Below are 57,671 nucleotides of genomic sequence, written 5' to 3'. Positions count from 1 at the left end.
TTGTGTTGTGCGGGGTGGGATGAAACGTGAGGAGAACGCCACCAGCGTGAAAACCAATTGTGATGCGGCTGAAGACACAGCGCATCATGGTACCATTGATTACGTGGTAACTATCTTTCTGGCTGAGTCCGCTTTTCAGAAATGTATCCAAAGGCAGGTTGGGAAATATCTCTGTCAATGTCCGGCCACTGACCTGATGCAATGTCAGTCCTGTATAATTCTGCATGGTACGATTAAAAAATTCGATGACCTGTTCTGTATTAATAATGACGATACCAAGCTGGGTTGTTCCCAGTAACGATTCAGTAATGACACGATGGCGCCGTGCTGCATAGATTCTTTTTATCTGTTCACCAGCAGCCAGACAGGCATCGCGGATGGCTTCTCTTCCTGCATAGACGAGGAGTGATGCTTTGCCGGCTGCATCGGCTGCGTCCTGAGCAGCTGCCGGACCAATCAGTATATCGCATTGCGTTTTTCTGGCGATGGAATAAATCTGTGGAATCGCATCGTAAACGAGTTCTGTAAGACGGATTTTCATCAATTGCTGAAATACATCCAGATGCAGAGGGGCTGCGTGACGGTAACGCATGATGCCAATGTGCTGGTATCCCTGATCCAGCGCTGTGCGGATGGCCCGGAGATAATCTATATCCTGAACCTGAAAGGGAATGACGGGGTAACTGTAGTGGTTGGCAAATAGTGTTGCTCCGGCGGGACCAGCTACAAATATTTCACATCCCTGACGGATTGCTCTGGTGACGCAGGCATCCTGATCGGCCAGGCCGGCTTCAATGACGATATATTCGACTCCTGTGTCAGGTAACTGGCGAATGACATCATGGACTATGTGAAGAATACGGCTGTAGGCCAGTACACAGATACGGAAGGAACGGGTATCAGCTGAAAATGACATGTAAGTCTCCTTTCAAAATAGTCCTGTAAAACCGAATTATATGAAAATTATGGGAGAAAAAATAATAGAAAAATATATATATGTTTCAATTTAGGTAAAATATAGCATTTTTTGAAACAAATAACAATAGATTACCTTTGTTTACTCATAAATTGGCAGATAAGATAAAACCATGTACAATCAAAGAACTAAAAGAAATACGATATCAGAAAGGATGAATGGAACCTATGGATAAAATGCAGATACGACAGCTTTTACAGAATACCCGGTCTGTTTGTTCTATCTGGCCCGATTACATCATGGTGACAGACGCACTGAGTGACAAAACGATAGATGCCATTCTGTCAGAACCGACGATTCAGAGTGAGAAAATCATTGTTTGTATTGACCATGATACGCCTAATAGCTCCATCGATATAGGTGCCAGACAGCGCCGGCTGATTCGCTGGGCTGTAGAAAAAGGGTTGGCTATAGAATCGTGCCAAGGCATCGGGTATATTCGTTTAATAGAAAAATATGTACAAGAAGGACAGATTGTTGCTGGTACTGGGAGTCATATGGCCGGCCTGGGATCGGCAGGGGCCCTGGGAATTACTGTTTCGGAAGAAGTATTGCCTTCTGTCGTATCGGGTGGGCCCTTACAGCTTACTTGTCCACCTGTACAGCGTATTGCCATACGGGGCAGCATGGCTGAAACTGTATCTGCACAGGATGCGGCACTGGCATTACTGAAAATGTTGAAACAGAATGGAAGGACAGGAGATCTATTCCTTTTTGCAAAGAAGGATATGGCGGTTTTTTCACAAGATCAGTGTTATGATTTCTGCCATCTTCTGCAGCAGGCCGGGGGAATCAGTGCCATCATCATGGATACAGAACAAGCTCCTTCTATGACGTTCGATGTATCGGATGTATGCCCTCTTGCCGTTCAACCGGGAAATCAGACTCATATCGTCCCCCTGCAGGAACAGGTACCTGTTCCTGTGCAAGAGGTATTTATTGGCGGCTGTCGTGGCGGTAAATTATCCGATTTACGAGCTGCTGCCTCTGTTCTCCAGGGGAAACGGATTGCTTATCGTCTGCGCCTGATTGTCGCGCCTGCAACGAGTACTGTGTACCTGCAGGCTTTGCAGGAGGGTCTGATTGATATTTTCCTGGATTCCGGTGCCATCGTCATGAATCAGGGGTGCAGTGTCTGCTGGGGCCGGGCGCAGGGAATACTTGACGCGGGTGAGACCTTGGTTTCTACGGGATCCTATCACTATCCCGGCTGCTCCGGGGATGTATCGGCAAAGGTCTATCTGACGTCACCGCAGGTGGCAGCCAGGTGCGCCCTGAGTGGCATTCTGCAGGAATAGGAGGTGTTTGCATATGGAAATGCGTTTTGAAGGACGAATATGGAAGTTAGGTGATGATATTGATACGGATATCATCATGCCGACCCAGTGGCTGACACTGGATACGATGGACGAAGTCAAAAAACACGCCTTTGAACCACTGCGGCCGGAACTGGCAGCTGCGATAAGACCAGGAGATATTATCGTGGCAGGACATAATTTCGGCTGTGGATCTTCCAGGGAACAGGCTCCGGAAGCGTTGAGTGCATTGAAAATCCGCTGTATTATTGCAAAATCGTTTGCCCGGATATTTTTCCGTAATGCTATTAATAACGGACTCTTATTGATTGAATGCAATGAACTGGCAGATCATGTCGTTGAGGGTGATGTCGTAACCGTAGAAATAAACCGGTACGTGTCTTGTCATGGGAAGAAATATGATATTCCCCACATACCGGATAATATTTTTCAGATTATTGAAGACGGTGGCCTTGTCAAAAGCATGCAGAAACGCAATGGAATCATAAAGGGGTAAGAATGGAGAGACACATATGGAAACGACAAAAAGACTGCAGATTTTGAATATGGACTGGCCTTATTTCATACTGGCTTTTGTTATTCTCAATCTGGCCCTTTTCTTTAAATTTCTACCGGGAAGTCTGGCCGGTGTATTGCCATTGCTCATCGTATACGGTGAAGCATTCCGGTTCATTGGCGACCGCATTCCTATCGTCAAAGATTATCTGGGCGGCGGATCCATTGTTGTATTATTTGGTACATCAGCTATGGTGATGTATGGATTGGTGCCGGATGATTTTGCCAAAACCTGCAAAACGTTTATGACCGGGACTTTTATTAATTTTGCATTGGCAGCTCTCTGTTGCGGCAGTATTTTTGGCATGGACCGCAAATTGCTTATCAGAGCTGCTATCCGGTATTTACCCTGTATCATAGGTGGCTTTATCCTGGCCATCCTTTTTGGCGGAGCAGCGGGACTTCTTTTTGGAAATATTTTTTCAGAAACGACGCTGTTTATATCTGTACCCATCATGGGAGGAGGGACATCGGCTGGTGCCGTTCCACTTTCCCAGATGTTTGGTGAAATCATGCAGCGCGATGTAGGTGAATTATTAGCCCTGATGACGCCGGCTGTAGCATTGGGGAATGCGTTTGCCATCATTGCAGCAGGGCTTCTGGACCGTCTTGGAAAAATACATCCCTGGATGACGGGAAACGGTCATATTATGCGTGACGAAGGAAAACAGGCAGAATCCGAAGAAGCAAAAAAAGAGGAACCAGTAACGAATTTATCTGTCTTTGCCGTCGGTATGACTTTTGCCGGTATTTTCCTGGCTCTGGGTATGTTGATTCAACGGTTCATTCCGAGTATTCATGCCTATGCCTGGATGATTCTGTTAATGATTGTTGTTAAAGTTCTGGGAATATTGCCAGCTAACATTGAACGATATTGCGCTCTTTGGTTCCAGTTCTTCATCAAAAATTTCACCAATACCCTTCTGGCCGGGCTGGGCTTTGGTCTGATCAGCCTGAGTGCCGTCATTCCTGCTTTGACGCCCAGTTATGTAATCATTGTAGCCGCAGTCGTATTAGGTGCCATCGTCGGAGCAGCTGTTGTCGGCTGGTTTGTCGGGTTCTATCCCATCGAAGCCGCTATTACAGCCGGCCTCTGTATGGCGAATATGGGCGGTTCCGGTGACATTGCTACACTTGGTGCCTGCAAAAGAATGGAACTCATGCCTTTTGCTGCCGTTTCATCCCGTCTGGGCGGTGCCCTCGTATTGATTGCAGGCAGTGTTATTTTATCCTTTGTCTTATAGTACGGAAGGAGACTGCTATCATGGGACATACATTAGCAGAAAAAATTCTGATGCATAATACAGGCGTAGCAGACTGCAGACCCGGTGACATCGTCATCACTCATCCGGACTGCGTCATGTTTCACGATATCTATACGACAAATGTATACCGGAAATTCAAGGAAATGGGATTTACGAAATCCTGGGATCCGGAAAAAGTCATCATTATGTTCGACCATCTGCTTCCGACCTGCCTTCCCCTCGATGGGGATCACCTGAAATACGGATATCAGTTTGCTGAAGAATTCGGCGCACGCAAAGTCCATGCCGGCGACGGCATCTGCCATCAGCTTATGCCGGAACTGGGATATGCCCGGCCTGGTGACGTCGTATTTGTCACTGATTCCCATACGACAACCTACGGTGCTGTCAGCGCTTTTTCTACGGGCATCGGCTACACGGAAATGGCTGCCGTCCTGGGTACAGGAGAAATGTGGGTCCGCGTACCGTCAGCCATTAAAATCCAGATAGACGGCACACTGCCGGACGGAGTCTGCTCCAAAGACATCGCCCTGCGCATCCTGGGAGATCTGAAAGCTGCCGGCGGCACCTATAAATCCCTGGAATTCTGTGGCTCTACCATCGATGCCATGCCCGTTGACGAACGGCTGACTATTGCCAATATGGCCGTCGAATGTGGTGCCAAAGTCGGACTGTTCGCACCGACAAAAGAAAGTTGTGCTTACAGCAACGTAAATTATGACGATGTATCGTGGCTCCATTTTGATGACGATGCAGAGTACGAAAAAGTGCTGACGTATAAAGCCGAAGATATGGTACCGTATATTGCGGCCCATCCGTACGTAGATAACGTCAAACCGCTGTCCGAACTGGAAGGAATGAAAGTAGATAAAGTATTCATCGGTTCCTGTACGAATGGAAGGCTGCAGGATCTGGCAGCTGCCGCCCGCGTACTGGAAGGGCGTCACATTGCTCCCCACATGGAACTGCTTATCACACCGGCATCGCGGTCCATTTTTAAACAGGCCATTGCTCTGGGATACATACAAACATTTATTCAGGCTGGAGCTATGGTTACTCATCCCTATTGCTCGCTCTGTGAAGGCAGAAGTGGCGGGTTATTGTCTGATGATGAAGTATTACTTGGAACGAATAACCGGAATTTCCTGGGCCGTCTGGGCAGCCCGAAGTCCAAAACATACCTGGGTTCACCAGTTGTAGCGGCTGCCACGGCTGTTGCTGGTCATTTAATACATCCCGCTGATTTAAAATAGGAGAGATACTATGGAATTTAATATACAAGAATGGAATGGCGTGTCATCTACATCGTTATCAGATGCCATGGAAGGATGCCAGACGATGGCTGCTGCTATTAAACCACTGGATAAACGGATGACCGTTACAGGACCGGCTTACACCATACAAGTCGTTAAAAATGATTGTTCTGTTGTATTTAAAGCATTGCGGGAAGCTCCCAAAGGCGCTGTCCTTGTCATCGCTGCCCATGGAACAACCGATGCAGCGTTCCTGGGAGAAATTGTCGTGACTATTGCCAGAAAACAGGGGCTGGCAGGTATCGTCATTGATGGATGCGTTCGTGATAGTCAGGCCATTGCCAGTGGTGATTTTCCTGTTTTTGCCCGCGGTATCACGCCGAAAAGTCCCTCTGTCAATTATCTGGGACGAGTACAACAGACGGTCGTCTGTGCCGATACGCTTATCCATCCCGGAGACATTATTTATGGCGATGCTGATGGCGTCGTCGTTATTCCTGTCGATAAAACGGCAGAAGTCCTGAAAAACGCAAAGGCTAAAGAAGAAAAAGACCGTTGGAAGATGGATACTGTTATTCCTGATCTGGCCGCACTAGATGAATTTCTTGCCAAAGCCTGTGGAGAAAGATAAGTATAGAGACGAAAAAAGACTGTTTTTACCTGTTTCTTATGCTAAAATGGTAAAAACAGTCTTTTGATTTATATGTTGAGGGAGTGATGACTCATGAAAATCATGGTAACGGGAATTGGCGGTATCGGTGGATATATGGCATCTTTTTTGTGTGCCTACTATGATGATGTGACTCTGATTGCCCGCCGCAAGCGGAAAGAATCTCTCATAGAAAAAGGTCTTATTCTGCACAGTGATTTTTTTGGTGAACACGTAGCTCATCCGAAAGTAACCGATGACCCGTCGTCGTGCGGCATTCAGGATGTGATTTTTGTCTGCGTCAAGAATTATTCCCTACCGGCAGCATTACAGGCCGTGATCCCCTGCGTAGATGATCATACGATGATTGTCTGCATGCAGAACGGCGTCGATCATAGTGAGGTAGCCCGGTCTATTCTGCCGAAGGGAAAAATTATGGATTCGACTATTTACATTAATACAGAAGCCCAGGCCGATTTTTCAATCCGTCAGTCCGGGGCCTTTGCCCGCATGTATATCAGCAGTGCTGAAGGGGAATACAGTACAACTCTCCATGATCTTCTCGATCATCCGGGGCTGAAAATACGATATGCCGACGATATCCGCGTCGAAGTGTGGAATAAATTCATCACCAACTGCGCCATTAACGTGATTACGGCCTATTATGAAGATACCTTTGCCGGTGTATTTGCCCGTCCGCAGGGAAAAGAGGAATTCCATACCCTTCTCCATGAGGCCTATACGATTGGGAAGGCTCAGGGAGTTGATCTGGCCGATGACCTGGTCGATACGATTTATCATCGCGTCATAGGCCAGAAAAATCAGAATGTAACCAGCTCCCTTGCCCACGATGTCATGGCCCGCCGGCCCAATGAACTGGAAACGTTCAGTGGCTATCTCGTAAAGACAGCAGAGAAACTGGGAATAGACATTCCCTTGTCAAAGCAATTTTATGAAGCGTTGAAAGAACGGACTTCTTCTGAATAACGGGTCTGTTTACTTGCTTTCAAAGAAGGCTTTATAGGCCAGGTATCCGCTATAGGCATCGGATTTGGCAACGATTTCCAAGGGAGCGTGCATGCTGTGCATGGCGACGCCGCAGTCTACGACATCGCAGCCCCAGTCGGCCATGATATAGGCGATGGTGCCGCCACCGCCCTGATCGACTTTTCCCAGTTCCCCAATCTGCCAGGGGACATCGGCGGCGTTAAAAATCTGGCGTACCTGGGATAAAAATTCTGCATTGGCATCGTTGCTGCCGGCTTTTCCGCGGGCTCCGGTGTATTTGCAGAGGCATATGCCATAACCGAGCCGTGCCGCGTTTGTTTCTTCATAGGCATCGGCGAATACAGGGTCCAGGGCAGCGCATACGTCGGCGGATAAGACCTGGCTGTTCCGCATGGTCCGGCGCAGCCATAGTTCTTCCGTATGGCCCTGTAATGCCAGGAGTTCGGCAACGAAATCAGGGAAAAATGCCGAGTGGACACCGGTATTGCCGACGGAACCGATTTCTTCCTTGTCAGCAAACAAGGCTACCTGCGTCTTAGTGCCGGCATGGGCTGTGAGGATGGCTGCCAGATTGCCATACGAGCATACCCGGTCATCGTGGCCATGGCTCATAATCATAGAACGGTCCAGACCGACATCGCGGCTCTTAATGGCCGGAATGATTTCCAGTTCGGCGCTGGCGAAATCTTCTTCTTCGATACCGTATTTCTTTTTCAGCAATTCCAGAACGGCCGGCTTTGTTTTTTCCTCTTCACTATTAGTCCCGACGAGGGGCATGAGCATTTCCCCGCTGATGGCTTCGGAAAGTTTTTTGGCTGCCTGGTCTTTGCCGAGGTGGGGGAGCAGGTCATTGATGAAAAATACCGGGTCATCAGGGTCTTCACCGATAGAGACGTCGATGCGCCGTCCGTCAGCTGTATAGACGACGCCAATCAGGGAAAGAGGCAGGCAGACCCACTGATATTTTAAAAGACCTCCGTAATAATGGGTCTTGAAATAGACGATGCCATTTTTTTCCGTAACGGGCATGGCTTTCAGGTCGAGACGGGGGCAGTCGATATGAGAACCAACGATCTTCATCCCCTGGGAGACAGGTTCTGTGCCGATGACGGCGAGGATGACGGACTTGCCTTTCTGATTCCAGTATACTTTGTCACCGGCTTTAAGGGAGGTATAGTTACTGAGCGGTCTGAAACCGGCAGCTTCAGCCTGTCGGATGATTTCTGCATTGGCCAGCCGTTCTGTCCGGGCCGTGTCGAGAAATTGGCGGTACTTTTTGCTGTATTCTTCCATTTCCAGGCGCTGTTCTTCAGAAAAACGAGCCCAGACGCTGTTTTCTCTATCAAATGCTTTCATTTATATTCCTCCTTATGGTATAATTAACCAAAATGGCGGGACAGCCATTTTTACATTATGCATATATTCATGTCTAATATTACTATTATAGTGATATTTCCTGAAAAATAAAAGGGGGAACAGGAAAATGACACAAGATATGATAAAACAGTTAGTTGAAAAATATACGCCCCACGTATGTGAGCTCCGCCGTACGATTCATGCCCACCCGGAACTTTCATACCATGAAGAGGGGACGGCGGCCCTGGTAGCTGCGGAATTCCGCAGTCTTGGATTAGAAGTGCATGAAGAAGTAGGTGGAATACATGCTGTCGTGGGTATTCTCCACGGCGGGAAGGGAAAGGGGCTTACGATTGCCCTGCGGGCCGATATGGATGCCCTGCCGGTCACGGAAGAAACGGGACTATCTTTTGCTTCAGAAACACCCGGTATCATGCATGCCTGCGGCCATGACGCCCATACATCGATTCTCCTCGGCACGGCCCGTGTTCTCACGGCGATGAAAGATACCTTTGCCGGTACGGTTATTTTTATTGGCCAGCCGGCAGAAGAAAAATCTCCCGATGGCGGGGCTAAAGCCATTGTCAAGTCGGGAATCCTCGAAGGTACTGATGCCGTGTATGGCCTTCATGTGTGGCCCGGACTTCCCACTGGTCAGGTCGGGATTCTGGCCGGTCCTATGATGGCGGCTTCAGATCACGTGACGGTCACTATCTGTGGCAAGGCCAGTCACGCCGCTATGCCGCATCGCGGTACCGATGCAATAGTGGCGGCCGGTCAGTTTCTGACGGCAGTACAGAATATCATCAGCCGTCAGATCAACCCACTCTATCCGGCAGTACTCACCTTTGGCACCATCCACGGCGGCACGCGCTATAATATCGTGGCTGATGAGGTCGTCATCGAAGGAACCTGCCGGACTTATCACAAAGAAGCTCAGGATATGGTGGAAGATAAGCTGAAGCGTCTGCTGAGTGGCCTCGATACGATGCTCGGCACGGACAGTACGCTTCAGTACGACCGGGGGTATGATGCGGTCTTTAATGATGCAGAACAGGCAGAGTTTATCAAGGATGTCGTGCACACCCGGTTTGGGGGGGATGCTCTGGGAGATGTAAGGGAACCGGCTATGACGGCAGAAGATTTCTCCGGCTATCTCAAAGCGTATAACGGTGCTTTTTTGTGGCTCGGGGCAACGGCTCCGGGAAAACCTGTGTGGCCGCTCCATAATTCTCATTTCGCTGCCGATGAAAACTGCCTGCCTTTTGGGATGGAGCTCATGACATCGCTCACGCTGGCAGCGCTTTCCAATCAGGATGCTGGCATCATTGCACCGGATGCGGCGCATAAAGCATAGATAAGTTAGAAAAAAATCATAAATAAAAAAGGAAATCGCCTCCTCATCACGAATATATATAATAACGTGATTTTTAGGAGGCGATTTATTTATGAAAGAATATGCTAGTGACAAGATCCGCAACGTGGCTGTACTCTCCCATGACGGAGCCGGCAAGACGGCCGTCGTCGAATCCCTGTTGCTTGCCTGCGGAGCCGTTGATGCCGTCGGTGTGGGCAAGGACAACAAACACATCATGGACTTTGAACCGGAAGAAATCAAGCGTAATGTGACGATCCAGCTCGGTATCGCGCCCTGTGAATGGCAGGGATACAAGCTGAATTTCATCGATACGCCGGGGTATTCCGAATTCTGTGGTGAAGTCCGTGCTGCCCTGCGGGCTGCTGATGGTATCCTCATGGTCGTTTCGGCCGATGCCGGTGTAGAAATGGATACGGAACGCGCCTGGGATTACGGCGTAGAACTACAGCTGCCGCGCATGATTTATGTCAATAAAATGGATGCTGAAAACGCCGATTTCTTTGGCTGCCTCGAAAAGATGCGCGCTGTTTTCGGCAAATCCATTATGCCCCTTCAGATTCCGATCGGAGAAGGCAATGATTTCCGTGGCATCATCGATGTCTGCAAAATGATTGCCTGGGAATGGAAAGAAGGCAAGGCCGAAGAAATCAAAGTGCCGGCAGAATATATGCCTAAAGCCCGTGAAGTTCGTGAAATGTGCATGGAAGCCGCTGCAGAAGGCGACGACGAACTGCTGGAAAAATACCTGGAAGGGGAAGAACTGACCATCGACGAACTGCGCCAGGGCCTGCGCCAGGGCATGCTGACCGGCCGGGTATGCCCGGTCATGTGCGGCAGTGCAGTCCATCATATCGGAACGACGGAACTTTTGGGGCGTATCATCCGCTATATGCCGGACGCATCCCAGAAGGTCATGATGGGAACGGATAAAAAGACGGGCGAACCGGTTATGGTATATCCCAACAAGCTGTTTACGGGATTTGTATTTAAGACACTCATCGACCCCTTTGCCGGGAAACTGAGTTATGTCCGCATTTTCTCCGGCGAACTCAAAGAAGGGGATAAGCTGTATAACGTGACCCAGGATACGGAAGAAAAGCTGGGCAAGATGTTTACCCTGGTCGGCAAGGAACAGGTACCGGTCAAAGACGCCATTGCTGGTGATATCGTCGTCATTCCGAAACTGGCTCATGCCCGTACAGGTGATACTTTTGCTACGGCAGAATTCCCTGTTGAATATGATCCAATCCGCTTCCCCAATCCGCTCCATACGGTCGCCATGGTTCCGGAAAAGAAAGGCGACGAAGAAAAACTGATGACGGCTCTTTCAAAAATCAGTGAAGAAGATCCTACCTGCCAGGTGGAAAAGAATGCCGAAGGCAAGCAGATACTCGTCCGCTGCATGGGCGACGTCCATCTGGAACACATCATGAATAAGATGGAACGCAAATACGGCGTCAAAGGTATCCTCAAACCGGTATATATTCCGTACAGGGAAACCATCAACGGCGTTACGGAAGTAGAAGGCAAGCATAAGAAGCAAAGTGGTGGTCATGGTCAGTACGGTCATGTCAAACTCAAACTGGAACCCCTTACCAATGGGGAAGACTTCGAATTTGTCGACGCCATCTTCGGCGGGGCTGTGCCGCGCCAGTATATCCCGGCTGTCGAAAAGGGCGTAAAAGAAACGTTGGAAAAAGGACTCATTGCCGGGTATCCTATGATCCACGTCAAGGTCACCCTGGAAGACGGGTCCTATCATCCTGTCGATTCGTCGGAAATGGCCTTTAAAGTAGCGGCAGCACTGGCGCTGAAGAAAGGCGTGCCCGAAGCGAAACCGGCTATTCTCGAACCGGTTTATAATGTCGATGTCATCGTGCCGGAAGAATATATGGGTGATGTCATGGGCGACTTCAGCGGCCGCCGCGGACGGATCCTCGGCATGGAACATCATCCCAGCCATAAGAACCTGATTGTAGTCAAAGCACAGGTACCTCTGGCCGAAATGAGCGGCTATGTGACGATTTTGCGCTCCATGACACAGGGGAAAGGTACATTCAACATGTCCTTCTTTGATTATGAAGAAGTACCGAAAAAGACAATGGATGAAATCATTGCCGCTTCACAGGCTGGTAAGGAAGAATAAATCCCTCCTCACGTATCCTCGCCGCATATTGTGTGCGGCGGGGATTTCTTTTGGGTAGTGAAATCATAGCAATGCTGATTTTTTAGTGAAAGGAGAAATTATCATGGATGTAATGCAAGAATATGCCGATAAGAAAAAAACGCCGGAACAGATTGCCGCCTGTGTGGAATCGGGCTGGTCCTGTTGTGCTGATATTTCAGGAGCCATCCCGCCGGTCCTGGCCGATGCTCTGGGAAAACGGGCCGCTGCCGGGGATATACAGGATGTGACCTGTCATACTCTGCTCGATGTGACGCCGCTGGGGACCTTATCTTCCGAAGCCTATCCGAATATTACGCCTGTTACCTGGTTTTCCGGTGGCGGCCTGCGTAAAGCGGCCAACGAAGGACGCTGCGACATCATGCCCTGCTATTACCACGATGCGCCGGGACTGTTTGAACGATATATCGACATTGATGCGTTCTTTGCCCAGGTATCTCCTATGGATAAGCACGGGTATTTCAGCACCAGCCTGAGCGGTTCCTGCAGTGCCGCCATGATCCGGAAAGCCCGCCATATTTATCTGGAAGTCAATGATCAGCTGCCGCGGGTACTCACGGCGCCGCAAATCCATATTTCACAGGTCGATGGACTGTGTGAAACGTCCCATGCCCTGCCTATCGTGCCGCCGGTACAGATTGATGAAATCAGCCGTACTATCGGCGGTTATATTGCCGAAGAAGTGCCTGACGGAGCGACACTGCAGCTTGGTATCGGCGCTGTACCAGAAGCCGTGGGTCTGGCCCTCAAGGATAAGCATGATCTGGGAATCCATACAGAACTGTTTACAGACAGCATGGTAGAACTCATTGAATGCGGGGCTGTCACCAATACTAGAAAACCGATTCACCGGGGAAAGACTGTGGCAACCCTGACCTTTGGTTCTCAGCGTATTTACGATTTTATTGATGACAATCCGGCATTTCTCATGTTACCTGTCGATTATGTCAATGACCCGGCAGTCATCGCCCGCCATCCGGACTTTATTTCTGTCAATGCGGCTATTGAAGTTGATTTCTTTGGTCAGGCCTGCTCTGAATCGACAGGAACGCGGCATATATCTGGTACAGGTGGCCAGGCTGATTACGTGCGCGGTGCCATCTGCTCACCGGGCGGAAAAAGCTTTATTGCTTTCCCCTCTACGGCAAAAGGAGGCACTATCAGCAAAATCGTGCCGACACTGACGCCGGGAGCCATCGTTTCGACGAGTAAAAATGATATTGATTACGTCGTTACAGAATACGGCATCGCCAAATTACGGGGGAAAACCCTTTCTCAGCGGACAAAAGCCCTGATTTCCATTGCCCATCCGAAATTCCGGGAAGAGCTGACCTTTGCTGCTAAAAAAATGCATATCCTGATCTAATATGCGAGCATTGCGTATAACACACAACATGAATATGGATTTTGCATAGATATCTTGCGTAAAACGTTTTAATAAGCTATACTGTACATGTGAATTTTAGAACAATATCTCTGTTGTGGTTGATGCGGTACAGACCGCATATATTGTGAAAGGTTTGGTGAACAGAATGTCAGAATGGACGGATATGTATAAACAAAAACTGACGACTCCGGAACAAGCAGTTACCCTTGTAAAAGACGGCGACTGGGTCGATTATGGCATGACGACCTCCCAGCCGGTACTGCTCGATAAAGCACTGGCGGGCCGCAAAGATGAGTTACATGATATTAAAGTACGGGAAACCATGTCCCTGTTTCCCCGCCAGGTATGCGAATGCGACCCCGATTGCGATACTTTTACCGTCATGAACTGGCATCTCAGCGGATATGACCGCAAGCTGGCAGCACAGTCACGCATGTTTTTTAATCCTATGTGTTTCCGTAATGAACCGTCGATTTACCGCAATATCATTGATGTCGATGTGGCGATGATTACTGTAGCGCCTATGGATAAACACGGATATTTTAACTTTGGCCTTTGTGCGGCCGTGACCGAGGCTATTACGAAAAAGGCTAAAAAAGTCATCGTCGAAGTCAATCCGCATATGCCGCGCTGTCTTGGCGGCCGTGGGGAAGCCATCCATATTTCTGACGTCGATGCCATCGTCGAAGCGCCCGATGTGCCAGTGCCGACTATTCCTTTCGTCCTTGGAAACGATATCGATCAGAAAATAGCTTCTTATATCGTCGAAGCCATTCCCGATGGGGCAACATTGCAGCTGGGCATTGGCGGGCTGCCTAACAGTGTAGGCGCTATGATTGCCAAATCGGATTTGAAAGATCTGGGTGTCCATACAGAAATGCTCGTCGACGCATTCTACCTTATGGCTAAGGAAGGCAGACTGACGAATAAAGTCAAAAACCTGAACCGTGATAAAGGGGTCTTTGCCTTTGCCCTTGGTTCTCAGGATTTATATGACTGGGTAGATGACAATCCTGCTCTGGCAACCTTTCCCATCGATTATGTAAATGATCCGGCTGTTATCGGACAGATTGATAATTTTATTTCCATCAACAGTTGCATCGAAGTAGACCTCTATGGCCAGGTATCGGCCGAATCCATGGGGACCCACCAGATCAGTGGCAGCGGCGGCCAGCTGGACTTCACCGACGGTGCCTACCGGTCCAGAGGCGGTAAGTCCATCATCGCCATGCACGCGACCCATACGGATAAAAAGACCGGTACGGTTACGTCCAACATCAGCCCCATCCTGAAAGCCGGTACGACTGTCACCGATCCCCGTTCCCAGACGCACTGGATTGCGACAGAATACGGCATGGTCAACCTCATGGGTAAATCGACCTGGCAGCGCGCAGAAGCCCTTATCGGCCTGGCACACCCCGATTTCCGGGACGAACTCATCAAAGAAGCGGACAAGATGCATATCTGGCGCAAGAGCAATAAACGGTAATTAGTGTTAATTTTACAGAATCTGACAGAGACTGTAACAAAATGAGCTTTTAGGGCTCTTTTGCTGCAGTCTCTATACATTTGCTTTAAAATTCCTCCTAAACGGCCCGGCAAGGCGCTTTTTGGCTATTTGGGTTATTTACCTATCTATTTCCTCTGATTTTTGGTATAATAGTACAGATGCTCTATATATAAGTATATATAAGCGATTATTTTTTTATTATATATGAGGTGACATTGTGGACGAACAAAACGTTGACAAAATTTTGCCGGTTTGTCTGGAAAGTGAAATGCAGACCTCGTACATCGATTATGCGATGAGCGTTATCATCACGCGTGCCCTGCCGGACGTGCGCGATGGGTTGAAACCTGTTCACCGCCGTATTTTGTATGCGATGCACGAAGCCGGCATGACGCCGAACAAGCCATATAAGAAATCAGCACGTATCGTCGGTGAAGTTTTAGGTAAATATCATCCCCATGGTGACAGCTCGGTATACGATGCAACGGTCCGCCTGGCCCAGGATTTTTCTACCCGTTATCCCCTGGTAGATGGTCACGGCAACTTCGGTTCTGTCGATGGTGATTCGGCGGCTGCTATGCGTTATACAGAAGTCCGCATGGCCAAGATTACCGGCGAAATGCTGGAAGATATCGACAAGGATACGGTCGATTTCATGCCTAACTATGACGGGTCTCTCCAGGAACCGACGGTCCTTCCTTCTAAAATCCCGAATCTGCTGGTTAACGGCTCGGCTGGCATTGCCGTCGGTATGGCGACGAACATCCCACCCCATAATCTGGGTGAAGTCATCGACGGCTGTGTCATGCTCATCGATAACCCTGAAGCCAGCCTGGAAGAATTAATGACGAAAATCCAGGGTCCTGATTTCCCGACGGGTGCTAAAATCATGGGCCGTGACGGCATTATCAAGGCGTATTCGACGGGCCGGGGCAGTATCAAGATGCGTTCCTGTGCGGAAATCGAACCGATGAATAAAGGCAAGCACCGTATTGTCGTTTCGGAAATCCCTTATCAGGTCAACAAGGCCCGGGTCATCGAAACGATTGCCGAATTGTCCCGCAACAAGGAAATCGACGGCATTACTGCCCTGCGCGATGAATCGGACCGCAAGGGTCTGCGCATCGTTATCGAACTGCGGGCCGATGCCAATCCGGATATCGTCCTGAATAAATTGTATAAACATACACAATTACAGGAAACGTTTGGCGTTATTATGCTGGCGCTTGTCGATGGGCATCCACGCGTCCTGACGCTGAAACAAGTACTGCATTATTACTTGGCTCATCAGCAGGATGTCATAACCAGACGGTGCAAATTTGAACTGGAAAAGGCACTGGCCCGTGCCCATATATTGGAGGGTCTGCTCATTGCCCTCGACCATATTGACGAGGTTATCCGGACGATCCGCGAATCCCAGACAGATGAAATTGCCAAGACGTCTCTCATGAGCAAGTTCGGCCTGAGCGAAAAGCAGTCGGTGGCCATCCTCGATATGCGTCTGCGCCGCCTGACCGGATTGGAACGGGAAAAAATCGAACAAGAATACAAGGAACTGGAAGAACGCATTGCCTACCTGCGCGATGTCCTTTCCGATACGCATAAAATCATGGGTATTGTCAAAGATGAACTCCTCGATGCTAAGAAGAAGTTTGCTGATCCGCGGCGTACTCAGATTGTAGCTGATACGTCGGAATTCGGCGTGGAAGATATGATTCCTGATGAACGCATGGTCCTGACACTGACACGCCGTGGATATATCAAACGCATCAATGCCAACGTCTACCATACACAGAATAAAGGCGGCCGCGGCATCAAGGGAATGGGTACGAAAGATGAAGATGCAGTCAATCATCTGCTCTATACCTCGTCGCTGAACACGGTACTCTTCTTTACCAACCTGGGCCGTGTTTACCGTCTCAAGGCATATGAAATCCCCGAAGCAAACAGCCGGAATTCCAAGGGAATCGCGGCAATCAACCTGCTGCCTCTAGATAGTGGGGAAAAAGTAAATGCCCTGATTGATCTCGATCAGGTGGATCCGTCCATGAACCTCTTTATGGCTACGGAACAAGGCCGGGTCAAAAAGACGGAACTGCAGGAATTCAAGAACGTCCGTCGCAATGGCCTCATTGCCATTTCCCTCGTCGAAGGAGATCACTTGGCTAAGGTACGCCTTACGACGGGAGGACAGAATATCATCCTGGCAACGAAACTGGGGATGGCTATCTGCTTCAATGAAGACGATGTCCGTCCTATGGGGCGCAATACCCGCGGTGTCCGTGGTATTGATCTGGCTCCTGGTGATATGGTCATCGGAGCAGATATCCTCGCACCGGGCTGCCAGGTCCTCACAGTCAGTGAAGAAGGGTTTGGCAAGCGCAATAACGTAGAAGCCTACAAGGTACAGAACCGTGGCGGCAAGGGTGTTAAGAACTTCAAGATTACTGAGAAAACCGGCGATGTCGTCGGCGTCGAAGTAGTCCGCGATGATCAGGAACTGATGCTCATTACCGGCAATGGTATCGTCATCCGCACCGATGTGGAAAGCATTGGCATCAAAAAAGGTAAGATTACCTCAGGCGTCAAAATCCAGAAACTGGAAGAAGACGACAAGGTAGCGGCCCTCGATACGATAGCCATCGACGGCGAAGATGAAGAATCACCATCTCAGGGAGATTTATTTCAACAAAAATAAGATATAGCGAAAGTGGCGCCTCTTGAGGCGCCCTTTTTCTATGCAAAAAATGAAACATTATGACTTGTTCTATACCGATTTTGATACATTTGGATATACTGTGATTTCCTGACTCTTTTACCGGTACAGATTATGATAAAATAGTAACTGATTATAGCGGTAATGGGGTGAACAAAGTGGACAAGCAGTCGGTTGAACGTATGAGGAAACGAAATCCATTCTTATCTCTTAGTGATATAGTGTATGACATTTTACTGCAGGAAATTGTCAGTTTCCGTATGGCTCCGGGCAGCCGGGTCAATGAAAGTACCATTGCCGAATTACTGGGTGTCAGCCGCTCTCCTGTCAAAAATGCCCTGACCAGGCTCATGCACAATTCATATGTTGTCCGCCAGCCGGGATACAGGGTCGCCGCGTTTTCGGAAAAGGAATATACAGATATTGCTGAATTATCGGAACTGATTGAGCCCTATGCAGCAGGCCGGGCTGCTGTTGCCATAAAAGATACGGATCTGGATGTATTGTATGATATAGCAGGACAGCTTCAGCACATCTGTGTAAAGAGCGGGAATTTGCAGCACCGGTATATAGATGTTGTAGACCTGGAATATCAATTTCATTCCCGTATTGTCCATCTGGCGGATCATCCTTTGCTGGAAGAGTTTTATGAACATATTAAATATAAGTTGTACCGCTATAGGAGCTATCTGAATTATGATCCACCGTCGGGATATTTTGAAGTCGTCGGAACGGAACATCTGACGATTTGTGATATTTTAAAAATGCGGGACCAGGGAATGGCGGAAGCGATTATGCGGCGGCATCTCGCTCTGGCCCGTGCTGAGTTTAAACGCAAGTTTCCTGCTGAAAACAATCAGGAATTCAATAAAAAAGGCCTATTTTCACCAACATAAAATAAAAAAATAAGAAATTATCTGGCAAAATATTAATTTATTTAGACATTTTGCCAGATTTTTTTATTGAAAAATGAAAGAAAAACAATCAGAATGTAATAATTTATACGAAAATGGACGAAAAAAAGGCCCAAATGAGAAAAATAAAATGAACACAAACGTCATACTGGTCAGAGTTTGACTCTTTAATTGGATAATGTTAACATAAACGCATAAAAGAAATTCGATACGGTAATAATTAAATTCAGTAAGGATTTATGTTTTCAGGTATCATTTTATGTGTAAGGAGGTATGAAGCATGACTGGGTTCGAAAAGTTCGTAAAATTTGTAACTAAGTATGTAACGCTGTGGGTCATTTTATGTGCCGTATTTGCATATTTTGTGCCGACGCCATTTAAACCCTACGGCGGGACGATTCCCTGGTTCCTGGGCATTATCATGCTGAGCATGGGTCTTTCTATGACGCCTAATGATTTCAAGCTGGTTCTGACTCGGCCAAAGGATGTCATCGTCGGTATCGTGACACTGTATGCGTTTATGCCTCTCGTCGGATTGGGACTGGGAACCATATTTAATCTGGACCCGATGCTGACTGTAGGCCTCGTACTTCTGGGCTGTACGCCGACGGGGACGTCTTCCAACGTCATGACATTCCTGGCTAAAGGCGATAAGGCTCTGGCCGTAACGGTATCGAGCCTGAGCACCATCGTAGCGCCTGTCGTCATGCCTATGCTGCTTCTCTTTTATGTCGGCAAATACCTGCCTATTGATGCGGTAGGCCTGTTTATGAGTATCATTAAAATCGTCATTATTCCGATTGCGCTGGGACTTCTGATTCATAAATTCTTTGAAAAACAAATGCCGGTCATTCTGAAAGTCGTGCCGCTGGCAACGGTAGCTGCTATCGTTTGTATTATTTCCGTCATTGTAGCACTCAACGTAGAACGGCTGCAGGCTGTAGCCGGAATGGCTGCCCTGACATTGGTACTGTATACAGGTATTGGCCTGGCTATCGGATATACTGTAGCCCGCCTGCTGCGCATGAAAGCTCCGAAACGGAAAGCGATGACTTTTATCGTTGGCGTACAGAATACGGCGCTGGCAGTTACCCTGGGGATTACATATTTTGATCCCATGTCGGCAATTCCGGGAGCTATCGGTGTTGTCTGGACGACTGTATTTTGCTCCTTTGTTGCATCACTTTGGGGGAACAAAACAGAAGATGCAGCGGAAGCAGCTCCCCCTGCACAGGGAACCGCTCATTGACATGGATATTATGCCGCAGTATATGAGGCATTTATATAGGAAGGAGAGATAGGTTATGGCAAGATTTAATAAGGTATCGGCAGAATTATTGGACGAACTGAAACAAGTACTGGGAGAAAAAGGCGTAACGGTAGATCCGGAAAAATTGCAGACGTATCAGACCGATGAAGAAGGCAATCCCTATTGGTTCCGTACTCCCGAAGTAGTCGTATTCCCGAAAACGACGGAAGAAGTAGCAGCTGTCATCAAACTGGCGAACAAGTACCTCGTACCGATTACGCCCCGTGCTGCTGGTTCTGGTGTTGCTTGTGGTGCCATTCCTGTCTATCACGGTATCGTCATGGAACTGGATAAGATGGATAAGATCCTCAAAATCGATGAAGATAATCTCTATGCTGTTGTCCAGACCGGTGTCCGGACGAGCGTTATCCAGCAGGAATGCAAACAGCGGGGGCTCTTATATGCCGGCGATCCCTGCAGTGCTGACAGCTGCCAGATCGGCGGTAACGTAGCAACCAATGCCGGTGGCAACAAGGCTGTAAAATACGGGACGACACGGAATCAGATTTATGGCATGAAAATCGTTACCCCGACGGGTGATATCGTAGATGTCGGAGCGCGGTTGCAGAAATGCTCGACCGGCTACTGCCTGGAACAACTTATTTGCGGGTCGGAAGGTACGCTGGGCGTTGTAACAGAAATTACGCTGAAATTACGTCCTCTGCCGCCGTATAAATTTGACCTGGTAGCAATCTTTAATGAAGATGCCAAAGCATTTGCCCTGCCGAATAAGATTTTGAAGGCCGGTATCGAACCTACCAGTATCGAATACATGGATAATAAAGCGCTGAAGATGTGCAGCAATTTCTGCAAAGTAACGTTGCCCCATGTAGAAGAAAACTGCTGCTATGTCATCATCACCGTAGAATCGTTTGATGAAGATGAACTAGACAAGAAGATGGAAAAAATCAGTGATCTCTGTGATGATATGGGCGCCGTCGATGTCATCCAGGCGGATGACCGTATCTGGGGATGCCGCCGGCAGTTTGCTGAAGCAGCCCGCGATATCGACATCATGTTCGTAGCAGAAGATTTCGTCGTACCTCTCGACAAGATTGCTGAAATTACGGCGGAAGTACCAGGACTGGAAGAAAAACACGGAATCTATACGGTAACATCGGCTCATATCGGCGATGGCAATATCCACGTGCTGCCGCTTAATAAAGATGGTTTATCACCGGAAGACTGGATGAAGAAGATGGCCGGTTTCCATGAAGACCTCTTTGAAAAAGTATATGCACTGGGTGGCAAGATGTCTGGTGAACACGGTATCGGCTATAAGAAACTCGTTGATTTCAAACGCTGCACCCCGCCGGGTGAATACAAGATGATCCGGGCAATCAAGAAAGCGCTGGATCCGAACGATATCCTCAATCCGGCTAAGATTGTCGATTTGGAAGACAGCATCTGATGCAGTTTCTATCATATAGTATCTACCCCTCCATGCATGAAATAGATATCCCGAAGCACCTGCAGGCGTCTAAAACGGACGCCTGCAGGTGCTTTTTTTTCAGAGATGTAAAAAAATTCCTTGACAAGAAGGGAAGAGTGGGATATACTAAACAAGCTGTTGAGCGGACGGGAAGGTTCCCTTCCTCCTCTCAAAAGCATTTCAAAAAAATCTTGATTGTCAAGACATATGTTACACACCAGAATGTGAGAAATACTCTGTTACAACTTGGTTCGGGCTTTTGAATGCAAGGGATGTCTTGGCCGTGCTGTTATAGCGCTTTTCGTGCTTTGCCACTTGCTCCTTGAGCTCTTTCTCGCTTGTGAAGACCCTGCGGCCGTACAGAATCTTCCCGTCTTCCCGGTGGCTTCTCTCTACCTTGCCGTTCTGCCATGGCGAGTAGGGCCGCGTCCTCCACAGCTTCATCCCCTGTTCCCTGACTGCCTTTTCGAACGGGCTCTCCCGTTCTGTCTGTTCATGGTCGTTGACGAATTCCGTGCCATTGTCTACCTGGATCGTCTTGATTTTAAATCCCATCCGTCCTTCCAGCACGTGCAGAAACTTCACCGTCTCATAGGTGCTCTTTTCCTTCACGACCGAAAGAACCCGTTTCCTGCTGTACTCGTCTATCGCCGTTATCTGGTAGTATCTGTATCCATAGCGGGGAAATTTGATGCACTCGTTCGGAATGTACTTGAGATCGATCTGCACTTTGTCTCCAGGGTATTTTCCGTCCAGACGCTCATACCGGGCATAACTCTTGCGCCTTATCCTCGGTCGTCTGTATCCGTTCTTGCGTATCTGGCGGCACATGCTGCCAAAACTTCGTGTATACCCTCGATTCCGGCATCGCACATAGACTTCTGCATAGCCGTAGATTCCATTCCTTTTCAACATCCGTTTAATTAAATCCAGTTCTTTTTCGGTGTGAGCCTTGGGACTGTTGTGTGGACGTCTCGACCGCAGGGCCAGGCTTTGAACCGTTCCGTCATACCGGCTCAACTGCCGATAGGTGAACTGCCTGTTTGTCTGGTATTTCCTCGCCGCCTTGGTAACGCCGTATTTCTTGGCATATTCACATAACCTCTGGCGAAATCTCATTTCTTCGGTTATACTATGAGTCATAGAGGGAGCCTCCTTGTTACTTTTTTGGTTTTTGGCTAAACCTATTGTAACAAATGCTCTCTCTTTTTTCTTTTTATCTCTGTAACATATGTCTTATCACATTACACTCCTCTCAAAAGCATTTCAAAAAAAGTGCTTGACAAACTCCTGTGAGTTTGTTAAGATATACGAGTCGCCGCGATGAGCGATGAACTTCCTTCATCTTAATCATGCGGCTGGCAGATGACCTTTGAAAACTGAACAATGCAACATACGAATGAACGCCAGAGTGCGAGGTTCTAGAGATAGAACGTCAAACAATGAGTAACAAACCAACAATAGTAAGAATGAGCTAGTGCTCTTCACATATCATGGAGAGTTTGATCCTGGCTCAGGACGAACGCTGGCGGCGTGCTTAACACATGCAAGTCGAACGAGAGGACATGAAAAGCTTGCTTTTTATGGAATCGAGTGGCAAACGGGTGAGTAACGCGTAAGCAACCTGCCCTGCAGATGGGGACAACAGCTGGAAACGGCTGCTAATACCGAATACGAAGCAGCTCCCGCATGGGGGCAGCTTGAAAGGATGGCCTCTGAATATGCTATCGCTGCAGGAGGGGCTTGCGTCTGATTAGCTGGTTGGAGGGGTAACGGCCCACCAAGGCGACGATCAGTAGCCGGTCTGAGAGGATGAACGGCCACATTGGGACTGAGACACGGCCCAGACTCCTACGGGAGGCAGCAGTGGGGAATCTTCCGCAATGGACGAAAGTCTGACGGAGCAACGCCGCGTGAGTGAAGACGGCCTTCGGGTTGTAAAGCTCTGTTATACGGGACGAACGGGCGGGATGCTAATACCATCCTGTTGTGACGGTACCGTAAGAGAAAGCCACGGCTAACTACGTGCCAGCAGCCGCGGTAATACGTAGGTGGCAAGCGTTGTCCGGAATTATTGGGCGTAAAGGGTGCGCAGGCGGTCTCTTAAGTCTGTCTTAAAAGTGCGGGGCTCAACCCCGTGAGGGGACGGAAACTGGGAGACTGGAGTATCGGAGAGGAAAGCAGAATTCCTAGTGTAGCGGTGAAATGCGTAGATATTAGGAGGAATACCAGTGGCGAAAGCGGCTTTCTGGACGACAACTGACGCTGAGGCACGAAAGCCAGGGGAGCGAACGGGATTAGATACCCCGGTAGTCCTGGCCGTAAACGATGGGTACTAGGTGTAGGAGGTATCGACCCCTTCTGTGCCGGAGTTAACGCAATAAGTACCCCGCCTGGGGAGTACGGCCGCAAGGCTGAAACTCAAAGGAATTGACGGGGGCCCGCACAAGCGGTGGAGTATGTGGTTTAATTCGACGCAACGCGAAGAACCTTACCAAGCCTTGACATTGATCGCAATGGATAGAGATATCCAGTTCCTCTTCGGAGGACGAGAAAACAGGTGGTGCACGGCTGTCGTCAGCTCGTGTCGTGAGATGTTGGGTTAAGTCCCGCAACGAGCGCAACCCCTATCTTCTGTTACCAGCACGTGATGGTGGGGACTCAGGAGAGACTGCCGCAGACAATGCGGAGGAAGGCGGGGATGACGTCAAGTCATCATGCCCCTTATGGCTTGGGCTACACACGTACTACAATGGCTCTTAATAGAGGGAAGCGAAAGGGCGACCTGGAGCAAACCCCAAAAACAGAGTCCCAGTTCGGATTGCAGGCTGCAACCCGCCTGCATGAAGGAGGAATCGCTAGTAATCGCAGGTCAGCATACTGCGGTGAATACGTTCCCGGGCCTTGTACACACCGCCCGTCACACCACGAAAGTCATTCACACCCGAAGCCGGTGAGGCAACCGCAAGGAACCAGCCGTCGAAGGTGGGGGCGATGATTGGGGTGAAGTCGTAACAAGGTAGCCGTATCGGAAGGTGCGGCTGGATCACCTCCTTTCTAGGGATAGAGGCCGGAAGGAAGACGAAAGTCAGACTTCTGACGATTCTTAGGTCGGCATTCTGGCAGAGTATGAAGCATTGTTTAGTTTTGAGAGGCCATCCTCTCAGACGTACCTTGACAACTGTATAGAAAACGAAGAAACACCTCTTTTTTGAAAAGAAAAGAGACTTAACGAACCTTAGAAAAAAAGAGCAAGTCAAGTAAGTAAGGGCGTACGGCGGATGCCTTGGCTATATCAGCCGAAGAAGGACGCGATAAGCTGCGATAAGCTGCGGTGAGGTGCAAGTAACCTTTGACCCGCAGATGTCCGAATGGGGAAACCCGGCGTGAGGAGTCACGTCATCCTCTTAAGAGGAAGGGCACCCGGTGAACTGAAACATCTAAGTAGCCGGAGGAAAAGGAATCAAAAGAGATACCCTGAGTAGCGGCGAGCGAAAGGGGCAGAGCCCAAACCGGGATGGGAAACCAATCCGGGGTTGCGGACTGCGGAAAACTGCACGAGCGAAGCAGAATGAGCTGGGAAGCTCAGCCAGAGAGAGTGAGAGCCTCGTAAGCGCAAGCAGATGCAGGGAGCAGGATCCAGAGTACCACGAGACACGAGGAACCTTGTGGGAAGCAGGGGGGACCACCCTCCAAGGCGAAACACTGATATAGACCGATAGCGCATAGTACCGTGAGGGAAAGGTGAAAAGAACCCCGGGAGGGGAATGAAAGAGAACCTGAAACCGTATGTCTACAAGCAGTCGGAGCACTATATACGTGCGACGGCGTGCCTATTGAAGAATGAACCGGCGAGTTACTTCGTCCAGCGAGGTTAAGCAGGAAATGCGGAGCCGCAGCGAAAGCGAGTCTGAAGAGGGCGATGAGTTGGAGGGAGTAGACCCGAAACCACAGTGATCTACCCATGTCCAGGTTGAAGCACAGGTAAAAATGTGTGGAGGACCGAACCAGTGAGCGTTGAAAAGCTTTTGGATGAGATGTGGGTAGGGGTGAAATGCCAATCGAACGTGGAGATAGCTGGTTCTCCCCGAAATAGCTTTAGGGCTAGCCTCATGGAGAGAGTACAGGCGGTAGAGCACTGAACAGGGTAGGGGCCTATCCGGCTACTGAACCTAATCAAACTGCGAATGGCTGTACTTATACATGGGAGTCAGACTGCGAGTAATAAGACCCGTAGTCAAGAGGGAAACAGCCCAGACCAACAGCTAAGGTCCCCAATGCCGTACTAAGTGGTGAAGGATGTGGAATTTCGAAAACAACCAGGATGTTGGCTCAGAAGCAGCCACCATTAAAAGAGTGCGTAATAGCTCACTGGTCGAGAGACTCTGCGCCGAAGATGACCGGGGCTGAAGTACGGAACCGAAGCTTTGGCATGTATGTAGATACATGGGTAGGGGAGCGTTCCTGCATGGGAGAAGCGGTACCGGAAGGAGCCGTGGACAGGCAGGAAGAGAGAATGCCGGTATGAGTAGCGAAAAGGAAGGTGAGAATCCTTTCCACCGAAAGCCTAAGGGTTCCTGGGCAACGCTCGTCGACCCAGGGTAAGTCGGGACCTAATCCGAGGCGGAGACGCGTAGGAGATGGACAACAGGTTGAGATTCCTGTACTGCAGCCGTTTGTTTGAGCGACGGAGTGACGCAAGAAGGAAAGCGCGCGTGCGACTGGAAGAGCACGTCCAAGCAGGTAGGTCGGGAGACAGGCAAATCCGTCTTCCATAAGGCCGAGATGTGATGGGGAGCTTCTGGAGACAGAAGCGAAGGGGCCGGCACTATATTGCCAAGAAAAGCTTCTAGTGAGAACGGCAGCACCCGTACCGAAACCGACACAGGTAGGCAGGAAGAGAATTCTAAGGTGCGCGGGACAACCCTCGTTAAGGAACTCGGCAAAATATATCCGTAACTTCGGGAAAAGGATAGCCTGTAGTCAGTGAAGTGCAGAAGCGCACGGAGCTAAGGCAGGCGGCAGAAGAGAGGCCCAAGCGACTGTTTACCACAAACACAGGCGTCTGCTAAAGGGAAACCTGACGTATAGATGCTGACACCTGCCCGGTGCTGGAAGGTTAAGAGGACTTGTTAGCGCAAGCGAAGCAGAGAATTGAAGCCCCAGTAAACGGCGGCCGTAACTATAACGGTCCTAAGGTAGCGAAATTCCTTGTCGGGTAAGTTCCGACCCGCACGAAAGGTGTAACGATTTGGGCACTGTCTCAACGAGGGACCCGGTGAAATTGAAGTACCTGTGAAGATGCAGGTTACCCGCGACTGGACAGAAAGACCCCATGGAGCTTTACTGTAACCTGAGATTGAATTCTGGTAGGAGATGTACAGGATAGTTGGGAGGCGGAGAAGCGAGTACGCCAGTATTCGCGGAGCCGATGGTGGGATACCAACCTTGTTTTATTGGAATTCTAACGAGAAGCGTAACGAGCTTGCGGACAGTCTCAGGCGGGCAGTTTGACTGGGGCGGTCGCCTCCGAAAGAGCAACGGAGGCGCCCAAAGGTTCCCTCAGTGCGGACGGAAACCGCACGAAGAGTGCAAAGGCAGAAGGGAGCTTGACTGCGAGACGGACAGGTCGAGCAGGGACGAAAGTCGGGCTTAGTGATCCGGTGGCATAGAGTGGAATAGCCATCGCTCAACGGATAAAAGCTACCCTGGGGATAACAGGCTTATCTCTCCCAAGAGTCCATATCGACGGGGAGGTTTGGCACCTCGATGTCGGCTCATCACATCCTGGGGCTGAAGTAGGTCCCAAGGGTTGGGCTGTTCGCCCATTAAAGTGGTACGCGAGCTGGGTTCAGAACGTCGTGAGACAGTTCGGTCCCTATCCATCGCGGGCGGAAGAAACTTGAAAGGGGCTGCTCCTAGTACGAGAGGACCGGAGTGGACCGACCAATGGTGTACCAGTCATGACGCCAGTTGTGCAGCTGGGTAGCTACGTCGGGGACGGATAAACGCTGAAAGCATCTAAGCGTGAAACCAGCCTAGAGATGAGGTTTCTCATTACGCAAGTAAGTAAGGTCCCACAGAGACGATGTGGTAGATAGGCCGGGAGTGGAAGTACAGTGATGTACGGAGCGGACCGGTACTAATAGACCGAGGACTTGACTTAAAAGGTAAGGTAAGGAATACGTTTTCTATACAGTTGTCAGGGCACGGCCCTGACAAGAGAATTCAGTGGCGATAGCTGCGGGGATCCACCTGTTCCCATGCCGAACACAGCAGTTAAGCCCGCAAACGCCGAAAGTACTTGGGGGGAAGCCCCCTGGGAGGATAGGAAGCCGCTGATTAGGGAAAAAAGCACTAGCTTATGCTAGTGCTTTTTTTTTGTGGTTCGTGATTAGTGGGAAGTGAAGAAAACAGGACACCAGTCCAATACGGCTGGTGTCCTGTTCATTAGATGGCTGCCTGTGAACTGCTGGCTGCTGCCCTTTCCGGCCTGAGGCCTTTCTCCTACTAGCCGCTGGCTGCTGAATGCTAACGGCTACCCTTTCTGCGGCTATGCTAATTCGTATTTATAGTTTCTTTGATATCGTATCATCCATACCTGATCCTGCTCGTCAAAGAGGACGGTCAGATAATAATCTGGATATACTTTATCGGACAGAAGATAAGCATGGCCGATTTCCTTTAATTCATACATAAATGAAAACGCAGGCCTGAGTGCTGGGAGAACTGTATTTTTTTTATCTCCTATTTTTATGCCATAAAAGGAATGAGGAAGGGAATCTTCTGCACTGATGATTATTTCTTCCTTTTCCTGTCGCTCGGCATAGACATCGCGACACCATACCTGGTCCTGGGCTGTCGTGGCGGCTTGGGATGATACACAGACTATACATAGGATCATCAGGGAAAATAACATGCGTAGTATAGGATGACATTGTTTCATGGCAGGATACTCCTTTTCATATGGATTTTATCAGATATATAGAGCATTCCCCTTATATTCGTCATAGTTCCTGTTAATCTTTTACTACGTATAGTATACCATGAACAGCAGGGCTTATATTCTTTTGTATTCAAAATACATATGTAAAACGGTTACCCTTTTCTTGTCAGTCCCATGCATATGTGGTATAAATGAATAGGTAACTAAAAAAGGGGAGTTGATTTTACATGGGTATGAGTGTTGCTGCTAATCATGCAAAAGGTAAGTTTGCTGCTGATGCTATTATGGCCGCTGCGGCACGTTGCACAGAAGATGTCAAGAAAAATGGGGCTGATGCTGTTATAAACGGTACGATTGGTTCCATTATTGATGAAAATGGCGATCTCGTCGTACTGCAGATTGTAAAGGATACATTGAAACAACTGACACCAAATCAGATTGTAGCCTATGCACCGATTCCGGGCTTCCCGGAATATCTCGATGCGGCTATCGACCAGTGCTTCTGTGATTCCCGCCCGGAAGGGTATATCCGCGCTATTGCCACACCTGGCGGCTCCGGCGCTATCCATACGGCAGTTCACAACTATTCTGAACCGGGTGATGAAGTACTCACGACAGATTGGTGTTGGGGAGCATACCGCAATATTATCCGTGACGACAACCGCGTCCTCCGCGAATTTGAACTGCTGACGGATGATGGAAAATTCAATATGAAGAGTTTTTCTGAAAATCTGCAGGACCTCGTCAATAAACAGCATAATACAGTCATTATCCTTAATTCTCCTGCCAATAATCCTACAGGATTCGGACTGAATCTGGATGAATGGGATGCCGTCCTTTCTTTTATTAAATCAGCTGTCGAAGGAAAAGATAAAAACATTATCCTCGTTTCCGATGTAGCGTATCTCGACTACAGTGGGGAAAAACAGGAATGCCGCCGTTTCTTCAAAAAGTTTGGGAATCTGCCGGCTAATATCCTTCCTATCGTCGCATATACCTGTTCTAAGGGCTTTACCCTGTATGGCCAGCGTATGGGTGCGATGATCGGAATCACCTCCAGTGAAGACGTAGCTGATGAATTTACGGCTATTAATAAGTACACCGCCCGTGCTACCTGGTCCAATCCGACCAGCTCTGCTATGTGGACGATGATAGAAATTACGAAAGATCCGGAAAAAGTAGCCCGCCTCGATGCAGAACGGGCACAGTATTTCCAGATGATTAAAGAACGGGCAGACATATTTATGAAAGAAGCGGCTGACTGTGGTCTGAAAATTCTGCCATATCTGTCAGGTTTCTTCATTACTATTCCCATGATTGGTTCGGATAAGGTATGTGCCGCCCTTGAAAAAGAACATATTTACCTTGTTCCGCTGAAAAAAGGTATCCGCCTGGCCGTCTGCTCTGTATCCAAAAAGAAGATTGCCGGTCTGGCAGCCAAGGTAAAGGCGGCCGTCGATGCAGCTGGCATTGTGCAGTAATCGTTTGCTGTATAGGGGAGGGATATCCTATGTTTGAAACAATCGGCATTATCGGGACAGGGAATATGGGACGGGCCATTGCTATGGGGCTGGTCCGGTCCGGCCTGATCGAAGGGAAACAGCTCATATTGTACAATATCCATACGGAAAAGGCCCAGCGCCTGGCTGATGAAACCGGTGCCGCTGTCGTTGATTCGGCTGCCGGATTAGTGCAGCAGTCCCAGGCGGTCATCCTGGCGGTCAAGCCGTTTATCATGCCCGGTGTCCTGAAGGACATTTATCAGGCTGTAACACCGGACAAAGTGATGATTTCCATCGCTGCCGGCCTTACCCTGCAGCGCCTGGCTGATGCCATGCCGGCAGGAACAAAAATCGTCCGCGTCATGCCAAACACGCCTTCTATGGTAGGAGAAGGTATGGCGGCCCTTTGTTTTAATGAAGCTGTAACAGATGATGAAAAGGATGATTCCGTCGCTATTTTCCGCAGTTTCGGCAAGGCCGAAGTCGTGGAAGAACGGCTTATCGATGCTGTCTGTGGCCTGAGCGGGAGTGGTCCGGCTTTTGTGTATATGTTCATTGAAGCGCTGGCTGATGCCGGGGTGCGGGAAGGAATGTTCCGGCCTATGGCATATACTTTTGCCGCGCAGACTGTTCTGGGAGCGGCAAAGATGGTCCTTGAAACAGGGGAACATCCGGGCAAGCTGAAAGATGATGTCTGCTCTCCCGGCGGTACGACTATCGAAGCTGTACGCGTTCTGGAAGAAAGTGGGTTCCGTGCTGCGGCGATGAATGCCGTTATTGCGTCTGCTGAAAAAAACAAGAACTTGTAGTTAAAGTTAAACGTTAACACCATATATAGAACAACCGGTTTACAAAATGTGTTTTGTAAACCGGTTATTTTTATGTTATATACCTAAATGGAATAACGCATAATTCCATTTAGGTATTATAAAAAATCATAGCATGTATGTGAATTGTTGAACGACATTAATAATATTAAAAAAAATATATAATAAATTAAATTAATAAAACAATCATGCAGAATTATCAATTTAGGCATTGATACGTTGTGAAATACATATAGATTATATGTATAAATGTAATTTACTTACCTGCGTCTCCGTTGTATAATTAAATCATGAGATTGACTCCGGAGATAATCACAAAAGAACTGGTCTTATTCATGATTCTGGCTATGAATGAGCCACCTGCCTGTTAGGGGCATGAAACATGGTGTTTGATGAAAGGGTGGTTTGAATGGTTCTGCTTGCTTTGCTCCCGATACTATTTCTGATTGTAGCATTGGGATTTTTGAAGATGGCTGGGTGGAAAGCGTGCCCGATTGCGGCAATCATTGCATTTGTCATTGCTGTCTTTGCCTTTGATATGCCTGTGGGCATTGCTGTTTCTGCGGCACTGGAAGGGGTAGCCCTGGCGGTGTGGCCGATTTTACTTGTCATCATTATGGCTTTATTTGCTTATAAACTGACAGTTGCTACAGGCAGTTTTGATACAATTAAGCAGATGCTGACTACGGTTAGTGAAGATAAACGTGTGCTGTTTCTGCTCATTGCCTGGGGCTTTGGGACTTTCATGGAAGGGATGGCCGGATTTGGTACGGCCGTAGCTATCCCGGCGGCTATGCTGGTTGCTCTGGGATATCCGCCCATACGGACGATCATTGCCTGCCTTATTTCTAATGCCGTAGCACCATCTTTTGGCTCTATTGGCATTCCGACATCGACAATGGCTGCTATAACCGGCATCGATGCCGTCACGCTGGCAACGAACGTTTCGGTTGTATCCTTTATTCCCGATCTGATTGCCCCGTTTTTAATGGTCATCTGCATCGGTGGCGGGGTGAAAGCCCTGAAAGGTGTCGGCATTATCACACTGCTTTCCGGCCTGGCACTGGCAATCCCTGAATTGCTGATTTCTATGACTATCGGGGCAGAGCTCCCGGTCATGGTGTCCTCTGTAATTATCATGGCGGTCATCGTACTGTATTCCCGGGCCGTCAAGATCGATGATCCCGACTATAAACTGGATGTAAAGACAGAAGATATCCAGCCTGTTTCCTTCGGCGAAGGTGTCCGGGCGGCAATGATTTTCATTTTGATTTTCGTGCTCCTCGTGTTTACATCCAAACTCATTCCGTTCATCAACGGTCCGTTGGCTTCCATCAAGACATCTGTTCCTATCTATGCCGGTGCTGGTGCCAAACCGTATACATTCGTCTGGGTGGCAACGCCAGGTATCATGATTTTGATTGCGTCTATCATTGGTGGTAAAATCCAGGGGGCTTCTTTTGGAAAGATATGGAGCGTATTTGTTGATAACTTTGTCGGCCTGAGATATACATTCCTGACGATTATCACTGTCGTTATCGTAGCCAAGGTCATGACGTATTCCGGTATGACTAAGGAGATTGCCGATGCTTTGGTCTTTGCGACAGGCAATGCATATCCTGTATTTGCTCCCTTTGTGGGTGCTATCGGTGCTTTCATTACCGGATCCTGCACCAATGCCAACGTACTATTCGGACCGCTCCAGACTTCTGTTGCGTCCACTCTGAGCATGAGCCCGGCATGGATGGCCGGTGCCAGCTCACTTGGTGGTTGTATAGGCAAGATGCTGTCACCCCAGAGCATTGCTCTCGGCGTCGGTGCTGTCGGAGCTCTGGCAGAAGGAAAAGAAGGGGAAATTATGCGCGGGACAGCCGGCTACTGCCTGTGTCTGCTGGTCATTGCCGGTATCCTGACATTTATCATCCCCAGTTTCCTGACTTTGTAATGTAATTAGTGGCTATGCACCGGTTTTCTGCCGGTTTTATACAACATGTAAAGTGTTTTGTATTTAGAGGAGGAATTTTATTATGGCTAAAGGTATTGTTACACCGGAACTTATTGAACAGTTAAAGGCTATCGTTGGTGAAAAGTATGTATATACCGATAAAGACAAACTGGAACCGTATTCCCATGACGAAGTAACGGATCCTCATTATATGAAAGAACCGCAGGTCGTCGTCCTGCCGGCTAATACGGAAGAAGTAGCCAAAGTCGTAAAGCTCTGCTATGACAACGACACGGTCATGGTTCCCCGTGCCGCTGGTACAGGCCTGGCTGCCGGTGCTGTCGCCACATTCGGCGGTGTCATCATCTCTATCGAACGGATGAACAAAATCCTTGAAATCGATAAACAGAACATGGTATGCGTCACAGAACCGGGCGTTACGACGGCTGTCTTGCAGGAAGAAGTACAAAAAGAAGGCCTGTTTTATGGCGGCGACCCCTGCAGCGGGGACTCCTGCTTCATCGGCGGTAACGTAGCAACCAATGCCGGCGGCAACCGGGCCGTTAAATACGGTGTAACCCGTGACCAGGTCATGGGCATTGAAGTCGTTACCCCGCAGGGCGAAGTAGTCACACTGGGCGGTAAATTCCGTAAAAATGCAACGGGTTATATGCTCATGCACCTCTATATCGGTTCTGAAGGGACGCTGGGCATCATTACCAAGATTTATCTGAAACTCGTTTCCCTGCCTAAATATCAGGCTGACCTGCTGCTCATATTCGACAATCTCGACGATGCTATCGCCCTGACACCGAAAGTCATGAATGCCGGTATTACTCCGGTCTGCGTAGAATTCATGGACAATGCCTCTATTAAACAGGTAGAAGTATTCCTCGATGAAAAACTGCCTCATTCTGACAATGGTAACTATATCATCATTCAGATTGCCGGTGACAATGAAGACGTTCTCGATGAACAGACAGAAAAAATTGTTGAAATTGCAGAAGAAAATAAAGCCATCGACTCCCTCGTCGCTGACCCGAAAGTTATCTGGAAATCCCGTAAAGCATATCTGGAAGCCGACCGTGCCCGCAGCCTCGTATTCTCCATGGAAGATATCGTCGTTCCTATGACGGAAATCCCCGGTGCTGTACAGCAGATTTCCCGCCTTTCCGAAAAATACGATGTCGCTATGCACTGCGCCGGCCACTGCGGCGATGGCAACGTCCATATTGATATTCTGAAAGATGACCGCACCCAGGAAGAATGGGAAGAAATGCTGCCGAAGATCCAGGGCGAAATCTACGCTCTCGTATACAGCCTGGGCGGCCGCCTCTCCGGTGAACACGGCATTGGCTATAAACGGGAAGCTCTCCTTGAAAAATACACGAACCCTGTAGAAGTCAAACTGATGAAAGCCGTGAAGAAAGCACTGGATCCGAAGAATATCATGAATCCGGGCAAAGTAATCAGCATTAACGACGAAGTTCCTGTAGAAGAATAATCATACCGTCTGCCGGTACAGCCGAAAAAGATGCAGAATTCTTTGAATGTATCGTCTGAAATCTGATACTCTGTTGATGTAAAGAGGCTGTTCTTGTAGTGACAGCCTCTTTGCTGTACCGGGCAGAATATGTGGTAAGGCGTCATGTTTCGTTCATAACACAGAAAGGCTGGGATATATATGCAGAAATTTTCCATCCCTTTTGGTAAGGGACATATTCATTTTGAACTGCCTGATGAACAAGTAGCAGGTGTACTGCTTTCGCATGCCCATGAATATAAAGCGCCCAAATCAGAAGAAGAACTCGTTGCGGATGCACTGGCTAATCCGATTGGCAGTCCTCGTCTGAGCGAACTGGCCAAAGGGAAAAAGACGTGTACCATTATTTCCAGTGACCATACCCGTCCGGTACCGAGCCATGTCATCATGCCACAGCTGCTGGCAGAATTGCGCAAGGGCAATCCGGATATTGATATAACCATTCTGGTTGCAACAGGGATGCATCGTCCGACTACTCATGAAGAACTGGTTGCCAAATACGGAAAAGAAATCGCTGAAAAGGAAAAGTTCATCATTCACGTCAGCCGTAATGACGCTGATATGGTCAGCATCGGTACGCTGCCTTCCGGTGGAGAATGCCTGATTAATAAGGCGGCCGTTAATACGGATCTCCTGATTTCAGAAGGATTCATCGAACCGCATTTCTTTGCCGGCATGTCCGGTGGCCGGAAATCCGTTCTGCCAGGTATTGCCAGCAAGATTACAGTTCTGGCTAACCACTGCTCGGAATTCATTAACAGCCCCTATGCCCGTACAGGCATCCTCGAAGGCAATCCCATCCATAAAGATATGCTTTATGCAGCCAAAGCGGCTAAACTGGCATTTATCTGCAACGTCGTCATCGATGCCGATAAAAAAGTCATCGCCGCTTTTGCCGGTGACCGGGAACAGGCCCATTATAAAGGGGTAGAATTTGAAATGAAACTGGCCGGTGTCAAACCGGTTCCGGCTGATATTGTCGTAACGACGAATGGCGGCTATCCTCTCGATCAGAATATCTACCAGTCTGTCAAAGGCATGACGGCTGCAGAAGCAACCTGTAAAGATGGTGGTGTCATTATCGATTGCTCCAGCTGCAGTGATGGACATGGCGGCGAAGATTTCTTTAACACGTTGAAACAGGCCGATGATCTGCAGAAGGCCATGGATGAAATCCTGGCCCGTGATCGGAATGAAACGATCTTTGACCAGTGGGAATCGCAGATACTATTGCGTTTATTGCTCCATTTTGATATCATAATGGTAACTGATGCCCCTAAAGATATGGTAGAAGCTATGCATCTGAAATATGCGGCGAATATTGACGAAGCCTTTGCTATGGCGAAGAAGCTTCTGGCGGCAAAAGGTGTGGCTGACCCGAAAGTTACGGTCATTCCCGATGGCGTGTCGGTTATTGTCAAGTAACAATAGAATGACATAAACACAGCGGTGTGTACAATGATTTGTACACACCGCTTTTTAAATACTATGTATTGCTTGCTACTGTATTGTTATTTCTTGATGAAAAATGAATCACCGCTCTTATTGCCCATGCCAGGATGGATATCAAAGCGGACGACGCCGATTGAGGCCTTGCCGGCAACGGCCTGCTTGATCATGGCCGTCCCTTCTACGCCGAAGCCACCGCATAATTCAATGGCACCTACTCCGTTTTCTACCAGTTTTTTTGCTTCTTTGACGGCTTCTTCATAGGATTTGACACCGACTACGGTCAGGTCGAGACCGGGTCCAGGGATGACGGCTTTCTGCTTTTCCGGATCATTTCCCGGGGCAATATACATGAATGCTGCCTGATAACTCATACCATATCGTCTCCTTTTCATATTGATAGGTATATCATACGAAAGAGAAAGAAGAAATGCAAGATGCATCGGTCATAAAAGAAAGGCGGTGAGAGATGAAAAATATTTTGAATAATTGACAAAAATTTAGTTTGTAGATATGATAAAAATATAACCACTACTTGTTACTATCATATCATTAAGGAGGGATTTGTATGAGTGGATCTATTATTGTAGCCGCCGTTGTCATCGCATACATGGCATTTATGCTTTTCATCGGCTGGTATTCTAAACACATGATTTCCGGCAATGCGGACTTCATGGTTGCCGGCCGCCGTCTGGGACCCATTCTGATGGCAGGGACGCTGGCTGCCACGGAAATCGGTGGTGGCAGTTCGCTGGGCGTTGTCCAGCAGGGCATGGGAAAATACGGTATCAGCGCGGCCTGGTATGTCATTGCCATGGGTTTCGCCTTTGTCATCCTGACTTTCCTGGCTCCAAAATTCCGGGCATCGACAGTCAAGACCGTACCGGAATATTTCCGCCGCCGCTATGGCCGGCTTCCGGGCATCATTACGGCTATCGTCATGTTTCTGCCCCTTATTGGCCTGACGGCAGGGCAAATGATTGCATCAGCCGTCATTCTCTCGACGATGATGGGTATCAGCTTTAAAGTCTCCGTCATCGCTATTTGTGTCATCGTTACGATTTATTCTGTCATGGGAGGTCTCTGGTCTGTTACGCTTACCGATTTTGTACAGGTCTTTTTCATCGTATTTGGTATGGCCGTAGCTCTTCCTTACGCTCTCAATCTGGCAGGAGGATGGGATAATGTCGTGGCCAATGTACCGGCAGAATCACTGGATCTTTTTTCCGGTTACAGTGTCATCGATGTCATTGCCCTGACTGTCATGTATATTACTACCTTTACGGTAGGACAAGAAGCAGTATCACGGTATTATGCAGCCCGTGATGGTCGGACTGCCCAGAAAGGGTCTGTCATGGCTGCTATCATCAATTTCATCTATGGATTTATTCCGGCGACTCTGGGCGTCATCGTATTGGCTCTCATTAATATGGGCATCTTTGATGCGACTCAGTTCCAAAGTGTCGGTTCACGCTATGCCCTGCCGGTTCTGGCCGTAGCGGCTATGCCGCCTCTCGTTTGTGGCATCCTCTTTGCTGGTGTCATTTCGGCAACGATGTCTAGTGCCAGTTCGGACCTTCTGGGAGCCGGATCTATTTTTGCCAATGATATTTATCGCCAGTACATTAAAACGGAAGCGACCGATGAAGAGGTTATGAAAGTTGCCAAGATTGTCATGGTCCTGGCAGGATTGCTTTCCCTGCTCGTTGCATTATTCAATACATCGAGCATTATTACGATTCTTATGTTTTCCTTCTCGCTCCGTGCAGCCGGTGCTTTCTTCCCATATGTCATCGGTTTATACTGGAAAGGCGCATCTCTTGCAGGGACGATGGCATCACTTATTGCCGGTACGATTGTCGTCGTGTATCTGGAACAGTTTACCCACGGTGTCATTTTTGGTATTAAGTTCGGCCAGCCTATCCTGCCGGGTCTGGTTGTGAGCTTCATAGCATTTATCATTTTCTCCAAATTGATGCCGCCGAAAGAAAAAACGACAGAACTGGCTTATGATGAACACGAATCCTGATTCGGCTATAAAGTAGTTCTTTTTCGGTTTTATGCGATTTTACTTTGCTTTTACGGAGCAGAATATGGTATAGTAAATTAAGGTGATAATGAAAATTTGTCATGACTGAAAAACAAATTTTTGCTCGTGTATATTAGGAAACGGAGTCGTTGACCGATGAAAGAAAATATGCTTACTTTTTTGAAACAATTAGCCCGGGGTATTGCACAGCAGTTCGGGCCCAGCTGTGAAGTCGTCGTCCATGACCTCAGTGGGGACAATGCGGAACATTCCATTGTTGCCATTGAAAATGGGCATGTTACGCACCGGAAAGTAGGAGATGGTCCGTCTATGGCTGTTCTGGAGGCATTGAGCGGCAAACCGGAAAAACTGCACACCGATGGCAGTTACCTGACAAAGACAAAGGATGGGCGTATCCTGAAATCGACGACTATTTACATCCGTGATGAACAGCAGAAAATCATCGGTATTTTTTCTCTCAATTTTGATATTACTGAATTGATGATGGTCAGCAATGCCATTAACCCGCTGGTATCTATTACGTCGCAGAAGGGTGAAACGGGCAGTATTCCGCACAATGTAACGGAACTTCTGCAGGAACTTATTGAAGAATCGACCCGTCAGGTAGGAAAACCTGTGCCGCTCATGACGCGCGATGATAAAATCCGGGCGATTAAATTCCTCAATGACCATGGAGCCCTGCTGATTACCAAAGCGGGGGATAAAATTTCCAAATACTTTGGCATCTCCAAGTATACGCTGTACAGTTATATTGACAGCAGTAATGATGATGATGCACCCGTTTAGGGACAGAAAGGGGGCTGTCACATGCCGTACGGTATGCGACAGCCCCCTTTGGGCATGATACATGTCATTAGTTCTGATGAGTCGCTGGAAGTGCCAGAAGACGATTGATGGTATAGATTGCCTGGATGGCCAGACGGGCGGCCCGCCCTGTTTTTTGCACTAATGTATTCATATAAATCATCCTTATCTAAAATAGTATTACTGTAATGCATATAATAATACGTATCTTTTAGATATTTGTCAAGATAAATACAAAAATATTTTTTAGTTTTTATATAAAATATTGACAAAAAGTTAGATTATGCGTACCATAACAAAGAAGAAAGGGGAATATCCCCTGGCTGCATTGATAACATAAAGGAGGAATGTGGCGTGGAAACCATATCTTGTGAAGAAGTCCGGAAACTGTGTCAGGCACTGATCCGCCAGCCAAGCTTGTCCGGACAGGAAAAAGGCGCTAGTCTCGTACTGCAGACGTATATGAAAGAGCAAGGTGTATTTGATACGATTCAGGTAGATGACTATGGGAATACGCTGGCTTCTATCAAGGGAGACCGGCCGGGACCAGTCGTACTCTTTGATGGCCATATCGACACGGTTCCCGTTGAAGATGAAACAACCTGGACCTACCCTCCCTTTGCCGGAGATATACATGGAAACCGTCTGTATGGTCGTGGTGCCAGCGATATGAAAGGCGCACTGGCCGCCATGACGGTCGGGGCAGTACGGTTTGCCAGACAGACAAAAAAGAAGTTTGCCGGTACCCTGTATATCGCTGCCGTCGTTCATGAAGAATGCTTTGAAGGCGTCGCAGCCCGCGCCATCAGTCAGGCCATCCGTCCCGACTATGTCATCATCGGAGAAGCTTCCGGCCTCGATCTTAAAGTAGGCCAGCGCGGGCGGGCTGAAATTGTCCTTGAATCAAAAGGGAAGTCTTGTCATTCTGCCAATCCGGAAAAAGGCGTCAATGCCGTATACAAAATGTGTAAGGCTATTGCATGTCTGCAGCAGGTACCGGCTCCCGTTCATCCCGTACTGGGAAAAGGAATCCTGGAATTGACCGATATCAAATCTTCACCTTATCCCGGGGCTTCGGTCGTTCCCGATTACTGCCGGGCTACGTACGACCGTCGTCTGCTGACAGGGGAAACAAAGGAATCCGTCCTGGCACCGCTGAAACAGGCACTCCACACCTTGATGGAACAAGATGGAGAGGCGTCTTACCGCCTGTCCTATGCCGTAGGCAGAGAACGGTGCTATACTGGTGCAGATATAGAAGGAGAACGTTTTTTCCCGGGCTGGCTGTACGATAAACAGGCTGACTTTGTTCAGGCAGCAGCTGACGCGATGAAACAGGCCGGATTCACACCGGCTATCCGCCAGTATAACTTTTGCACCAATGGCAGCCACTATGCCGGTGAAGCCCACATTCCCACAATCGGACTGGGACCCAGCCGGGAAGACCTGGCTCATACAGTAGATGAATACATAGAACTTTCCCAGCTTACCGGCGCTGTTACCTGCTATGTGGCAGTAATGGGGGCCCTGTTGCAGGAACGGTTCCTGCCAGGTAAAGGGGGTGCATGTGTATGAGTATTCTCATTCAAAATGGGACTATTGTAGATGGTACGGGAACGGAACGGTATAAAGCGGATGTTCTCATCGATGGGGACCGTATCGGGGCAATCGGTCACATCGAACCGTCTGAAGGAATGTCCTGTGTTGATGCATCGGGGTGTATCGTAGCGCCAGGATTCATTGATACCCACAGCCACAGTGATATCGAAGTACTGCAGGACAGCCGCGTCCTGCCAAAGGTCATGCAGGGGGTAACGACAGAAATCCTGGGACAGGATGGCATATCCGTAGCCCCCCTGCCAGAAACTTACATTGCGACGTGGCGCCATAACCTGGCCGGTATCGGTGAGGATTCAGACCGCATAGACTGGCATTACCATACGACAGCCGGGTATCTGAACCGGATACGGGCTGCGCGGCCGGGAATCAACGAATGCTATCTCGTACCACACGGCAATATCCGGATGGAAGCGATGGGACTTGAAAACCGGCAGCCATCAGATGCAGAATTGCAGAAGATGGCCGATATCACTCGGAGAGAAATGGAAGGCGGCGCTGTAGGTCTGTCTTCTGGTCTCATTTACCTTCCCTGCGTCTATGGCGGGAAAGAAGAACTCATCGCCATGTGCCGGGTCGTGGCAGAGTACCAGGGATGCTTTGTCGTCCATCAGCGGAGCGAGGCTGATACGATTGTCGCCTCTATGAAAGAAATCATCGACATTGCCCGTCAGTCTGGCGTCCATCTTCATATTTCCCATTTTAAAGTCTGTGGCCGGAAAAACTGGCAGTATATCCCCCAGGTACTCCGCCTTCTCGATGAAGCTGAAGCCGAGGGGATAAATATCAGTTTTGACCAGACGCCTTATACGGCAGGCAGTACGATGATGAGCGCCATTCTGCCGCCGTGGGTCATGGAAGGCGGTACCGATTGCGTACTCCGGCGCCTCTCTGATCGGACGCTGCGGCAGAAAATGATTGCTGACATCCAGAAGGGTATTCCCGGCTGGGATGACTTCATCGATTTTGCCGGTCCCGACCAGATTTATGTTTCCAGCGTCGGGAGCGAAAGAAATCAGGATGCCGTCGGCCTCAATCTCATTGAACTGGGAGAAAAACGGGGAAAAGATCCGTATAACGCAGTCTTTGATTTACTGTATGAAGAAAAAAATGATGTACGGATGATTGATTTTTATTGTCAGGAAAATCACGTATTGCAGTTCATGAAACGGCCGGAAATGAATCTGAGTACAGACGGGCTGTATGGCAGTCATCCTCATCCACGCCTGTATGGTGCGTTTCCCTATGTGCTGCGTAAATATGTAAGGGAAAATCCGGTCTTTTCGCTGGAAGAAGCAATACACAAGATGACAGGAAAAGCGGCATCGGCATTCCGCCTGCGTGACCGGGGCGTGCTGGCCGCTGGAAAGGCAGCAGACCTGATAATTTTTAAGGACGGCACTATTCGGGACAGGGCGACCTTTACTGAACCTGTCCAATTTCCGGAAGGCATAGAACAGGTCTATGTAAATGGCGCATTGACTGTGGACCACGGTACTCATACGGATGCCCGGTCAGGCCGGGTCTTGATAAAAAATCATGGATACATTGTCTAAATGCGACAAAAAAATATATTTAACCTAAAAAAAATTTAGCTAACATCTTGCAAAAATGGAAAATCATGATATACTTCTAAGTATACAAAAACTTTTTGATGAGCAAAAATATTTTTAGTAAAAGAAATGGGCTTTCAGGAACAGATAGCACGACAAGGAGGATGAATACCATGGCAGATACCATGAAATGGGTCATGAACCACATGCCCAAGACGGAAGATAAAAATCTTCCCATTATGTCCGTTGAAGAAGTCAAAAAAGCACGGACCTTTCATCAGAGCTTTCCCCAGTATAAGGAAACGCCGCTGACGAAACTTCCTAAGATGGCTGCATATTTCGGCCTCGGTTCTCTTTTCGTCAAAGATGAATCGTACCGTTTCGGCCTCAACGCATTCAAAGTATTGGGCGGGTCCTATTCCATGGCAAAATATATTGCCAAAGAAACGGGAAAAGATGTATCGGAACTGCCCTACGATGTACTGACATCAGATAAGCTCCACGATGAATTTGGCACGGCCACGTTCTTTACGGCAACAGACGGAAATCACGGCCGGGGCGTAGCCTGGGCAGCGAATAAACTGCGTCAGAACGCTGTCGTACATATGCCGAAGGGGACGACACAGACCCGGTTGGAAAATATCAGGAAACTCGGTGCCAAAGTCGATATCCTTGATCTCAATTACGACGACTGTGTACGTCAGGCTGCAAAAGAAGCATCCGAAACGCCGCGGGGCGTCATCGTACAGGATACGGCATGGGACGGATATGAAGAAATCCCTTCGTGGATCATGCAGGGTTATGGCACGATGGCCATGGAAGCTGCCCAGCAGTTAAATGAACAGGGAATAGACCGGCCGACCCACGTATTCGTCCAGGCTGGTGTCGGTTCGCTGGCCGGTGCTGTCGTCGGATTCTTCTCCAACCTCTATAAAGATAATCCGCCCGTATTCGTCGTCGTCGAAGCCGAAGCAGCGGCCTGCCTTTACAAAGGTGCCGCAGCCGGTGATGGCAAACCGCGCATCGTCGATGGGGACATGCAGACCATTATGGCAGGGCTTGCCTGCGGGGAACCCAATACTATTTCCTGGGATATCCTCAAGAATCACGTCAAGATGTTCGTTGCAGCGCCTGACTGGGTGGCAGCCCAGGGGATGCGCATGCTGGGAGCCCCGATTAAAGGCGATCCGGCCATCACATCCGGTGAGTCCGGCGCAGCTCCCTTTGGAGCTTTGTCGGTTCTCATGACCAGCGATGACTGTGCCGATGTCCGCAAAGAACTGGGACTGGATGAAACAGCCAATGTCCTGGTCTTCTCCACCGAAGGTGATACGGATCCACAGCGGTATAAAAACATTGTCTGGAAAGGCCTCGATAAATAACGAGTGAAACATAGTATACAGGATAGTACCTATATTTTCATGAAAAGGAGCAGTACAACATGGCACTGGATTACAGCAAAATCAAAGAAGCCGCAAAGGGCTACGAAAAAAACATGACAAAATTCTTACGGGAAATCGTACAGTATCCCGGTGAAAGCTGCGATGAAAAAGCTCATATCGACCGGATAGCACAGGAAATGCGGGCTCTTGATTTCGATAAAGTAGAAATCGACCCCATGGGCAATGTCCTCGGTTACATGGGCAGCGGCAAGACACTCATCGCATTTGATGCCCATATCGATACGGTAGGCATTGGCAACAAGGACAACTGGGAATTTGATCCGTACAAGGGTTTTGAAACGGAAACGGAAATCGGTGGCCGTGGTACATCTGACCAGTGCGGTGGTATTGTATCGGCTGTCTATGGCGCCCGTATCATGAAAGACCTGGGTCTCCTGTCTGATAAATACACCGTTCTCGTTACCGGTACTGTACAGGAAGAAGACTGCGATGGTCTCTGCTGGCAGTATATCATCAAAGAAGACGGCGTCCGCCCGGAATTTGTCGTATCGACTGAACCGACAGATGGCGGCATTTATCGCGGTCAGCGGGGCCGTATGGAAATCCGCATCGATGTCCAGGGCGTATCCTGCCACGGCAGCGCTCCTGAACGAGGTGATAATGCTATCTATAAGATGGCCGATATCCTTCAGGACGTACGGGCTCTCAACGAAAACGACGCCGCTGATGGCACGGAAATCAAAGGGCTGGTCAAAATGCTCGATAAAAAATACAATCCTGAATACGAAGAAGCTAATTTCCTCGGCCGTGGCACTGTTACGTGCTCCCAGATTTTCTACACATCGCCAAGCCGCTGTGCTGTTGCTGACTCCTGCGCCGTATCGCTGGACCGCCGTATGACCGCTGGTGAAACATGGCAGAGCTGCCTCGATGAAATCCGGGCACTGCCCAGCGTCAAAAAATACGGTGATGATGTCAAAGTCAGCATGTATGAATACTCCCGCCCGAGCTATACGGGCCTGACTTATCCTATTGAATGCTATTTCCCGACCTGGGTCATCCCTAAAGACCACAAGGTGACCAAAGCCATGGAAGAAGCCTATACGAACCTCTTCGGCACGACGCGTATCGGCTCGGCTGAAACGGAAGCAGAACGGAAAGCACGCCCACTGACCGATAAATGGACCTTCTCGACGAACGGTGTCACCATTATGGGCCGCAACGGCATCCCCGTCATCGGCTTCGGCCCTGGCGCAGAAGCACAGGCTCATGCGCCTAATGAAAAGACATGGAAACAGGATCTCGTCACTTGCGCCGCTCTTTATGCAGCCCTTCCCAGTGTCTACACCAAAGACTAATTGATGTATACTATACAGTGTCTATTATTATAGTATTTGCCAAAAGGAGAGTATCACTATGGAAAAGAACTTGCAGTATTATTTAGACCAGCTTAAAGCCCTCAATTTCAAGGATATGTATGAAAACGACTTTTTCCTCACCTGGAACAAGACCGATGACGAACTGAAAGCCGTCTGGGTCCTTGCCGACGCGCTCCGCTATATGCGTCAGCACAATATTTCTACCCGCGTGTTTGAAAGTGGCCTGGGAATCTCCATTTTCCGGGACAACTCGACCCGTACCCGCTTCTCCTTTGCATCGGCCTGCAACCTCCTTGGCCTGCAGGTACAGGATCTGGATGAAAAGAAGAGCCAGATTGCCCATGGCGAAACCGTCCGCGAAACGGCTAATATGATTTCCTTCATGGCCGATGTCATCGGTATCCGTGATGATATGTATATCGGCAAAGGCCATGCATATCAGGAAGAAGTCGTCAAATCCGTTACCCAGGGGTATAAAGACGGCATCCTCGAACAGAAACCGACGCTGGTCAACCTCCAGTGTGATATCGATCATCCGACGCAGTGCATGGCAGATGCTGCCCACATCATCAATACCTTTGGCGGTATCCAGAATCTGAAAGGCAAGAAAATTGCCATGACCTGGGCCTACTCTCCGTCCTATGGCAAACCTCTTTCGGTACCGCAGGGTGTCATCGGCCTCATGACCCGTCTCGGCATGGACGTCGTGCTGGCTCATCCGGAAGGTTATGAAGTCATGCCGGAAGTAGAAGAAGTGGCTAAGAAAAATGCCCAGGCTTCTGGCGGTTCGTTCCGTGTAACCAATGACATGGCCGACGCATTCAAAGATGCCGATGTCGTATATCCCAAGAGCTGGGCTCCTTTCAAAGCCATGGAAAAACGGACGAAACTCTATGCCGATGGAGATCAGGCCGGTATCGATGCCCTGGAAAAAGAACTGCTGGCCCAGAATGCACAGCATAAAGACTGGTGCTGCACGGAAGACCTCATGAAGACGACCAAAGACGGCAAGGCCCTCTATCTGCACTGCCTGCCTGCCGATATCAACGGCGTCAGCTGCAAAGATGGGGAAGTCGAAGCGTCCGTATTCGACCGTTATCGCGATCCTCTTTACAAAGAAGCCAGTTACAAACCGTACATCATTGCCGCTATGATTATGCTTGCCAAATTCCAGAATCCTGTAGAAACGTTGGAAGCACTGGCAAAACGCAATACGCCGAGAAAAATGAAATAAGCCTGTTTGTTGCTTTGTGAGCCTGATGAGGTGCCGATCCATCCGGGACCGGCACCTCATCTGTCTTTTCAGGCTGTCCTATTGGGCATCAGGCGTAAAGCGAAGTGTACAAATTCCGCTTCAGGCCTGAGGCCCCATAGGAAGTGAAGAATATACCGGTGTGATACTTTTATATATAAAGGAAGGAACGATATGGAACAGAAAAAGAAACGGATCGTCATCGCCCTGGGCGGCAATGCCCTGGGAAATACGCTCCCCGAACAGATGAAGGCTGTCAAGATTACAGCCAAGGCAATCGTCGATCTTATTGAAGAAAACTGTGAAGTCATTGTATCTCATGGCAATGGCCCGCAGGTCGGGATGATCAATAATGCCATGGCAGCACTCAGTCGTGAAAACCCGGCCCAGCCCAATACGCCGCTGTCAGTCTGTGTCGCCATGAGCCAGGCTTATATTGGCTATGACCTGCAGAATGCCTTACGGGAAGAATTACATAACCGGGGAATCAAAGATATTCCGGTTGCTACTATGGTGACTCAGGTACGGGTTGACGAAAAGGATCCGGCCTTTGAGCATCCATCCAAACCGATTGGTCATTTTATGACAAAAGAACAGGCTGATTTCGCAGAACAACATTACGGTTATATCATGAAAGAAGACGCCGGCCGCGGCTACCGCCGCGTCGTTGCCTCTCCCCAGCCACAGGAAATCATTGAAATTGGGGCAATCCGGACTCTCGTCGAATCGGGGCAGGTCGTCATTGCCTGTGGTGGTGGCGGGATTCCTGTCATGTGCCGGGGAAATCACCTGAAAGGTGCCAGCGCCGTCATCGATAAAGATTTTGCCAGTGAACTTATGGCAGAAAATCTTGATGCCGATTATCTGATTATCCTCACAGCCGTTGAAAAAGTGGCAATCCAATTTGGAAAACCGGACGAACAATGGCTGGACGATCTGACGACAACCGATGCGCGCCGCTATATACAGGAAGGCCAGTTTGCTCCTGGTTCCATGCTGCCCAAAGTACAAGCGGCTGTCCGTTTTGCCGAATCCAAACCAGGTCGTACGGCCCTTATCACTCTTTTGGAAAAGGCAAAAGACGGCATCCTTGGAAAAACGGGTACGCATATCCATATGGGATAAGGAGGGCGGACTATCATGCCAGAACCGGACTCTAAAAAGCGTGCACTCGCCTTATTCGAACTCAACGGCAGGCCGCCTTTCCGCGTTGCTCTGCCTATTGCCCTGCAGCATGTCATTGCCATGATTGTCGGTTGTGTCACGCCGGCCATTATCATTGCCGGTGTCGCTCATTTGTCGCCGGCAGACAGTGTCATTCTGATTCAGGCGTCCCTTATTGCGGCAGCTATTGGCACAGCATTGCAGTTATTTCCCATCGGACCGCGCAGCGGGATTCATCTGGGAGCGGGACTGCCTGTCATCTTTGGCGTCAGTTTCGCCTACGTACCGAGTATGCAGGCTATTACAGAAGAATTTGGTATTGCTGCTATCTTCGGTGCACAGGTCGTCGGTGGCTTGGTCGCAATTCTGGTGGGGCTTTGCATCCGCCGGATCCGCCATTTCTTTCCTCCTCTCGTAGCCGGAACGGTCGTTTTTACAGTCGGACTCTCATTATATCCTATCGCTATTAATTATATGGCCGGCGGAATCGGACAACCGACCTATGGCCAATGGCAGAACTGGGTCGTGGCCTTGTTTACGCTGGGCGTCGTCACCTTTTTCACCCATTTCGGCAAAGGAAGCCTGAAGCTGGCATCCATTCTCGTCGGTATGGGATCCGGGTACATCCTTTCTCTCGTACTGGGCATGGTAGATTTTACCAACGTAGCCAACGCCGGTTATTTTGAGGTGCCGCGGATCATGCACTTCGGCATCGAATTTGATGTGTCAGCCATCGTCGCTATCGCCATCCTGTTCGTCATCAATTCTATCCAGGCTATCGGTGACTTTTCGGCAACTACATCGGGGGCCATGAACCGCCTGCCAGAAACGCAGGAACTGCACGGCGCATTGCTGGGGCTGGGCGCGACGAACATCCTGGGGGCCTTCTTTGGGTTCCTGCCTACGTCTACCTATGGACAGAATGTCGGCATCGTTACGACGACGCGGGTCATCAATCGTCACGTCCTGGGCATGGCAGCCTTCATTATTCTCATTGCCGGCCTTTTCCCGAAATTTTCTGCGCTCCTGACGACGATTCCCTATGCAGTCCTCGGCGGGGCGACCGTATCTGTATTTGCCTCTATTGCCATGACCGGTATCAAACTGGCCCTTTCAGAAGGGACCAGTCCGCGCAATACGGCTATTATCGGACTAGCCGTGGCTATGGGAATGGGCCTTTCGGCAGCGCCGGCCACATTAGCGCTGTTCCCGGCCTGGGTGACGACGATTTTTGGCAAGGCTCCTGTCGTAGCGGCATCCCTTATAGCTATTACGCTCAATCTCCTCATACCTAAAGAAATCAAATAAGAAAAGACAAAGGTGTCCCGTTATGGTTCCGGCCGCAAAGGGGCACTTTTTGACCGTGTAAACTGATGCGGTTGTGGTATAATAAAACTATCTTGATGGTGTGAAGGTGATACGGTGTTTCAGGAAACGTATGATGCCTCAGCAAAAAGTGCGGCAGCCAAGGTACGGTTTTTAAAAGACAATCCTATAGGATACGTGATGGCTTCCCTTCTGGGCGGAGCCTATTTGGGATTTGGTATATTGCTGACCTATACGATCAGCGGTTTTTTGGGAGACTGTCCGGCACGGCATATCATTATGGGAGCATCTTTTGGCGTTGCCCTGAGCCTGGTCATCATTTGCGGAGCAGAAATGTTTACGGGAAATGCCTTTGTCCTGTACAATGGCCTGAGGCGTAAATTGATTTCTATTAAAGATGTCCTTTGCCTCTGGGCGGTCTGTTACGGCGGGAACTGGCTGGGAGCGGTTATATTATCCCTGCTGTTTTATGGTGCCGGTTATGATACGGGCACGACGGCGGAGGCGATTACCGAAGCAGCAGTCATGAAAATGAGCCTGCCGCCGCTGGAGCTTTTTTTCCGGGGCATCCTCTGCAATATCCTCGTCTGCCTGGCCATCTGGAGCAGTTTCCGCTGTCATTCCGATGCAGGTAAATTGATTATGACGTTTTGGTGCCTGTACGTATTTTATACACTGGGGTTTGAACACTGTATTGCCAACATGACTGTCATGACGCTGGCGATGCTGCTGCCGGCTGCGCCGGATATTACCCTGGCCGGATACGGGTATAATCTATTCTGGGTGACACTGGGAAATATAGCCGGGGCGGTTTTCTTTTTGTCTATTCCCTACGGATGGGCCGCCTATGGCAGAAAATATCAATAATATCATTGCACGGCACTGGCGCCGGACTATCGCTCCGTCCAGGCCGTGCTTTTTTATGCCCTAAATGCATGATTTCGTGTGAATTATACAGATTACTAAATAAATGTTAGATAATCTAAAAAATATTTGACACACATACAAATAAAATGCTAATATGTTTTTAGATACGGGAACGGCAAATGTACTATTATAAAAATGCATATAGAATACAAGAGCTGTCCGGATAAAGGGATGCCGGGCAGCCGGAATGGAGGATACGATATGTTACTTCTTGGAAATGGTACGGTTGTGACGCGTACGAAAGAACGTGGACTGATTCATGATGGAGCCGTAGTTATGGACGGCGGTATCATCTGTGATATCGGACCGCTGCCGGCGATGCGGCAGAAGTATGAACAGGCTGACTATATAGATGCCCATGGCGGACTGATCATGCCGGCTTTTATCAATGCCCATGAGCACATTTACAGTGCCATGGCCCGCGGCCTGGCTATCAATGGATATGCGCCCAGGGGATTCCTCGACATTCTCGATGGTCTCTGGTGGAATATCGACCGGCATCTGACCAATGACCTGACCTGGCTGAGTGCCGTAGAAACGTATATGGAATGCATCAAAAACGGCGTGACGACGATTTTTGACCACCACGCCAGTTATGGTGAAATCAAGGACAGTCTGTTTACGATTGGCGATGCAGCACGGAAGATGGGCGTCCGCTCCTGCCTGTGCTATGAAATTTCCGACCGGGACGGCAGGGACAAGGCAAAAGAAGCGGTGCTGGAAAATGAAGCCTGGATCCGGTATGCCCAGAAAGATACGACAGACATGCTCGCCGGCATGATGGGAATGCATGCCCAGTTCACCATCAGTGACGAGACGATGGAACTGGCAGCAAATCATAAACCATCCGGGGCAGGATACCATATCCACGTGGCAGAAGGTATTGAAGATTTGCAGGACTGCCTGAAAAAATATGGCAAACGCATTGTGGACCGGCTCTATGACTGGGATGTCCTGGGACCGCACAGCCTGCTGGGGCATTGCATTTATATCAATCCTCATGAAATGGACCTTCTGAAATATACGGATACGATGGTGGTGCACAATCCCGAATCTAACATGGGAAATGCCTGCGGATGCCCGCCGACGATGGAACTGGTACATCGCGGCGTCCTGACCGGTCTGGGTACGGATGGGTACACTCACGATATGATTGAATCGTACAAAGTGGCTAATGTACTGCACAAACATCATCTTTGTGATGCCAATGCAGCCTGGACAGAAGTGCCACAGATGTTGTTTGAAAACAATCCGAAAATCGCATCCCGGTATTTTAAACGGCCTCTTGGCGTCTTACAAGAAGGCGCGGCGGCCGATGCCATTGTCGTCGATTACATACCGCCGACACCGCTTACGGCAGACAATGTCAACAGTCACATCCTCTTTGGGATGAACGGCCGCCATGTCGTGACGACCATAGCTAGTGGCAGAGTCCTCATGAAGGACAGAGAGTTACTCGTTTGTGATGAACAGGAAATGATGGATAAAATCCGCACGGGGGCAGCTGAACTTGCCCGGCGGATCAATGGATGACAACGAAAGGAGAAAGACGATGAGCGACAGAATGTATTCACTGCCTTTTGAACATCTTATGAAATGGCTCTTGGGAGAGCGTCATGTTAAAACTGTGTACGGCGTACATCATTTATATAAGGCTGATCCGTCCCGTACCTATACGATATTTGACCGCAAACTGGAAACACCGTTCGGTCCGGCGGCCGGCCCCCATACACAGTTGGCCCAGAATATAGCCGCGGCCTATGCGGCAGGTGCCCGTTTCTTCGAACTCAAAACGGTACAGACTCTCGACGGGGAAGACCTGCCTGTGGCTAAACCGTGTATCCACGCCGACGATGAATGCTACAATGTTGAATGGTCTACCGAACTGACAGTGCCCAAGGCCTTTGAAGAATATGTCAAAGCCTGGTTCCTCCTCCATGTCCTGGCCAAAGAATACGGCCTGGGATCTGTGGATGGGTTCCAGTTCAATATGTCTGTCGGATATAATCTGGAAGGAATCAGCAGCCCTAAGATTGATGCGTTCATTGAAGGATTAAAAGAGGCATCCCAGACGGCAATCTTTCAGGAATGCCGGGACTGGCTCCTGGGTCATATCCATTTGTTCCAGAATCTGACGGCCGAAGACGTACAGGCGATTCCCGGAACTATCTGCAATTCCGTGACCGTTTCCACCATGCATGGCTGTCCGCCGGAAGAAATCGAACGGATTGCGACCTATCTCCTGACGGAAAAACATCTCAATACGTTCGTCAAATGCAACCCGACACTTCTGGGATATGAGTTCGTCCGTAAAACGATGGATGAACTGGGATATACCCACATGGCCTTTACGGACCGTCATTTCCAGGATGACCTGGCTTATAGCGATGCCGTACCGATGCTGCAGCGCCTGCAGAAACTGGGAAAAGATAAAGGACTCCTGTTCGGTGTTAAACTGACTAATACGTTTCCCGTGGACATCAAAGGGGGAGAATTACCGGGCGAAGAAATGTACATGTCCGGCAAGCCTCTGTTCTTCCTTTCCATGAATGTAGCGAAAAAGCTGACAGATGATTTTTCTGGCAGCCTGCGTATTTCCTACAGCGGCGGTGCCGATGCCTTCAATATAAAGAATATTGTAGACACCGGTATCTGGCCGGTTACGGTGGCAACTACCCTGTTAAAACCTGGCGGCTATGAACGACTGTCCCAGATAGCGGGCGGGTTCCACAGAGACGATGCACCTTCTTTCTGCGGTGTCGATGGAGAAAAGATCCGAAATATTCTGGACCGCGCCCGGAAAGATGCGTATTACAGACCGATGCCCCGGGTGCGCCAGGAACGCAAGAATGACCAGCCTCTGCCGGTCATGGACTGCTTTATGGCTCCCTGCAGCGATACCTGTCCCATCCATCAGGACATCCCGGCTTATATGACTCTCGTCAGGGAAGGTAAATACAAGGAAGCGTTGGAAGTCATCCTGGAAAAGAATCCCCTGCCTTTTATCACCGGCACGATTTGTTATCATACATGCATGAACAGCTGTACCCGCAATTTCTATGAAAGTCCGGTGGAAATACGGCGTAATAAGCTCATAGCGGTAGAAAACGGATACGACGCCGTCATGGCAGAACTCGTGCCGCCAGCAGGAAACGGCAAAAAGGCGGCTGTTATCGGTGCAGGCCCGGCAGGGCTGTCAGCCGCGTATTTCCTGGCCCGTGGTGGTGTCGATGTCACGGTTTTTGAAAAAAATGATGCGGCCGGCGGCATGGTCCGCACCTTCCTGTGCGACAAAAAAGGGCAGATTACAGCCGATGCCATCGGTAAGGATATTTCCCTGATTGAAAAAATGGGTGTCCATATCGAAACGGGCCGTGATATCAGTCGGGCCGATGAACTGGCTGGTTTCGATTATGCGCTGGCGGCCTGTGGCGTCAGGGGACTTGTGGGCGCTGCCAGACCGGCAGATATTCCGGGACTGATTGTCATCGGGGACGGTCACTATGGAAAGACGACGTCTGTCGTAGAATGTATTGCCGATGGAAAACGGGCAGCTGAAGCCATCCTGAACATGCCGGTCAGTGTCGATACGGAACTGGCAGCGGATGAAGAAGCCGTCTATTCCCAGCGGGGTCAGCTCATCATGGCTCCTGAAGCAGGGTGTGACCGACGCTGCTTGCAGTGTGATGCTGTCTGTGAAGTCTGCACCGAAGTATGTCCCAACCGGGCTAATATGGCCGTACAGATGCCGGGACTCATGCACCATCAGATCGTTCATCTTGATGCTCTCTGTAATGAGTGCGGGAATTGCCGGTCGTTCTGTCCCTGGCAGGGGGCTCCGTATAAAGATAAACTGACGATATTCCGGACGCAGGCCGATATGGATGACAGCACCAATCCGGGCATCCTCCTGATTCAGCCTGAGACGGGCCGTTTCCTCGTCCGCCTGGACGGTATGAAAACAGAGTACACCGTTGGTGAATCGGGTACATCTGTATTGGAAGAGCCCGTACGGAAATTGATTGATACATTATTCCGTGATTATTCCTATGTGTTATGGTAAGCGCGGTGATATCTCGTTTATCCTTTTCTAATTGCGATATATTATATGCGCAAAAAAGTGTATATGTTTTCGGAGGTGATTTTTTATGAATCTCTATCAGGAAGAAAACGATGGCATTGTCAGCCTGACCGATGCCGGAGTGAAGGAAATTCAGGCTCACAAAAATTTTTACAGTGATGCGACGAAACCGATTCCCCGGGAAAAGCGGGACTGGCATATGAAGGATATGGCCAATCTCTGGATCGGCATTATCGTATCCGTTGCCGTTTATCAGGTAGCCAGCGGCCTCCTCGTGGCCGGCATGACCTGGTATGAAGCACTGCTTACCATCGTCCTGGGTCATACGCTGGTCATGGCCGTCGCCATGATCATCGGCCACTACGGCGTCAAATACGGTATGAACTATGCCATGCTGGGCAAGGCGATTTTTGGTCAGAATGGATTATGCGTGCCGGCTATCATCCGTGGCATCCTCGGCATTTTCTGGTTCGGCGTCCAGGCATGGATTGGCGGCCAGGCGACGAGTATTATTATTTCTACTGTTTTTCCTGCCTGGGGTGATTTGGGATTTCCGGGACTCTTTATTTCCTTCCTCATCTTCTGGGCACTCAACGTCTACATTGCCGCGTCCGGCAATAAAGCCGTCAAAATCCTGGAAGGTATTTCAGCCCCGGCCCTCATTGCCATGAGCCTGATCGTCATCGTCTGGGGGTTATCGACGGCCGGATGGAGCCTCGATACGCTGCTCAGTGCCCAGGTCGTGCAGGCCCGCGGCGATACGGATTTTTGGACGCTGTTCTGGCCGGCCCTTTCCGCTATGATCGCCTTCGATGGCGGTATTGCCCTGTCCATGCCGGACTTTACGAGAAGCTGCGTCAATCAGAGAGCCCAGATTGTCGGCCAGATCATCAGCGCCCCAGTCATGACCGGATATATTGCCTTTGTCGGCATCTGCGGTACAGCTGGTGCCTGGCTGGCCTTCGGTAAAGAAATCTGGGAACCGGCCGTCCTCGTCGGCTGCTTCCCCAGCCCGATTATCCGGCTTATCTTCTCCCTGTTCATTATCATGGCCATCCTGACGACCAACGTTGCCGGCAACCTGATTCCACCGGTCAACATCGTCGCTTCCTATGTCAAAGGCCGGTTCAGCTACCGGAAAGTGGCTATCTTCGTCGCCTTCCTGTCCCTGTTTGCCCAGCCGTGGAATTCTCTTTCCAGTGCCTATCATCTGATTTTTGATGTCACCCAGCTCCTGGGCGCACTGATTGGACCGATTTCGGGCATTTACATTGCCGCCTATCTCTTTGAATATCACACAGACCTGAGCATTGTCGATGCTTATATTGAAGGACCGGGCAAATATTTCTATTCTAATGGATGGAACATCCGGGCTATCGTCATCATGCTCATCTTTACGGCTATCATATTTGCCGGCAAATGGGTACCGGCCCTGAGCCCGCTCTTTAATAATGCCTATGTATTTGGTACACTCGGCGCTTGTATTACCTACGCCCTGGTTTGCAAGTTGGGAGGTAATTCATCATGCAATACGTCATCAAAAACGGAATAGTTTGTCTCGAAGGACAGCACGTCAGGACCGATTTGAAAATTAACGACGGTATCATAGAAGAACTGGGAAAGGGAATCTATCACGGTTCAGAAGAAGTCATCGATGCCGATGGTATGTACGTCTGCCCGGGCGGCATCGACCCTCATACCCACATGGATTTGCAGCAGTCTCCCAAATACCGGGCCTGCGATACCTTCTATACAGGCGGTATCGCCGCTGCCTGCGGAGGGACGACGACGATTATCGACCATATGGCCTTTGGCCCTGTAGGATGTTCGCTTCATCATCAGTTCGACGTCTACCGGAAACTGGCGGCAGACTGCCCGGTAGATTACAGTTTCCATGGCGTATTCCAGCATGTCGATGCCGATATACTCAAGGAACTGGGAGATATCATCGATGAAGGCTTCCCCAGCTTCAAAGCCTATACGACATACGGATTTCCCATTACAGAACCCCAGCTCATGCCTATCCTGCGGGTCATGAAAGAGCACCACGGTCTGCTCACGGTTCATGCAGAAAATGACACCATTACCAATACGCTGCGCAAGGAACTAAAGCCTGATGAATTGCTGCCCATCGGGCAGGCCCTGACGCGTCCCAACATTGCCGAAGCGGAAAGTGTCAATATGCTCCTTTCCGTCGCCCGTGCCGACGGAGATGCACCGGTATACGTAGTCCATCTCTCGGCTCATGAAAGCCTGGATCAGGTACGGCTGGCCCGCAGGGAAGGGCAGAAGAATATTTATGTTGAAACGTGCCCCCAGTACCTGCTCCTGACAGAAGATAAATTCTGCGATGGCGGTCCCGAAGAAGGCATCAAATACATGATGGCGCCACCACTGCGCAAGAAAGAAGATAATGAAGCCATCTGGCAGGGACTGCGCGACGGATCGGTACAGGTCATCGCCACCGATCACTGCCCCTTTACGGAAAAGGAAAAACTGGAAAATGTTGCTGATTTCCGGAATTGTCCCGGTGGCGTTTCCGGCGTGGAAGAACGGATGCCGCTCCTGTTCAGCGAAGGCGTCCTGAAAGGACGGATTTCACTGGAACGATTCGTACAGGCTACCAGCACTAATGCGGCAAAAATATTCGGACTCTACCCGAAGAAAGGGACTCTCATGCCGGGCAGTGATGCCGACGTCATCCTCATCAATCCGGCGAAAACACACACCTTTGGCAGGGATACGCTGCATACAACCTGCGGCTATTCTCCGTATGACGGCATGACCACCGATTGTGCCATCGATCTTGTCATGCTCCGCGGTCAGATCATAGCCAGGGACAATACGTTTACAGGCCAGAAAGGCTATGGAACCCTGCTGCACCGCAAACGCACCATTGCCTATGAAGACATTGTAAGAGAATAAAAGGAGATAGTTATGAAACATTCTCATGAATATTATTTGGAAAAAGCGATAGAAATTTCTAAAGAATCCCGTGCTGCCGGCAATACTCCTTTTGGAGCACTGCTGGTAGGACCAGATGGTGAGATTCTGTTAAAACAGATTAATGTGGAAATTACACAACATAAATGTACGGGTCATGCAGAAACACAATTGGTAGAAAAAGCATCCATGAAATATGACAAAGCTTTCTTATGGAACTGTACATTGTATACTACGGTAGAACCCTGCAGTATGTGTGCAGGGGCGATGTATTGGGCTAATATAGGGACTGTGGTATATGGATTAGAAGAAAAAGAGCTGTTGGCTATGACCGGTTCCAATGAGCAAAATCCCACATTTAATTTACCATGTCGAAAAATCTTTGCAGCCGGGCAGAAAGATATTACAGTCATAGGGCCATTTCCTTCACTGGCGAAAAAAATTGCAGAAGTTCACAATGGATATTGGTAATATAAATTTTTATTAAGGAGGAAGAACCAATGGATAAAAAGAGGATTCAAGCAGATTCTGAATATTCCCGTTGTGCAGTGCCATGCTCCGCACGTAAATCTTGTTTCAGTTTAACGATTGTTTGGACTGGTTTTGTCTTTTTGGTTACAAGTATGATGGCCGGTGGAGGGCTGGCATCGGGACTCAATTTTACAGAACTAATTATTGCAATGGTATTAGGAAATTTGTTTTTGTGTGTTATTGCCGCCCTTGTCAGCGTTATTGCTTATAGAACAGGCCTTACTTTTGCTTTATTAACCCGATATAGTTTTGGGAATAAAGGATCCAAACTTGCTTCTCTTTTTGTCCCCGTCGTAAACTTAGGATGGTACACTATACAGGCTTCTTTATACGGACACTTTATTGCCCAGGTGTTTGATTTAGGAACAATAGGCGAAGGAATTGCAATGATGTCCAGTGCTATTGTAATGGGTATCTTTGCAGTCCTGGGTATTAAGGCCATAACTATTTTTGGATACATTGCCATCCCGTCCATTGTATTCTTGTCTTTGGGCACAGCCATCCGTTCCATCTATTCTATTGGAGGTTTGCAGGCATTATGGATGTATGAACCTGAAGTAGCTATTGAATTATTATCGGGCATTACTATTGTTATTGGAACGTGGATTCTTTCCACAGCAACGTGTATTGCCGATATTATGAGATATGGGAAAAGTGCAAAAGATGTCATTATTGCCAGTATAATTGGACTTTTAGGCGGTAATACATTAATGATTATTTGTGGAGCAGCATCATCTATTGCTATGAACGATAGTGATTTGGTTGTCATTTTGTTGGGCTTTGGGCTGGTATTTCCCAGTATTTTGCTCCTAACAACAAATATTTTTACAACTAATGCAGCAAATCTTTATTCTACATCTTTAAATTTAGCCAATGCTTTTAATATGGATCGTAATAAAATGCTGGCAGGGCTTATTATTATTTCTGCAGCAGCCACATTGACGCAGCCATATAAAATATCCATGCTTTTTACATTCCTTAATGTATTAGGAGTTATTGTACCACCTTTATGTGGGATTATTTTAGCAGATTACTATATTGTGCATAAAGGTAAATACATCCCATTCCATGCAGCTTCTTTTCAGGATTGGAATTGTATTCCCTGGTTGTCATGGTTGGTTACTCTGGTAATTTTATATGTTTTTCCGGTAGGCCTTCTTTCTTTAAATGGCCTTATATTAGGTGCTTGTATTTATGCATCGGGAATGTTACTTAGCCAT

Annotated in this window: 40 protein-coding genes and 3 rRNA genes (2 of these 43 running past the window's edge); 38 read left to right on the top strand and 5 right to left on the bottom strand. The window is 49.0% G+C overall.

From position 1 onward, the window contains the following. Positions 1 to 916: the 5' end (the start) of a PrpR N-terminal domain-containing protein gene (locus ACGTIC_RS01055; RefSeq protein ID WP_113855127.1), read on the bottom strand. Its footprint begins 965 nt before the window's first position; only the first 916 of its 1,881 coding nucleotides appear in the window; the start codon lies at positions 914 to 916; its stop codon lies off the left edge, out of view. A gap of 227 nt (positions 917 to 1,143) precedes the next feature. Here ACGTIC_RS01055 and ACGTIC_RS01050 point away from each other — a divergent pair, with 227 nt between their 5' ends. The 6 genes from ACGTIC_RS01050 to ACGTIC_RS01025 all read left to right on the top strand — a co-directional run bounded on the left by ACGTIC_RS01050 (position 1,144) and on the right by ACGTIC_RS01025 (position 7,001). Then, positions 1,144 to 2,274, top strand: a complete 1,131-nt coding sequence (locus tag ACGTIC_RS01050) for an aconitase family protein (RefSeq protein WP_162816189.1) — start codon at positions 1,144 to 1,146, stop codon at positions 2,272 to 2,274. 13 nt (positions 2,275 to 2,287) lie between these two features. Further along, positions 2,288 to 2,788 (top strand): 3-isopropylmalate dehydratase, encoded by a 501-nt coding sequence (locus ACGTIC_RS01045; protein ID WP_075581691.1) that lies wholly within the window; start codon positions 2,288 to 2,290, stop codon positions 2,786 to 2,788. A gap of 16 nt (positions 2,789 to 2,804) precedes the next feature. Further along, positions 2,805 to 4,091, top strand: a complete 1,287-nt coding sequence (locus ACGTIC_RS01040) for a 2-hydroxycarboxylate transporter family protein (protein ID WP_059076187.1) — start codon at positions 2,805 to 2,807, stop codon at positions 4,089 to 4,091. 20 nt (positions 4,092 to 4,111) lie between these two features. Beyond that, positions 4,112 to 5,365: an aconitase/3-isopropylmalate dehydratase large subunit family protein gene (locus tag ACGTIC_RS01035; protein WP_113855125.1), complete on the top strand. Its 1,254-nt coding sequence runs from the start codon at positions 4,112 to 4,114 to the stop codon at positions 5,363 to 5,365. Between the two features lie 10 nt (positions 5,366 to 5,375). Next, positions 5,376 to 5,996 (top strand): RraA family protein, encoded by a 621-nt coding sequence (locus ACGTIC_RS01030; RefSeq protein WP_113855124.1) that lies wholly within the window; start codon positions 5,376 to 5,378, stop codon positions 5,994 to 5,996. Positions 5,997 to 6,089: 93 nt separating this feature from the next. Further along, complete coding sequence (locus ACGTIC_RS01025) at positions 6,090 to 7,001, top strand: ketopantoate reductase family protein (RefSeq protein WP_075581688.1); 912 nt, start codon at positions 6,090 to 6,092, stop codon at positions 6,999 to 7,001. Between the two features lie 9 nt (positions 7,002 to 7,010). On the opposite strand, the gene ACGTIC_RS01020 is transcribed toward ACGTIC_RS01025, so the two are convergent. Then, a complete protein-coding gene (locus ACGTIC_RS01020; RefSeq protein WP_113855123.1) occupies positions 7,011 to 8,378 on the bottom strand; it encodes an aminopeptidase in 1,368 nt (455 codons plus the stop codon). 127 nt (positions 8,379 to 8,505) lie between these two features. Here ACGTIC_RS01020 and ACGTIC_RS01015 point away from each other — a divergent pair, with 127 nt between their 5' ends. From ACGTIC_RS01015 to ACGTIC_RS00980, 8 genes are all read left to right on the top strand, one after another. Beyond that, the gene (locus ACGTIC_RS01015) at positions 8,506 to 9,735 is read left to right on the top strand and encodes a M20 family metallopeptidase (protein ID WP_113855122.1); all 1,230 of its coding nucleotides are present in this window, start codon (positions 8,506 to 8,508) and stop codon (positions 9,733 to 9,735) included. A gap of 91 nt (positions 9,736 to 9,826) precedes the next feature. Continuing rightward, positions 9,827 to 11,902, top strand: a complete 2,076-nt coding sequence (gene fusA / locus ACGTIC_RS01010; RefSeq protein WP_075581685.1) for an elongation factor G — start codon at positions 9,827 to 9,829, stop codon at positions 11,900 to 11,902. A 103-nt stretch (positions 11,903 to 12,005) separates the two neighbouring features. Further along, entirely contained in the window at positions 12,006 to 13,307 is a 1,302-nt protein-coding gene (locus tag ACGTIC_RS01005; RefSeq protein ID WP_075581684.1) for an acetyl-CoA hydrolase/transferase family protein, read from the top strand. A 184-nt stretch (positions 13,308 to 13,491) separates the two neighbouring features. Beyond that, positions 13,492 to 14,817: an acetyl-CoA hydrolase/transferase C-terminal domain-containing protein gene (locus ACGTIC_RS01000; protein WP_338086621.1), complete on the top strand. Its 1,326-nt coding sequence runs from the start codon at positions 13,492 to 13,494 to the stop codon at positions 14,815 to 14,817. 238 nt (positions 14,818 to 15,055) lie between these two features. Beyond that, entirely contained in the window at positions 15,056 to 17,536 is a 2,481-nt protein-coding gene (gene gyrA / locus ACGTIC_RS00995; RefSeq protein ID WP_113855121.1) for a DNA gyrase subunit A, read from the top strand. A gap of 200 nt (positions 17,537 to 17,736) precedes the next feature. Further along, positions 17,737 to 18,450, top strand: coding sequence for a GntR family transcriptional regulator (locus tag ACGTIC_RS00990; protein WP_162816188.1), 714 nt, complete (start codon positions 17,737 to 17,739; stop codon positions 18,448 to 18,450). Positions 18,451 to 18,748: 298 nt separating this feature from the next. Then, positions 18,749 to 19,717 carry a bile acid:sodium symporter family protein gene (locus ACGTIC_RS00985; protein ID WP_059076176.1) on the top strand — a complete coding sequence of 323 codons (969 nt, stop codon included), beginning with the start codon at positions 18,749 to 18,751 and terminating at the stop codon, positions 19,715 to 19,717. Positions 19,718 to 19,772: 55 nt separating this feature from the next. Next, positions 19,773 to 21,188: an FAD-binding oxidoreductase gene (locus ACGTIC_RS00980; RefSeq protein WP_059076175.1), complete on the top strand. Its 1,416-nt coding sequence runs from the start codon at positions 19,773 to 19,775 to the stop codon at positions 21,186 to 21,188. A gap of 231 nt (positions 21,189 to 21,419) precedes the next feature. Here the strand turns inward: ACGTIC_RS00980 and ACGTIC_RS00975 are convergent, their stop codons facing one another. Next, a complete protein-coding gene (locus ACGTIC_RS00975; RefSeq protein ID WP_394522823.1) occupies positions 21,420 to 22,352 on the bottom strand; it encodes a DDE-type integrase/transposase/recombinase in 933 nt (310 codons plus the stop codon). Between the two features lie 347 nt (positions 22,353 to 22,699). Here ACGTIC_RS00975 and ACGTIC_RS00970 point away from each other — a divergent pair. The 3 genes from ACGTIC_RS00970 (at position 22,700) to rrf (ending at position 27,553) form a co-directional block, all read left to right on the top strand. After that, positions 22,700 to 24,266, top strand: a 16S ribosomal RNA gene (locus tag ACGTIC_RS00970). Between the two features lie 197 nt (positions 24,267 to 24,463). Then, a 23S ribosomal RNA gene (locus tag ACGTIC_RS00965) occupies positions 24,464 to 27,375 on the top strand. A gap of 61 nt (positions 27,376 to 27,436) precedes the next feature. After that, a 5S ribosomal RNA gene (gene rrf, locus ACGTIC_RS00960) occupies positions 27,437 to 27,553 on the top strand. Together the 16S, 23S and 5S rRNA genes form the textbook arrangement of a ribosomal RNA operon. 209 nt (positions 27,554 to 27,762) lie before the next feature. Here rrf and ACGTIC_RS00955 read toward each other — a convergent pair. Continuing rightward, entirely contained in the window at positions 27,763 to 28,155 is a 393-nt protein-coding gene (locus tag ACGTIC_RS00955; protein ID WP_113856470.1) for a hypothetical protein, read from the bottom strand. 227 nt (positions 28,156 to 28,382) lie between these two features. Between ACGTIC_RS00955 and ACGTIC_RS00950 the strand changes: the two genes are divergently transcribed. The 5 genes from ACGTIC_RS00950 (at position 28,383) to larA (ending at position 35,397) form a co-directional block, all read left to right on the top strand. After that, the gene (locus ACGTIC_RS00950; RefSeq protein WP_059076409.1) at positions 28,383 to 29,636 is read left to right on the top strand and encodes a pyridoxal phosphate-dependent aminotransferase; all 1,254 of its coding nucleotides are present in this window, start codon (positions 28,383 to 28,385) and stop codon (positions 29,634 to 29,636) included. Positions 29,637 to 29,665: 29 nt separating this feature from the next. After that, positions 29,666 to 30,466: a pyrroline-5-carboxylate reductase gene (gene proC, locus ACGTIC_RS00945; protein ID WP_075581680.1), complete on the top strand. Its 801-nt coding sequence runs from the start codon at positions 29,666 to 29,668 to the stop codon at positions 30,464 to 30,466. Between the two features lie 427 nt (positions 30,467 to 30,893). Next, positions 30,894 to 32,429 (top strand): L-lactate permease, encoded by a 1,536-nt coding sequence (locus tag ACGTIC_RS00940; RefSeq protein WP_113856469.1) that lies wholly within the window; start codon positions 30,894 to 30,896, stop codon positions 32,427 to 32,429. An 82-nt stretch (positions 32,430 to 32,511) separates the two neighbouring features. After that, on the top strand, positions 32,512 to 33,933 hold the full coding sequence (locus ACGTIC_RS00935; protein WP_075581678.1) for an FAD-binding oxidoreductase: 1,422 nt from the start codon (positions 32,512 to 32,514) through the stop codon (positions 33,931 to 33,933). 180 nt (positions 33,934 to 34,113) lie between these two features. Next, positions 34,114 to 35,397, top strand: a complete 1,284-nt coding sequence (gene larA, locus ACGTIC_RS00930; RefSeq protein ID WP_113856468.1) for a nickel-dependent lactate racemase — start codon at positions 34,114 to 34,116, stop codon at positions 35,395 to 35,397. An 86-nt stretch (positions 35,398 to 35,483) separates the two neighbouring features. Here larA and ACGTIC_RS00925 read toward each other — a convergent pair whose 3' ends face one another. Beyond that, on the bottom strand, positions 35,484 to 35,795 hold the full coding sequence (locus ACGTIC_RS00925) for a DUF6506 family protein (protein ID WP_059076414.1): 312 nt from the start codon (positions 35,793 to 35,795) through the stop codon (positions 35,484 to 35,486). Positions 35,796 to 35,989: 194 nt separating this feature from the next. Here ACGTIC_RS00925 and ACGTIC_RS00920 point away from each other — a divergent pair, with 194 nt between their 5' ends. From ACGTIC_RS00920 to ACGTIC_RS00845, 16 genes are all read left to right on the top strand, one after another. Continuing rightward, on the top strand, positions 35,990 to 37,450 hold the full coding sequence (locus ACGTIC_RS00920) for a sodium:solute symporter (protein ID WP_059076415.1): 1,461 nt from the start codon (positions 35,990 to 35,992) through the stop codon (positions 37,448 to 37,450). 156 nt (positions 37,451 to 37,606) lie between these two features. Beyond that, positions 37,607 to 38,257: a transcriptional regulator gene (locus ACGTIC_RS00915; RefSeq protein ID WP_059076416.1), complete on the top strand. Its 651-nt coding sequence runs from the start codon at positions 37,607 to 37,609 to the stop codon at positions 38,255 to 38,257. Positions 38,258 to 38,629: 372 nt separating this feature from the next. After that, a complete protein-coding gene (locus ACGTIC_RS00910) occupies positions 38,630 to 39,850 on the top strand; it encodes a YgeY family selenium metabolism-linked hydrolase (RefSeq protein ID WP_113856467.1) in 1,221 nt (406 codons plus the stop codon). After that, entirely contained in the window at positions 39,847 to 41,448 is a 1,602-nt protein-coding gene (locus ACGTIC_RS00905; protein WP_113856466.1) for an amidohydrolase family protein, read from the top strand. The genes ACGTIC_RS00910 and ACGTIC_RS00905 overlap by 4 nt, the downstream gene beginning before the upstream one ends. A gap of 170 nt (positions 41,449 to 41,618) precedes the next feature. Beyond that, a complete protein-coding gene (gene dpaL / locus ACGTIC_RS00900; protein ID WP_059076418.1) occupies positions 41,619 to 42,827 on the top strand; it encodes a diaminopropionate ammonia-lyase in 1,209 nt (402 codons plus the stop codon). 65 nt (positions 42,828 to 42,892) lie between these two features. Beyond that, positions 42,893 to 44,206: a YgeY family selenium metabolism-linked hydrolase gene (locus ACGTIC_RS00895; RefSeq protein WP_307788826.1), complete on the top strand. Its 1,314-nt coding sequence runs from the start codon at positions 42,893 to 42,895 to the stop codon at positions 44,204 to 44,206. A gap of 58 nt (positions 44,207 to 44,264) precedes the next feature. Then, on the top strand, positions 44,265 to 45,461 hold the full coding sequence (ygeW, locus tag ACGTIC_RS00890; protein ID WP_113856464.1) for a knotted carbamoyltransferase YgeW: 1,197 nt from the start codon (positions 44,265 to 44,267) through the stop codon (positions 45,459 to 45,461). A 192-nt stretch (positions 45,462 to 45,653) separates the two neighbouring features. Then, complete coding sequence (arcC, locus tag ACGTIC_RS00885) at positions 45,654 to 46,604, top strand: carbamate kinase (protein WP_059076421.1); 951 nt, start codon at positions 45,654 to 45,656, stop codon at positions 46,602 to 46,604. Positions 46,605 to 46,619: 15 nt separating this feature from the next. Next, the gene (locus tag ACGTIC_RS00880; protein ID WP_113856463.1) at positions 46,620 to 47,951 is read left to right on the top strand and encodes a uracil-xanthine permease family protein; all 1,332 of its coding nucleotides are present in this window, start codon (positions 46,620 to 46,622) and stop codon (positions 47,949 to 47,951) included. A gap of 114 nt (positions 47,952 to 48,065) precedes the next feature. Further along, entirely contained in the window at positions 48,066 to 48,836 is a 771-nt protein-coding gene (locus ACGTIC_RS00875) for a formate/nitrite transporter family protein (RefSeq protein WP_113856462.1), read from the top strand. 261 nt (positions 48,837 to 49,097) lie between these two features. After that, positions 49,098 to 50,429: a putative aminohydrolase SsnA gene (gene ssnA, locus ACGTIC_RS00870; RefSeq protein ID WP_113856461.1), complete on the top strand. Its 1,332-nt coding sequence runs from the start codon at positions 49,098 to 49,100 to the stop codon at positions 50,427 to 50,429. A 19-nt stretch (positions 50,430 to 50,448) separates the two neighbouring features. Next, positions 50,449 to 52,959: a putative selenate reductase subunit YgfK gene (gene ygfK, locus ACGTIC_RS00865; protein WP_113856460.1), complete on the top strand. Its 2,511-nt coding sequence runs from the start codon at positions 50,449 to 50,451 to the stop codon at positions 52,957 to 52,959. An 85-nt stretch (positions 52,960 to 53,044) separates the two neighbouring features. Beyond that, positions 53,045 to 54,529 (top strand): NCS1 family nucleobase:cation symporter-1, encoded by a 1,485-nt coding sequence (locus tag ACGTIC_RS00860; RefSeq protein WP_113856459.1) that lies wholly within the window; start codon positions 53,045 to 53,047, stop codon positions 54,527 to 54,529. Continuing rightward, a complete protein-coding gene (hydA, locus tag ACGTIC_RS00855) occupies positions 54,502 to 55,902 on the top strand; it encodes a dihydropyrimidinase (RefSeq protein ID WP_113856458.1) in 1,401 nt (466 codons plus the stop codon). The genes ACGTIC_RS00860 and hydA overlap by 28 nt, the downstream gene beginning before the upstream one ends. A 12-nt stretch (positions 55,903 to 55,914) precedes the next feature. Further along, positions 55,915 to 56,391, top strand: a complete 477-nt coding sequence (locus ACGTIC_RS00850) for a nucleoside deaminase (protein ID WP_113856457.1) — start codon at positions 55,915 to 55,917, stop codon at positions 56,389 to 56,391. Between the two features lie 29 nt (positions 56,392 to 56,420). Further along, positions 56,421 to 57,671, top strand: the 5' portion of a protein-coding gene (locus ACGTIC_RS00845; protein WP_113856456.1) for a cytosine permease. It continues 63 nt past the right edge of the window; only the first 1,251 of its 1,314 coding nucleotides appear in the window; it begins with the start codon at positions 56,421 to 56,423; the stop codon falls past the right edge of the window.

Source organism: Megasphaera hexanoica, assembly GCF_043520715.1.
Classification (GTDB): domain Bacteria; phylum Bacillota; class Negativicutes; order Veillonellales; family Megasphaeraceae; genus Megasphaera; species Megasphaera hexanoica.
Note: the sequence above shows the minus strand (reverse complement) of the source record. Positions and strands in the feature narration are given on the sequence as shown.

Bases quoted from the DNA above. Each gene is read 5' to 3' on its own strand.
- ACGTIC_RS00850 (WP_113856457.1), top strand. From the start codon at position 55,915: ATGAAACATTCTCATGAATATTATTTGGAAAAAGCGATAGAAATTTCT.
- ACGTIC_RS01035 (WP_113855125.1), top strand. From the start codon at position 4,112: ATGGGACATACATTAGCAGAAAAAATTCTGATGCATAATACAGGCGTA.
- ACGTIC_RS00920 (WP_059076415.1), top strand. From the start codon at position 35,990: ATGAGTGGATCTATTATTGTAGCCGCCGTTGTCATCGCATACATGGCA.
- ACGTIC_RS00955 (WP_113856470.1), bottom strand. From the start codon at position 28,155: ATGAAACAATGTCATCCTATACTACGCATGTTATTTTCCCTGATGATC.
- ACGTIC_RS00880 (WP_113856463.1), top strand. From the start codon at position 46,620: ATGCCAGAACCGGACTCTAAAAAGCGTGCACTCGCCTTATTCGAACTC.
- ACGTIC_RS00860 (WP_113856459.1), top strand. From the start codon at position 53,045: ATGAATCTCTATCAGGAAGAAAACGATGGCATTGTCAGCCTGACCGAT.
- ACGTIC_RS00915 (WP_059076416.1), top strand. From the start codon at position 37,607: ATGAAAGAAAATATGCTTACTTTTTTGAAACAATTAGCCCGGGGTATT.
- ACGTIC_RS01015 (WP_113855122.1), top strand. From the start codon at position 8,506: ATGACACAAGATATGATAAAACAGTTAGTTGAAAAATATACGCCCCAC.
- ACGTIC_RS01040 (WP_059076187.1), top strand. From the start codon at position 2,805: ATGGAAACGACAAAAAGACTGCAGATTTTGAATATGGACTGGCCTTAT.
- ACGTIC_RS01005 (WP_075581684.1), top strand. From the start codon at position 12,006: ATGGATGTAATGCAAGAATATGCCGATAAGAAAAAAACGCCGGAACAG.
- hydA (WP_113856458.1), top strand. From the start codon at position 54,502: ATGCAATACGTCATCAAAAACGGAATAGTTTGTCTCGAAGGACAGCAC.
- ACGTIC_RS01030 (WP_113855124.1), top strand. From the start codon at position 5,376: ATGGAATTTAATATACAAGAATGGAATGGCGTGTCATCTACATCGTTA.
- ACGTIC_RS01000 (WP_338086621.1), top strand. From the start codon at position 13,492: ATGTATAAACAAAAACTGACGACTCCGGAACAAGCAGTTACCCTTGTA.
- ACGTIC_RS00940 (WP_113856469.1), top strand. From the start codon at position 30,894: ATGGTTCTGCTTGCTTTGCTCCCGATACTATTTCTGATTGTAGCATTG.
- ygeW (WP_113856464.1), top strand. From the start codon at position 44,265: ATGGAAAAGAACTTGCAGTATTATTTAGACCAGCTTAAAGCCCTCAAT.
- ACGTIC_RS00990 (WP_162816188.1), top strand. From the start codon at position 17,737: ATGAGGAAACGAAATCCATTCTTATCTCTTAGTGATATAGTGTATGAC.
- ACGTIC_RS01025 (WP_075581688.1), top strand. From the start codon at position 6,090: ATGAAAATCATGGTAACGGGAATTGGCGGTATCGGTGGATATATGGCA.
- ACGTIC_RS00975 (WP_394522823.1), bottom strand. From the start codon at position 22,352: ATGACTCATAGTATAACCGAAGAAATGAGATTTCGCCAGAGGTTATGT.
- ACGTIC_RS00925 (WP_059076414.1), bottom strand. From the start codon at position 35,795: ATGAGTTATCAGGCAGCATTCATGTATATTGCCCCGGGAAATGATCCG.
- ACGTIC_RS00980 (WP_059076175.1), top strand. From the start codon at position 19,773: ATGGCAAGATTTAATAAGGTATCGGCAGAATTATTGGACGAACTGAAA.
- ACGTIC_RS00950 (WP_059076409.1), top strand. From the start codon at position 28,383: ATGGGTATGAGTGTTGCTGCTAATCATGCAAAAGGTAAGTTTGCTGCT.
- ACGTIC_RS00985 (WP_059076176.1), top strand. From the start codon at position 18,749: ATGACTGGGTTCGAAAAGTTCGTAAAATTTGTAACTAAGTATGTAACG.
- ssnA (WP_113856461.1), top strand. From the start codon at position 49,098: ATGTTACTTCTTGGAAATGGTACGGTTGTGACGCGTACGAAAGAACGT.
- ACGTIC_RS00935 (WP_075581678.1), top strand. From the start codon at position 32,512: ATGGCTAAAGGTATTGTTACACCGGAACTTATTGAACAGTTAAAGGCT.
- ACGTIC_RS00905 (WP_113856466.1), top strand. From the start codon at position 39,847: ATGAGTATTCTCATTCAAAATGGGACTATTGTAGATGGTACGGGAACG.
- proC (WP_075581680.1), top strand. From the start codon at position 29,666: ATGTTTGAAACAATCGGCATTATCGGGACAGGGAATATGGGACGGGCC.
- fusA (WP_075581685.1), top strand. From the start codon at position 9,827: ATGAAAGAATATGCTAGTGACAAGATCCGCAACGTGGCTGTACTCTCC.
- dpaL (WP_059076418.1), top strand. From the start codon at position 41,619: ATGGCAGATACCATGAAATGGGTCATGAACCACATGCCCAAGACGGAA.
- ACGTIC_RS01045 (WP_075581691.1), top strand. From the start codon at position 2,288: ATGGAAATGCGTTTTGAAGGACGAATATGGAAGTTAGGTGATGATATT.
- ACGTIC_RS01050 (WP_162816189.1), top strand. From the start codon at position 1,144: ATGGATAAAATGCAGATACGACAGCTTTTACAGAATACCCGGTCTGTT.
- larA (WP_113856468.1), top strand. From the start codon at position 34,114: ATGCAGAAATTTTCCATCCCTTTTGGTAAGGGACATATTCATTTTGAA.
- ygfK (WP_113856460.1), top strand. From the start codon at position 50,449: ATGAGCGACAGAATGTATTCACTGCCTTTTGAACATCTTATGAAATGG.
- arcC (WP_059076421.1), top strand. From the start codon at position 45,654: ATGGAACAGAAAAAGAAACGGATCGTCATCGCCCTGGGCGGCAATGCC.
- ACGTIC_RS01020 (WP_113855123.1), bottom strand. From the start codon at position 8,378: ATGAAAGCATTTGATAGAGAAAACAGCGTCTGGGCTCGTTTTTCTGAA.